The following is a 55,153-nucleotide window of genomic DNA, read 5'->3' as shown; positions in this document are numbered from 1 at the left end:
CTTCGCCGACGCCGGCGAGGACAGCGGCGAGGGCGAACCGGCCACGCTGCTCGACGTGACCGTCACGACCGAGGTGACGTTCTCGCACGTGGCCAGTCCCGTCAGCAAAGCTCGCAGTACGCTCGACGACCTCCCGCGTCGGGCCAGCGGCGAGCAGATCGAAGCGGAGCGTCGGCTCCGGGGCGTCGCAACCGTCCTCGACCAGGGGATCCGCTGTCAGGACGACCTCCGGGACGCTTACGAGGAGTTCGATTACGTCCTCGGTCGGATCTACGCCGACAGCACCGGAACCGTCCCCAACGCCCTCGGCAGAATGCGCACCAATCGGTCGGACGCCGCCGACCACCTGAACACCATCGAGACCGAGACGGCTGTCGAGGACGTCGACGCGTTCGACCGACTCGACCAATCGGCCTACGAGGCGAAGGTCGCCCAGCTCAGACGCGCCGTCTCGGCCTTCGAGACGCTCCCCGACGCGCTCGCCAACGTCAAGCGCGGTCTCGACGCCTTCAGGAACGGATCCGAAGACTACCGGAACGAGCGATACCTCTCGGCGGAACGGGCGTTCCCGACGGCCCGGGACGAACTCCGCTCGGCGACCGACACGCTGGCGAATCTCGATGCACCCGAACCGATGGCCGACGCAATCGCGGATCTGGCCAGTGTCACCGACGCGCTCGCGCTGGCCGCCGTCGACCTCGAGACCGCCGCCGACACGGGATCCCGGGGCGAGCGCGAGGAACGCGACGCTGCTCTCGCCGACGCGAGGGCACACCTGCGCGAGTCCGAGGTGGCCGTCGAGCGCCTCGAGGTCGTCCAGCGCCTCCTGAACCGGTAGTTACGCTTCGACGAACCCTTCGAGTTCGTCCGCGCCGACGAACCCCTCCGCTTTCCGCGCGACGGGCTCGCCATCCTCGAACAGGACCAGCAACGGGACGCTCTGTACCCGAAACCGGTCGACCAGCGGCGGATCGTCCCGCGGATTGACGAGTCCGACCGGGATTCCCGTCGCCCGCGCCACGTTCCCCAGTACTGGCTCCATGCTCTGACAGATCGTACAGCCGTCCGTGTAGAACTCCACCAGCGCACGGTCGTGGTCGCCCACGAACGCGTCCAGTTCCGCCTCGTCGGCCAGGTGTTCCGGTCGGTTCTCTGTCTGCTCGCTCATACTCTATCGAGGGGTTCGAGCCGTTTAGCCTCGGCGGCCGGCACCTGCCGGCAGTCCCCTCTTGGCCCCCGGCGGCCAAGCGACGATATGGCACAGACCCCCTCGATCAGCGACGTCGAGACGACCGAGGACTTCTTCCACGTCCGCTACCGCGACCCCGACGAGTTCGACGAGATCCGGACACCCGACTGGGCCGAAAACGCCGCGAGTTCCGTCGCCGACGGGAGCGAGGTGCGGACCGGCGACCGCGAAGGCGACGAGGACTGGCTCGTCCAGAGCGTGCTGGTTCCCGTCGACGTGGCCGAAAACGAGGACGACGCGCGGGAACTGGCCGACGAGATCGTCGCGAAGATTCGGGAGTAAGTGGTCACGTACGGGTGTCGACAGCCCGATTCTACGGAACTAAAGAAGATCCTCAATAGCGTCCAGAAATTTCTGAAAGTCATTTGCTCCACATTGATCTGCGATATCACGGAGCGTTCCAGTCGCAATCTCGTCGTGCATCGGGACGATGACCGTCCGTTTCTCTCCAGTATCCGGGTGAATATAGCGGAGTTTGGCGTGACTACCAGTCTGGTCGATACGCTTGTAGTCCCACTTATCGAGGGCTTTCACGATTTCTTTACCGGAGTACGTCCGTCGCGACACGGATAGCGCAAGGAGGGGACTTCCCAAGAAGGTTCGCAACGCGCGGTGAAAGCGGGGTTTGCATTGAGTTACGTCGGAAAAATACCTCAGGAATCAAACCAAGGTGCGTCTGGTTCCTGAATATCTTCGTCATCAGGATCCGGGCGAGAATGGAGATTCAGTGCCTCTGCAAGGTTTGACAAAGCCTCTGGTTTCGAACTCCCCTGGCTCGCTACTCCTGTTTCTTCATCCCGAGCAACGATGAGGCCGTCACTCTCGAACACAGTGACCGTCCCACTGTTATCTGGTGCCCGAGGCGTCGTTCCCATGGGTGTACCCATACGACGAGAAAGGTTAGGACTTTCCCCTCAACCGTCCCGACCGCCCCGACCACCACGAACGACCCGTTCGACCCTGCAATTATGAGGTGAACTGGCCGGTCGAATCCCGGGTTTCCGTTATCTCCAAAAAGCAAGAGTTCAACCCCGACAACGTCGTCGTGAGCCCACTGTTCGTGCTCTCGTCGGCAATTACGACGGGACTCATCAGGCTTTCAGTTCATGGGCTTCAACTTCGCCAGTACCGCACTCCAGTCCACTGGCAAGGGCTACAAGACCACCATCTCCTTCGTGACCCAAGTCTCGGTGGCCCCGCTGGGGGCAGCCGACGCAAGCGGCCGGTCGGAACAGGCAAGCATACGCGCGAACGTAGTGAGCGTGAAGGATGTTTTTCCCCACGTTTTTTGCAATAGTGAGGGACCGGAGGTCCCTCATACCATGCGAACGGGCGCTACGCGCCCGTGAGCAGAAGGGGGTTCACCGAAGGCGAATCTCCCTGCAGTAAAAAGTGGGATGGGACCGCCCGGATTTGAACCGGGGTCACGGGCACCCAAGGCCCGAAGTATACCAGGCTAACCCACGGTCCCGCGACTGTATTTCCTGCCCGCCCGGAAGTAAGCGTTTCGTTGCGGATCTATCTCAAAGCCCGAAGAAGAAGGCGATGCCGACGGTGGTGACGACGGCGAAGACCAACTGGAGCGGGCCGCCGACGCGGATGTAGTCGGTGAAGCGGTAGCCACCGGGGCCGTAGACGAAGAGGTTGGTCTGGTAGCCCACGGGGGTCATGAAGGCCGTCGAGGCGGCGAAGGTGACGGCGAGGACGAACGAAAAGGCCGAGGCACCGAGGTCCTGGGCGACGGTCACCGCGACGGGGATCATGAGGACGACGCTGGCGTTGTTGCTGATGATGTTCGTCAACAGGGCGGTGACGACGTACATGAGCCCGAGGACGGCGATGGCGGGCAGTGCGGCCGCGGCGAGGACGATCAGGTCCGCGATCAGATCCGCGCCGCCGGTCTGCTCCATGGCGATGCCGAGCGGGATGACGCCGGCCAGCAGGAAGATCACGTCCCACTGGACGGACTCGTACACCTCGGGCGGGCGCAGACAGCCCGTCACGACCATCCCGAGCGAGCCAGCGAGTGCTGCTGTGACGATGGGCAAGACGTCGACAGCCGCCAGCAGGACGACCCCGGCGACGATCCCCAGCGCGACAGGGATCTTCGACTGCCGGAAGTCGGGGCGTTCGATCTCCCCGGCGACGATGAAGTTGCGGTTGCGATCCAGTCGCTTCAGCGAGTCCGGCGATCCCTGGACGAGCAGGGTGTCGCCCACACGCAGGGGCACGTGGTCCATACGTTTGCGGAACACCTCGCCGCCCCGCCGGAGCGCCAGGACGGTCGCGTCGAACTGCTGACGGAACTCCGAACTGACGAGAGTCTCGCCGACCAGCGCGGCACCGGGTGCGACGACGACCTCGACGAGGTTCTGGCGCTCGTTGGCGGCCTCCAGTTCGGCCTCGTCCACGTCCACCTCGGGGAGCAGATCGAGGCCTTCGGCGTCGCTGACCTCGACGAGCGTGTCCCGGTCGGTCCGGATCGCGAACACGTCGCCAGCCCGGATCGTCTTCTGGCCCAGCGGTTCGAGGAAGACCTCCTCGCCCCGGATCAACTGGATCAGGTCCACGTCGAAGTCGAACTCGGCCATGGCCTCCTTCACTGTTCGGCCGACGACCGGCGAGTCCTCGCGGACCACGACCTCGGTGAGGTACTCGCCCATCTCGAACTCCTCGGTGAGGTCCTCGTCGGGCTTGATCCGGGCGGGCGTGAGCCACCGGCCGACGGTCATGAGGTAGGCCGCGCCGACGACGGTCAGCACGAGACCGAGCTGTGTGAACTCGAACATGGAAAAGGCGTGCAGATCCAGCGACGGGTACTGCACGGCCAGCCGGCCGGCGATGTCGGAGGCCAAAATGTTCGTCGAGGTCCCGATCAGCGTCAACATCCCGCCGAACATCGAGGCGTAGGACAGCGGCAAGAGGAGTTTCGACGGCGAGTTCTTGCCCTCGTGGGCCAGATCGGTCACCATCGGCAACAGAATCGCGACCGCCGCGGTGTTGTTGATGAAGCCCGAGATTGGGCTGACGAAGCCGATGGTGGCCCCGAGCTGGCGCGGCTCGCTGTCGCGGGTGAACGCGGCGATCTTCCGGCCGACGATCTGGATGATGCCCGTCCGCTGGACGCCCGCGCTCAGGACGAACATCGCCAGGACGGTGATCGTCGCCGGGTTCGCGAAGCCGGAGATGCCGCGCTCGACGGCCGAGATGCCCCGTTCTGGGTCGCTGAGGACGACCATCGGGTCCGCGAGCAGGCCGAGATCGGCGGCCACCACGGAGAGCGGTTCGACGAGCAAGAGCGCGACCATCACGCCGATGGCGGTGATGTCGATGGGCACCGGCTCCGTCGCGAACAGGACCAGCGCGACGAAGATCAGCGCGAAGACGAACGCCATCTCGGGCGTGATCGGCGCGAGTGCCACGGTCGACCTCTCTGGGCCCGGATACGAAAAACTACAGGGTCCGACGCGCCGGACCGCGGGGTCGGTCGGCCCGTGGGCTCACGCGTCCAGTCGGTTCCGGATGGCCGCGTAGGTGGCAGCGAAGGAGTCGTCACCGCGGAAACAGCCGGCCGCGACGCCGAGCGGGTCCAGCCGCGCGACGCCGTTGGCTCCCTCGACGACGAACTGCAGGCCCTCGTCGGTACGCCCCCACTCGCCGCCGACGGTCCCCTCGATCACCAGCGCGAAGTAGCCGCCGGCCTCTGTCACGCGGTCGATCCCGAACTGCGAGTCCGGGTCCTCGAGGGAGAAGTCCGCGAACATCGCCGCGTCGTACTCCTCGGTGACGAGGCGGTCGAGGCGGTCCAGCGAGTCCGGCGAGAAGTCCAGATCGTAGCCGGGATAGGTCGCCGCGAACGCCTCGGCGTTCTCGCGTAACTCGTCGGGGGCCGGGAGCGTCGGGCCCGACTCCGCCGGTCCGCTGTCGCTGATCTCCGCGGCGAGGGCGTCGCGTTCGGCGTCCGCGTCGTTTTCGGCCGTATCGGTCGACCGCTCGGCGGGTGTCTCCGCAGGTTCGTCGTCGGCGGCCGTGGCGTCTGCAGGCTCGGCCGCGCCGGCCGCAGATGCGTCCGCTGCGTCCGGCGTGTCCATCCCGTCCTCGTCCGAGCGGTCGACCAGCCCGGCGGCGACCGTCTCCGCGATGGCGGTCTCCACCGGCGACTTCCCCTCCGGATCGACGGTCGGGTCGTGATCGTCCTCGGTGGCTTCGTCGCCCGCGTCGGCGTGCCCGGTTTCGGTCTCGCCGTCCTCGCCAGTGCGGTCCCCCGGATCGGATGCAGTGACATCGGTAGCGGCGGGTTCGGGAGTGTCTGGCGCAGCAGTATCGGACTCGTCGACTGCCTCGGCATCGGCAGAGTCCGGCTCGGCGGGGTCTGCGACCGCCACGTCCGCCCGTCCGCCGACGACCGATTCGGCCAGCGGGTCGGTGCCGTCGTGCTCGTCCGATCCGTCGTCGGCGGACACCGATCCATCGCCAGCCGCTTCGGTCGCCGAGATCGGGTCGTCCGCGTCGTCTCCCGCCTGCGCATCAGCCGAGCCGGCCATCGCTGACGTGTCGTCGGCCGCGTCCTCACCACCGTCGTCTTCGTCGGGCCGTACAGCGGTGAGGTCCTCGTCCTCCCGGTCGGTCGCGGCGGGCGTCTCCGTCGTAGGTGTCACACCTGCGGTCGTGGCCACCTCCGGGATTTCCAGGTTCGCCCGATCGGTGAGGTCGTTGAACCGCATGGCGAAGACCGCGGGACCGGTCAGCGACTCCGCGGCGACCGAAAAGACCGGAACGGGAATCGGCGGTGCGCTGGTATTGCCTTCGACGGCAACGACGATGTCGTCGTCCCGGCGGGTCCACTCGGCGTCGAGGCTCCGGACCAGCACCTCGCCGTAGTAGCTGCCGAGCTGTTTGACCAGTTCCGTGTACATCCCCGAGTCCATGTCCTCGCCACCGAGTTCGGTGTCCTCGAAGCGATCCGTGTCCCACTCGCTGTCGGCGAGTTCGTCCAGTCGGGCCAGCGAGCGCGGGGCGAAGTTCAGATCGTAGCCGTCCCAGAACTCGGCGAGTTCCTCGGCGTGGGCCGCCATGTCGCTCGTGTCGAGCGGAGTCGGTTCCGGATCGTCCGGCTCCTCCTCGTCCGCCGTGAACCGGTCGGCCACCTCACCGAAGACCGGTTCCTCCGCGAAGGAGTGGCCGGCCAGTTCGAACACGTCGACGGTGGCTGGTTCGCCCTCGTAGATCAGCGAGACCGCCCAGCGCTCGCCGTCTTCCACCCACTCGCCGTCGCGCTGGCGGACGAGCACCTCACCGAGGTAGCTGCCCGCCTGGATCGTGTAGCGGGTGTGGAGGTCGGCGACGGAGTCGTCGCCTTCGTCGTGGAGCACGTCGAGTTTCGCGCCCTGCTTCGCGGCGAAGTCGTCTAGTCTGGAGAGCGAGTCGAGCGAGTAGTCCAGTTCGTGGGCGTCCCAGTCGGCGACGGCGTCGGCGGCCTTGTTCCGGAACGTCGTCGGCGTGGGATCCGGGCGCTCGGGTGCGCCCGCGTCGGCGTCGTCGTCCCCCGGCTCGTCGTCCCCCGAAACGAGCCCGCGGACGGAGTCGAAAAGCCCCATACCACGTCCTCCGGTCGCAGTGTGAATATGTGTTACGGGGGACCCGTCACCTCGTCGAGACGACCGCTCACTCCTCGTCGCGCAACTCCAGATCCGCGACGATGCCGGCCGGATCCCTGCCCTTCCTGATCCCGTCGAGCATCAGGAAGGCCTGATCCGGCGCGAGGAAGTGGCGAGTCACCGCCCGCCCCAGCGGCGTCGGCTCCAGCCCGTCGATGAACTCGTATTCGAGGAGTTTCCCCAGGGCGTGTTTCGTGGGGACCTCCCCGACCATCCGGTCGTTGAGCCGCTTTGCTCCCTTGCCCGCGACGGTGACGTTGGCCAGCGTCTCCTCGACGGCCGCACCCTCGTCGTAGCGGGTGATCACCGCCTCCATGTCGCCTTTCAGGAGCTTGAACGCCACCTCGTCCTCGGTCATCTCCATGCTGTTGTGGTAGACGCCGTCCGGTTCGACCAGCATGTACACCGTCCCCTGGTCGTGGTAGTCCGGCCGGCCCGCCCGGCCGAGCATCTGCTCGAACTCCTGGACGGTGAGCCACTCGATGCCCATCGCCAGCGAGTCGAAGATCACCTGTGATGCCGGGAAGTCGACCCCCGCCGCCAGCGCCGCGGTCGTCACGACCGCCGCGAGGTCCTGGTCGGCGAACTGCCGCTCGACCGTCTTGCGGCGTTTGTAGTCCAGCCCTGCGTGGTACGGGGCCGAATCGTACTGCAACTTCCGGGAAATCTCGTGACACCGCCGCCGGGAGTTGGTGAAGACGATCGTCTGCCCGCGATACCCCTTCGAGGACTCCTGGTCGAACGCCCGCTTGACCAGTTTGTCCTCCACGTCGAGTTTCTCCCGCCCGTCCGCGAAGGTGAGGTGCCGTTCGATCGGCACCGGGCGCTCCTCGAACTCGATCAACTGCGCGCGGAGCTTCTCGGCCAGTTGGCCGGGGTTGCCGACCGTCGCCGAGAGGTAGATGTACTGGGTATCGGCTGGGCTCTGATGGGTTTCGGTGTAATGCTTCAGCCGCGAGATCAGCCCGTCCAGCCGGTGCCCCCGCTCTTCCTCCCCGAGCGTGTGGACCTCGTCGATGACGACAGTGCCGATGTCCCCGAGGTCCTTCCCCGTCCGGAGCGCGTGATCGATACCTTCGTAGGTACCGACGATGATGTCGGCGTCCGGCGAGAAGCGGTTGCCGTCGTCGTTGATGCGGCTGGCACCCACCCGGATCGTCACGTCGGCGATGTCGCCGTAGCGCTCCTCGAAGGACTCGTGTTTCTGGTTTGCCAGCGCCACGAGGGGGACGAGGAAGAGCATCTTCCCCTCGCCGTTGAGGACCCGGTCGAGACCCGCCATCTCGCCGATCAGGGTCTTCCCCGTGGCGGTGGCGCTGACGACGAGCTGGTCGCGGCCGTTCAGCACCTCGTTCTCCACGGCGAGACTCTGGACGGGGAGCAGTTCGTCGAACCGCCCCTCGAGTTTCGACTGGATGCCCGGGTGTAGCGACAGGGAGTCGACGGGGACGGGATCCACGTCGTCCAGCGTCGCGCTGATCTCGTCGAACTTGGTCAGGTCGGGGTCGAGTCGCCCCTCAAGCAGGTTGGTGATCCGATCCAGGTCCTGCACGTCGAGCAGGAGTTCTTCGAGGCGCTCGCGGGCGCTCGCGCTCATCGACCCCTGCATCGTGATCTGTCGGTCCAGTTCCTCTCTGGCACAGTCGGGACAGATCGCCTCGTCGTCGGTCTCGATGGCCGTCTCGCTCGTTATCGGGGAGTACCGGCCGTCGCGGGCGCAGAACCGACAGGTCCGGACGACCTTGGCGTCGAGTTGATAGCCGTCGAGCATGTCGAGCAACCGCTGGCGACCCGCCTGCGAGGTCTGCTGTGAGATGCGGATGCGTGTGGCTCGCCGGGCGATGTCGACGAACTCGTCGGGGCTGCGCGGTTCCTCGCTGGTCCCCTCCTTGATCCGGAACCGGCCCGGCCGGGGGCCGGCGTCGGTCTCTTTCAGTTCGAGGACGGCCTGAAACAGCCGCTGGCCGTCCCGCTCGACGACCGTCCGGTAGTCGTCGCCGTCCTCGTGGAGGAACAGCGTATCGACCTGCGCGACCTGCCGTGACACGGCCTTGGGTACTCGGTTGAGGTATTTCAGTCGCTCGGAAACCGAACAGGTCGCCGGGCGGGTCAGTCCACGAGTTCGATCTCGTCGTCGCCGTTGGGCACCGCACAGACGAACGCGCCCTCGGCGTCACCGTCGTTGCGGTACCAGTGGACGACGCCGGCGGGGATGAACAGCGAGTCACCCGCGGAAACCTCGTGTTCGTCGTCGCCGATACCCACCGTGTAGGTCCCCTGAAGGACGTACTGTTCGTGTTCGATCTCGTTGGTGTGTTCGGGAATCTCGCCCCCGGGCGCGATGGTGAACCGGCGGATCGCGAAGTTCGGTGCGCCGTCGTCCTCGTCGATCAGGACACCCTTCTCGACGCCCTCGGCGGCGTCGACGGTCTCGTAGTCGATCTCGTCGCCCCGACGGATCAGGGGCTCGGCGTCGGTGTCGCTCATGACCGAAGGCATGACCCGGGCACACAAAGCGACGGCGGTGCCCGCCACCGGAAAGCGAGCGAAAGCCGACCGGCAAATACAGTGACCTCGGTGGCGACCGAACGACAGCCCACGGAGGGCACGTATGGAGGACACGGAACGGCACTGGCAGCGCCGACGGGACCTCGAAGGCGGGAAGGAACTCGGCATCTGGCTTCTGATCGACGGCGGCGCGGTCGAGCGAGAGCTGTACGTCGAGTCCCACGAGTATCGCGGCGGTGCGTTCGACGTGTTCACGTACGCCGACGGCGACTGGATCCACGAAGGGGAGTTCGAGACCGCCACCGACGCGTTCGCGGCCGCCGGGCAGGCGCTCGCGGAGAGCGATGCCCCGGTGGCCGACACCTGATCACGCGACGATGGGTTCGAAGTACTTCGGGAGCCGCTTGCGCAGGGCGGTGTAGACGCCGGCACCGGCGACGAGCGCGAGCGTCACCCAGCGGATCGGCCCCGAGAAGACGAGGACGACCGGCACGGCGAACGCGGCCGTGACGAGGAAGTCACGCGGTGAGCCGTCGTAGGGGACGACGTACCGGGCACGCAGCCAGCGGCCAGCGGCGTGGCAGTAGACGGCGTCTGGGTTGGTCCGCTCCCAGGGTCGCAGTTCCTCGCCGGCCCCGAGCGCGTCGCTGGCGGAGTGGACGGCCGCCGCGAGGAAGGCGACCGCGACCGCGACCGACAGCGGCGTCGGTGCGGCCAGCGCGAGGCCGACGGCCAGCGCCGCGGGGACGAACAGCAGTGCGGGCGCGTGGAGCGTCCGGCGGTGCTGGCCGACGAACAGATCCACGTCGGGCGCGGCACCGCCGATCGCGCCGCCGACCGCGGCGGCGGTCCCCAGCGCCGGCTCGACGGTCGCGACGGCTGCCCCGAGTGCGAGCCCGACCACGACGTGCGTCGGTGCCATCATGCCTGTGCGGTCCGGCCCGGGAGTTGGCACGGCGCGGGTATCACTGTTCCGCCGCTCGCGGCAGGTAGCCGGCCACGAGCAGGTAGTCCCGGGCGAACAGCGCCAGCGACGGCGTCAGCACCACGGCGGCGAGGACCGCGAGCGGCTCCCGCGGGACGAGCGGGACCAGCGCGACGGTGACGAACACCATCTGCAGGCCCGACAGCTGTCGGCGCCGCTCGCTGGGCGGCAAGTCGTGGACCGGCTGGCCCCGCCAGCGGCGGAGCCCGCGCCCGGCCTTGAACAGGTACCGGGCGGCCGACAGCGACAGGTACCAGACCGGGAGCCGTCCCCAGACGACGGCGACGACCGGTGCGACGAGAAAGCCCAGCGTGTCGAACGCCATGTCGAGTCGTTCGCCGAGCCGCGTGCCCCCGCCCGTCCGGCGGGCGATCCGCCCGTCGAGCCAGTCGAGAGCGACGCCGGTGCCGTAGCAGAGCCCCGGGAGCCAGGCGACCAGCGCCGTCGGCGACAGGACGGCGAAGCCGGCGACGGCGGCGTAGAGCCACCCGCGGACCAGCGTGACGGCGTCGGCGACCCGCAACGCCGGTCCCGCCGTCGGCACCCGGTCGTGCCGGGAGTGGTAGAACCAGGCCTCGTACCCCACGATCGGGACCACGACGAGCGCCCACGCGGCCGCCCCGGCGGGGTCGACCAGCCGTGCCAGCGCGGCCGCGCCGACCGTCGGCACCAGCACGGTTCCACAGCCGAGGAACAGCCACCGTCGGCGTCGCCGAGCGAGACGGGCGCGTTCGGTCCCGCTCATCGCTCGAACTCCGGATCTTCGAGGGTCGCGATCCGGTTTCTGGCCTCGGCGTCCAGTCGTTCGCCGGCCGCTGCGAGGTTGGCGACGACGTGGGCCGCGTCGTTGCTCGATGGAATCGGTACGACTCCCTCGGTCACGTTCCACGCGAGGACGACCGCGGCGGGCGAGAGCCCACGGTCGGCCGCGATCTCGTCGAGGACCGGTTCCGAGAGCAGGCCGGGGGCGGACAGCGGCGAGTGGGCGATGACGCGAATCCCCCGCTCGTGGCAGAAGTCGACGAGTTCCGTCCGCGGCCGGTAGGGATGGCGCTCCACCTGCACGACCGCGGGTTTCACCGAACCCGTCTCCAGTACGGTCTCGATCTGCGCTCTGGTGACGTTACAGAGCCCGAGCGTCCGCGCCCACCCCCGGTCGTGGATCGCCTCCAGATTGGCCCACGAGTCGGTGAGCGACCGATCGACGGTGGGGGTCTCGCCGGTCTCGTCCTCCGGGAAGGCGATGGCCTCCTGCTCGGCGACCGGTTTCTCCGCCAGTCGTTCGAGCGGCCCCTGATAGGCCCACGAGTCGGGCCAGTGCAGGGCGTAGCAGTCGAAGGTCTCGATCCCGAGTTCGGCGCGGCTCCCGGCACACGCCTCCTCGACGTGGCCGTGGTTCGTGTTCCAGACCTTCCCGAACAGGAACAGCGTCTCGCGATCCGGCGTCCCGGGCGCGGCCAGCAGGTCCCCGATCCGGTGTTCGTTGCCGTACAGTTCCGCGGTGTCCAGCAGGCGGTACCCGGCGTCGAGCGCCGTCGCGATGGACTCGACCCGATCCACGTACTCGTCGCCGCCGCGGTAGCGCGAACAGCCGAACCCGATCGGTGGGAGGCGGAGCGACCGGCTCACTGGCTCGGTCGTCCCGCCGGACGCGTCTCGCCGCGGCCGGAAGATCGGTCGCGAGGGTCTGGTGGGTGTCACGCCCGGATCGGGAACCGGCAGGGGGCCCGCTGTGGTCCCCGTCGCGACGCGTTCGACGGCCTCACAGACGGCGACGACGTGTTCACCGCGGCGGGCGGTCGCCCGGGGCCGTCGCCCGTCGGCCACCGCGGCCGCCAGCCGTTCGACGCCGTCAGGGTAGGTGCCGGCGCTGGTCGGCCGCTGGACGGGCATGGGGGTGTACTCGCGGCCCTGCCGGCCGAAGGAGACGGCGTCGATGTCGGCGTCGAGCGCGCCGGCGTCCTGCAGTCGCAGGGAGCCGTCGTCGCCGTGGAGTTCCACGCCGTAGAACTCCCGGCTCCGGTGGGGCGCGTAGAAACTCGCGGTCAGGCGGACGACCGGCCCCGAGACGAATTCGAGAGTGGCCTCGACGTGGGTCGGGGCCTCCGGGGTCGCGGACTCGCGGGCCGGCCACACGTCCAGCGCGTCTGCGGTGCGGACCCGTTCGACGGGGCCAAAGAGCGCGACGAGGACGGTGAGCGGGTAGACCGCGCCGTCGTACAGCGGCCCGACCGACAGGAAGCCATCCGGACTCTGGTGCCACTCGGTGACCCGGCCGACGTGGGCGTAGGCGTAGCCCAGTCCGACCCGGCCGAGTCGCCCGTCGGCGACGGCGCGCCCCGCGAGTCGCTGTGCCGGACATCGCGGCGCGACGGGCGCACAGCCCAGCGCGCGGTCGCGGTCGGCGGCCAGTTCCAGCAGGTCACGGGCGGTGTCGGCGTCGAGCGCGAGCGGTTTCTCGCTGTAGACGTGGCGGTCGGCGGCGAGCGAGCGCCGCGTCACGGTCGCGTGGGCACCGTGACTCGTGAGGTTCACGACCACCGGGGCGTCACAGGCGGCGAGTGCGTCGTCGAGGTCGGCGAACGCGGCGGCGTCGTGGCGGGCGGCCAGCCGCTCGGCCCGGCGGCCGTCGGTGTCACAGACGCCCGCGAGCGTGAGCGGGCCGTCCGCGAGCCCGGCCGCGTACCGGTCGGCGACGGCCCCCGCACCCACGAACAGGCAGTTCACATCCCTAGACAGGGATTGAGTGGCATAAATTCACGGCCGGGTCGCGGCCAAAATTGAAGCCACTCGCGTCCCCACTAGGGCTATGACAGAGACAGCCTCGGGCGGACTCGCGATCGACACGGCATCGCTGTCGCCGCTGCACTGGGTGGCGTTCGGCCTCGCGGCGATCACGGGTGTCCTCCACCTCTGGCTCGGGGTGCAGTTCGTCACGTCGCCGGTGGGTATCAGTTTCCTGCTGGCCGGAATCGGGTTCTTCGTGGGCGCGGCGCTGGTCGCGGTCGACTACCGCCGTCGGCTCGTCTACGCCGTCGGTATCCCGTTCACCGCCGTCCAGATCGTCGCCTGGTACCTGGTGAACGCGCCCGACTTCTCGCCGCTCGGCTACCTCGACAAGGCCGTACAGGTCGTCTTCGTCGTCGTGCTGGTGGTGCTGTACCGACGCGAGGGGTAGCCGGTCGTGCTCGCCGACGACGCGGGCCGCGGCCCGCTCCGGCAGTCTGTCCTCCGGGCGATCCAGACGGTCGGGCACCGGCTCGACTACGGTACCTCGGTCTACGAACGCGAGTGGGACCTGCTGATCGTCCTCGACGGCTGTCGACCCGACGCGCTGGCGACCGTCGCTCCCTCGTTCGCGTTCGTCGGCGAGGTCGACCGAGTGCGGTCTGTCGGCAGCTGTTCCTCGGAGTGGCTGACCCGGACGTTCGACCCGGAACGGGTCGACGCCGTCGCCGGGACGGCCATGGTGACGGGCAACACCTGGACCGACCGGTACCTCGACGCCGACGCCTTCGCCGCCCTCGACGAGGTCTGGAAGTACGCGTGGGACGGGGGACTCGGGACCGTCCCTGCCGGAGCGATCACCGACCGAGCGGTCGCGCTGGCCCGTGATCGAGACCCCGAGCGTCTGGTCGTCCACTACATGCAGCCCCACCATCCGTTCGTCCCGGACCCTGTCGCGGGTGACGAGGGGATGGCCCGGACCGGCGCACGGAGTAGCGACGCGAACCCGTGGGTGGCGCTCCGGCGCGGCGAGGTCTCCGTCGAGCGCGTGCGGCGGGCCTACGAGGCGAACCTCCGGTACGTCCTGGAGTCGGTGGCGGTCCTCCTCGACAACGTCAGTACCGACCGCGCGGTGATCACGGCCGATCACGCCAACCTCTTCGGGGAATGGGGGCTGTACGGGCACCCGATGCACACGCCGGTACCGGCGCTGGTGACCGTCCCGTGGGTCGAGACCGACGGGCGGGATCGGGGGACGTACGAACCGACGCTGTCCCCGCCGGAACCCCTGCCTGTGGGGCGCGTGTACGGGGACGGGGACGCGACCGACCGGCTGGCGGCGCTTGGGTATCGCTAACTATGCATACGCGCAACGAGGCGTCTGTACTGGATTTCCGCCACACACAGCTTTTATCAGCTACAGCCCTTGGCACTGCCATGGCGATTCAGCCCCCGTCGACGTTCCGGCCCGAGCGCACGAATCGGATCGACGACCGTCGCTACCGCGTCCGGGGGTGAGCGACCGTGGCTGCACGCTCGCTGTATTTCACCGGCCCGCGTGAGGTAGCGGTTCGTGAGCGACCGGTCCCGGACCCCGGACCTGACCAGGTTCGCGTTCGGACGGAACGCTCGGCCATCAGCCCCGGCACGGAACTGTTGCTCTACCGGGACGAAGCGCCGGCCGGCATCGAGATCGACGAGACCATCGACGCGCTCGACGGAACCCTCTCGTACCCGCTCCAGTACGGCTACGCGGCCGTCGGCCGCGTGACTGCGACCGGCGCGAACGTCGACGCCGACTGGGAGGGGCGGCGCGTGTTCGCGTTCCACCCCCACGAGAGTCACTTCCTCGCCACCCCCTCGGAACTGATCCCAGTCGATCAGCCCGCCGAGCGCGCGACGCTTTTGGCCAACGCCGAGGCCGCAGTCAACTTCGTGATGGACGGCCGCCCGCGGGTCGGTGACCGGGTCGCCGTCTTCGGGCAGGGGATCGTCGGCCTGCTGACGACCGCCGTCCTCTCGGAGTTCCCGCTGGGCGAACTGGTGACCGTCGACCCCTACGCGCGGCGACGGGAGATCTCGGAGCGACTCGGCGCGGACAGGGCCGTGGCCGACGCCGATGCGCTCGGCGATGCGGTGGCGACCGAACACGTCGACGGCGCTGACCTGACCTTCGAGCTTTCGGGCAACCCGGACGCGCTCGACGACGCCATCGACGCGACGGGCTACGCCGGGCAGGTGATCGTCGGCTCGTGGTACGGCAACAAGCCGGCGACCCTGCACCTCGGCGGGGAGTTCCACCGGAGCCACGTCCGGGTCCAGAGCAGTCAGGTCAGCCGCATCGACCCGGATCACGCCGGCCGCTGGGACAAGGAACGACGGCTCTCGCTGGTGCGTGACCTGCTGGCCGAGATCGACGTGTCAGCGCTTTTCAGCCACGAGTTCCCCGTCGAGCAGGCCGACGACGCCTACGAACTGCTCGACGACGCCCCCGAGCGCGCGCTGGGTGTCGTGTTGACGTACGAGTAGCGGGCGGCTCGACCAGCGGGAGAGCCACCGACTGGCCGAACGGCGACGGAGACGCCGTGAACCGGGCGGCTCGACCAGCGGGAGAGCCACCGACTGGCCGAACGGGGAGCAACGACCGACGGGAGACCCCCAGACGACGCGGCCACAGCCTCTCGGCAGCGGCGGGACACTTAGGTGGCGACGGACCGTGGTAGGTTCTACATGTACACGGTCACGGTGCTGGAGTCGTTCGTCGCACAGCACTTTCTCACTGTCCCGGACGCGGGGCCGGAGGGGGAGCCACACTCCCACCGATACGAGGTCGAACTCACGTTCAGGGGGCCGGAACTGAACGAGTTCGACTACCTCGTCGACATCGACGACGTGGAGGCGGCGCTGGACGGACTCCACAGTCGCTACGCCGACACGATGCTCAACGACCTGCCGGAGTTCGAGGGGCACAATCCGAGCGTCGAGCGGTTCGCAAAGGCAGTCTGGGAGCGGGTCACCGAAGATGTGACCGACGACACGGTGACGGAGGTCGCAGTAACGATCTGGGAAGACGACGAGGCCCACGCGGCGTACGAGGCGTCCGTTCCATGCGCGTCGGCCTGACCCTGTACGGGAGTCTCGACGGGCAGTCGGGCGGATTCCGGTACGATCGGCGACTCGTCGACGGGCTCCGTGACGCCGGCGAAACCGTCGACGTGATCGAACTCCCGCGCCGCCGGTACACTCGCGGCCTGCTCGACAATCTCTCGCCCTCGCTGCGCGACCGACTCCAGGTCGACGTGGACGTAATGTTACAGGACGAACTCGCCCACCCGTCACTCCTCCGGGTGAACCGCGACCTGCCGTATCCGGTCGTCAGCGTCGTCCACCACCTGCGAGCCAGCGAGGGTCGCCACCTCGCCGGCCTCTACCGTGCCGTCGAGCGCCGCTACCTCGGCGGCGTCGACGCCGCCGTCTGCAATAGCACCGCGACCCGGGCCACAGTGACCGAGACCGGCGGCCCCCCGGAAGATCGAACGGTCGTCGCCCCACCCGCCGGCGACCGCTTCGATCCCGACATCGACGCCGCGACCATCGACACGCGGGCGCACGAGGGGCCACTGAGAGTTGCCTTCGTCGGCAACATCGAGCCCCGGAAGGGGCTGGACACGCTCGTCGACGGGCTGGCCGAGGTCGACGAACCATGGGAGTTGACGGTGGTCGGGCGGGCGGAAGATCCGTCGTACGTCCGGCGGGTCGAGAACGAGATCGCCCGCAGCGGTGCCGGCGACCGCATCGACATGCGCGGGCGACTCCCGGACGACGAGCTCGCGGCCGTGCTCCGGCGGAGTCACGTCCTGGCGATCCCCGCCCGCCACGAGGGCTTCGGCATCGCCTATCTGGAGGGGATGAGCTTCGGGCTACCGGCGGTCGCGTCGGCCGCGGGCGGAGCGCGGGACTTCGTGACACCCGGGGAGACGGGCGCGCTGGTCGACCCCGACGACTCCGAGGGCGTGACGCGAGTGCTGGGCGCACTCGCCCGGGACCGCGACCGCCTCGCCCGGATGGGGCGGGCGGCGCGGGAGCGATACGAGGCCCACCCCGACTGGCCCGAAACGACCGCCCGGGTCCGTGAGTTCCTGCACGGAGTGGCCGGCGACGGAGGGGTCGCCGCATGACGGCCGACGACTTCCGGCGGTACCTCGACGCCAAGCGGTCCGTCGACGACCGGAGTCTCGACCGGCGACTCTGGCGACAGCTCCGCATGACCCTCGCGACGGCGGCCGACGACGAGGGACCGTTCCGCGTGCTGGAGGTCGGACCCGGGGTCGGGACGATGATCGAACGGGCCGTCGAGTGGGACCTCTTCCCCGGGGACCGGGACGTGGTCTACACCGCCGTCGACCGGGACGCGGAGGTCGTCGGGACGATCTCCGACCGCCTCGCGGACTGGGCGGCCGACCGCCCCGTCGAGGTCAGCGAACGCGACGACGGGATCGACCTCGTCTGGCCGAAGCGAACCATCGCTGTGCGGCCCGTGACCGCCGAGGCCGGGGCCTTCGTCGCCGACGCCGACCGGACCTGGGACCTGCTCGTCGGCCTGGCCGTCCTCGACGTACTCGGACTGGAGACACTACCGACGCTTCTGTCCGGGCTCGCGCCCGGCGGGCACTGGTACTTCCCGATCACCTTCGACGGCGGGACGCGGTTCACCCCGGACCACCCGGCCGACGACGCCGTCGAGCGCGCGTACCACGACCACATGGACGCGAAGCCGGGTGGCGACAGCCGCGCGGGTCACCACGCACTGACGCGACTCCGGGACCTGGACGGGGCGACGGTGTCGGGCGTCGCGGGATCGGACTGGGTCGTCTACCCGGACGAGAGCGGGTATCCCGACGACGAGGCGTACTTCCTGCAGTACGTCCTGCGGACGATCGAGGGCGCACTCGGGGAGGTCGACAGGGGTGCGGGGCTCGACGACGACACGCTCGACGACTGGCTCCGGACGCGCCGGAAGCAGGTCACGTCCGGCGAACTCGTCTACGTGACCCATCAGCTGGACCTGCTCGGGCAGTGGACGGGCGGGGAGTGAGGAGCGGGGGCGCAGACCTCTCGGCTCATCCGACCGTCTTCCAAAGAACAATACTCCTCTACCCCGTACAACGGGTATCGTGACTAACACGCAGGTTACGCTGATCCAGATCGACAACTACGGGCCCTGGACAGTCACGCCGACGCCGCGCCGGGAGGTCGACCTCCAGACGATGCAGTCGCGGCTGTACGCCGACGTGTCCCAGCTCGTCGGTAACCGCCAGGGATACGCCTTCTTCGGCCGATTCGACAACATGGTCGCCGTGACCAACGGACTCGACGCCGAGGACCTCGCACTGGTCCAGGAGTCCATCGGGAACCGCTACCCCGTCACCGCGAGCGTGAGCGTCGCAGTCGACGCCTCGCCGGTCGCCGCGCTGGGCCGTGCCTCGGATCGCCTCCAGGAGGCCGGCAGCGCACAGGACGAGACCCGACGGGAGATCCTTCGGGGCGAGACCCTCGCCGAGGACGAGCGGACGGACGACGACGTACAGATCGCCCACTTCGACGTGAACGACGCGACGGGCAAGTACACGGACGAACTCAACGAGTTCGACACGTTCATCCGGATCGAACAGGGCTACGCCGAACTGATGCGCTACATGCGACAGGCCCACGACTCCCTCTCCTTTTTCGTCGGCGGCGACAACATCATCGCCGTCTGTGCGGACCTCTCGACGGCCGACTACCGCGACGCCATCGACCACGTCCGCGAGGCAGTCGACGTGGACCTGAAAGTGGGGGTCGGACAGGCCGGCGTCGCACAGGCCGCCGGCATGGCCGCCAAACACGCGCTGGAGGAGTGTCGCGAGGACGGGACGACGGTCGAGTTCACCGAGCCGCCCGCGGTCGCGGCCGACGACTAGTCCTCGCCAGCCGGTGGCTCCTCGCTCGCGTCCACTTTCTCTGCGAGCCACGCCGTCGCGGCGTCGACCTGTTCGGGGTCGTCACCGGTCACTTTCAGCCGATTGTGGCCCGCGTCCCGATCGGGATAACAGCCGACGGTCACGTCGAACTGTGCGCCCGCGTCGGTCAGGGCGTCCACGAGGTTGGCCTCCGGTTTCTCCGTGTAGAGGAACTCCGAGATCGCGTCGCCCTCGAACTCGTCTTCCACGTCCTCGAACATGGTCTTCATCTCGTCGGGGATTCCCGGCAGGACGTAGACGTTCTCGACCACACAGCCCGGGGCCAGTCCCGCGCGGTTGAGCAGGGGCCGACTCCCCTCTGGGATCGTGGCCTCGGCCTCGGCGTCGACCTCGAGGTCGGGATAGTCGCCGGCGATGGCTTCGAGGGTCTCTTCCACGTCGGCCAGCGCCAGCTCGTCTACCGCGAGGCCACGGTCGAAGGCGTCGGCGACGGCCGCCATCGTCACGTCGTCGGGCGTCCCCCCGAGCCCGCCGGTGACCAGGACGGCGTCGTAGGCCCCACTGTAGGCCCGCACGCGTTCGGCGATCTCCGCGCGCTCGTCGGGCACGACCAGTACGCGCCGGACCGACACGCCCCGCTCGGCGAGTCGTTCTGCCAGCCACGAGGCGTTCGTGTTCACCGTGTCCCCCGCGAGCAACTCGTCCCCGACCGTGACCAGTGCGACCTGCACGACCGAGGAGAGGACCCCACACACAAAAGAGGTAACGGGGCACGACAGTCGTGGCGGCCACCAGCACTAACGACGACCTACCCGACTCCGGCGTCTCACCGGTAGCGTCGCGGACAGGTGCCGGCGGGAGACGAGCCTCGACGAGAGTCGGCGACCCTACCGCGTCGGGGGCGCAGGTGGGCGGCTCATAACTACGGATCCGGATAGTGTCCCTCCTCGTATGGCATCCGAAGAACCGACACGACAGCGCATGGGCGTCGACCTCGACACGTATCACGAGTTCGTCGAGTGGGTCGGCGACGAACCCGAGGAAGCGAGACTGGAGTTCAGGGCACGCGGCGAGAGCGAGGACGTGGCCGCCCGGACCGCCGCGTCCGTCGGCGAGTGGTCGCTCGGCGGCGAGGAGATGGGCGCGGACCGCGAGCACGAATTTAGCTTCGGCGTCCCACCGGAGATCGAGGCGGAGATGGGCTTTTCCGAGCCGGCAGACCGGATCGAGGCCGTCGAGACGGCCCTGTCGGCGGTCGCCGCCTGCATCAACGCCACGGTCGCCTACAACGCGCTCCGGGACGGGATCGACGTCGGTGACACCGAGACCACCGTCAGCCTCCCGGTCGACACGCAGGTCCTGTTCGGCCACTCGGACGCGTTCGAGGACGTGGTGGGCGATCCCGAGATCGAAATCGAGATCGACGGGACGGGCCTCGACGACGACGAGCGCGAGAAACTGGCGGCCTACTACCGACAATCGCCGGTGTACGGCATGCTGACTCACGCGCACCCGAACGAGCCCTCGGTGACCGTCCGCGGCGACTGAACGGTCAGATCAGGACCTTCCCGGCCAGCGGGACGAGTCGGTCGTTCACGAGCGATCCCTGTTTTTCGACGGTTGTCGACGCGAGCGCTCCGACGAGGCTGACGGACTGCGTGGCCGCGAACAGCGGCAGCGAGACCAGCGACGCCACCGGCACGTCGTTGCGGGCGTGGCCCAGCGGTTGATAGTGGGGGTTCACCCGGTCGAGCGACACCTCCCACCGATCCCGGAACTCCTTGATCTGGACGTGTTCGCCCGGGCTGTCCTCCCGGTAGACCCGGACCGCACCGCCGTGGATCGACCACGGAAAGTTCGAGGGCCGCACCTCGACCGAGTCCGGGAGCCCAGGCTCGACAGTCTTCGAGACGACGACGCGGTTCTCGTGGCCCACCTGTCGCACACGGGCCAGCGCCTCCGCCCACCCCGCAGCGTCGTAGGTCTCGACCATGTGGCAGGGTTGTCACGAGACGGGTTAAAACACACCGTCTGCCATCGGTCGATCGGATGTGCCACAACCAACATATAAATCTTGTGGCCCGTGTGCTGAATCAGAAACTCTCCACGGGACACCAAAGTGTCGGTAAGTGTAGACGGAAGCGACGCATGTCATCATTATTACGAGGTCGAACCCGGCGGCGTGCCCTCATGGGCGTCGTCGGACTCGTGTTCGTGACAGCCGGCTGTCTCGGGGCCCCCGGGACAGCGGTCGACGATCCGGACGCCGTCGCGGACCAGGTCGAATCGCGCTACGAGACCCTCGACGGATTCGAGGCGACGATGATCCAGCGGGTCGCGGTCGGGACGGAGACCCGGACGACCCGCGCGACCGTCGCCTTCGACAAGGGCGACTCGCTCGCGATCGCCTACCACACCGGCCCGAACGCCGGCGAGGTCGCCGTGATCGAGAACCCGTCGACGAAGCTGTTCGCGGGCGAGCGTGTCGACACCGAGGCTGAAGCCAGCGCACGCTTCGGCACGGTCGCGGCCGACCTCGTGCGCGACAACGAGGTCGTCTTCGAGGGCACCGACAAACTCGACGGCCGCCCCGCCGCGGTCTTCTCGATCACGCCGCCCGAGGACGCCACCGAGAGCCAGCCCGAACGACGGGTCTGGGTCGACGCCGAGCGAGTGGTCCCGCTCCGGATCGAGTCGAACTGGACCGAGGACGGCGAGCAGGTGACCGAGACGATCCGCTTCCGGAACGTCTCGCTGGGCGCGCCCGCCGAGACCCCCGACGCCGGGACGGCCCCGGTCACCGGAGGTGGGACGGCGTGAGCCGCGATCCCGGTCTCCTCGACCGCCTCGGCGGCCCCGTCGTCGTGTTCGGCGTCGTCGGTCTCGTCGTCGGTGCCGCGCTCGTCCCGTACGCGTGGGGCGCGACGACCGACCCCGACGGCACCGTCGCCGTCGTCGAGATGCACGGCACCATCAACGGTGACACCGCCACGGCGGCCATCGAGGACCTGCGCGAGGCTCGCCAGAACGACTCGATCGAAGCCGTCGTCCTCGACATCAACAGCGGCGGCGGGCTGGCCTCCGTCAGCGAGCAGCTCTATCTCGCGGTCAAGCGGACCAGCGAGCAGATGCCCGTGAAAGTCGCCGTCACCGGGATGGCGGCCTCGGGAGCCTACTACATGAGCGCCCCTGCGGACGGCATCTACGTGACGCCGGCCAGCACCGTCGGCAGCGTCGGTGTCCGGGCGGTCGTCCCCCAGACCGGCGCGCCGGACAACCAGATCACGACCGGTCCCGACAAGGTCACCGGCGCGACCGAGGACGAGGCCCGCCAGCGCGTCGAAGCGCTCCGCCGCGCGTTCGTCGACAGCGTCGTCGCCGAACGCGAGGACGAACTCAACCTCTCGGCGACCGAGTTGTCCTACGCGAAAGTGTACTCCGGCACCCGCAGCGTCGAGCTCGGACTCGCCGACGAGGTCGGCGGGCTCGACGCGGCCGTGAATGCCGCGGCCGAGGACGCCGGCCTCTCCGACTACCGGACCGTCCGGAAGGAGTCACCGACCCCGAGTACGCTGAGTTCGATCGGACTGAACGGCTCCGGCGGGACGGCCAGCGACGGCGTCACCGTCGAGACGACCCAGTACCTCATGCTCCACGGACAACTGAAAACTCCCGACAGCGGGAACGTAACGGAGGTGAGCGCCGATGGCGGGAACTGACCTCCTGAAAGGGGTCGGCGTCTTCGCAGTCGTCGTGGTCGTCGTACTCGGCGCCACCGCCGCCACCGGGACGCTCCTCTCCGGGTCGTCCCCCGCTGGCGACACGGAGGCACCGGCCTACGACACCGAGTTGCTCCCGACCGCGGTCGACGACAACGGCACCGTCGAATCGCCCCAGAGCGACGAGACGAAAACCGTCGTCGTCGACCAGAGCCACGGCAACGCGATCGGCGAGAGCGACATGGAACCGCTGGTCGACGCCCTGATCGAGAGCGGCCACGACGTGCGGTTCTACGCCGGCGGCTCCAGTAGCGGCCTCGGAAGCGGCACCGGCGGCCTCTCGGGCGGCGATTCCGGCCTCAACGCGACGCTCCGGTCCGCCGACGCCTTCGTCGTCGCCAACCCCGCGAGCGCGTACACCACCGGCGAGATCAACGGGATCGAGTCCTTCGCCGACGCCGGCGGCCGCGTGCTGCTGCTGGCCGATCCGGTCCCACCGTCCTCCGCTAGCCAGTCGCTCCCGGTCGACATCCCGATCGGCACCGGGACCGGCACCACGACCACGCCCGGCCAGCCGACCAACCTCGCCGCCACCTTCGGCATCTCCTTCGGCGCCGGCTACCTCTACGACATGGAGACCAACGCCAACAACTTCCAGCGCATCTACGCCGAGTCGGCCGGCGACGGCGACCTCACCGCCGGCGTCGACCGACTGGTATTCGACGACGCGACCGCGCTGACCACCGACGGCGACGCGACACCGATCGTCGAGAGCGACGCCACGTCGTCCGCGACGCGCCGCGACGGCACCTATCCCGTCGCCGTCCGGACCGACAGCGTCGTCGCCGTCGGCAACACGAACTTCATCGCGCCCGACAGCGCGACCGTCGCCGACAACGACGCCTTCGTGAGTAACATGGCGAGCTTCCTCGTCGCCGGCGACAAACAGCCCGGCGTCCCGGAACCGACGGACTCCGCGACCGGACCCGGTACCGGAACCGGCGGCTTCGGCGACTCGACCCAGCCCGACACGACACCGACCCTGCCGGGTAACGGCACCTCGCCGTAGTCACTCCCCGGAGACGGGACTTCGCCGTAATCACTCGACGAGCGCTCTCTTTTCGGCAGTCACCGCACGGGCTGTTCGGGCCGCTGTGCCCGTCGGCTCCCGCTCTCGACTCGCCCCGCTCCCTCCGGGAGACCGGTGTGTGGTCCGTATCTCCGCCCGAACGGCACGTACGACAGCAGCCGCGCCTTCGGGATCACCCCGAAGTCGGCCTTCCGGTGGCAGTCGACACACAGCGAGACCACGTTCTCTTTGTAGTGGGCGTCTTCCTTCGTGAAACCACGCGCCGCCGCGAACACGCGCACCGGGACGATGTGATGCACGTCGGGATTCCGCCCGATCTCTGCTTTCGTCTTGCCGCAGTGGGTACATTCGTAGCCGTCCCGCTCCAGTGCGAGTTTCCTGATTCGGTTCCAGCCCTTCCCGTAGTTGCCCGTGTCGCCGCCTTCCCAGTTGGGGTGACCCTCGCCGGTGAACGATTCGGAGAGCCACTCGTATTGGCACTCGTCGCTACAGAACGTGGCCTCGCCGGTGATGTTCCATGGGTGACGCTCAACTGTTTTGCCACACGTCTCACAGTCGAGTTCGCGCTTGCCACCCCTCCAGCGGTAATGGTCCGAGCCCGTGATTTTCGGTGGATCACGCCAGTCTTCGTCTTCGACACAGTCCGCGCAGTACAGCCCCTCCTTGTCGGATGGATAGTACTCGAACGCCGTGCCGCAGATGTCACACTCGGTCGTCGTCTTACCGCCGCTGTAATTCGGATTGTTCTCGCCTGCGTTATCTCGGTTCTCGTACCGGCAGGCATCCGAGCAGTACTTGCGTTCCCACTCCGAGTAGAACCGAACGCCACACTCGTCACACTCACGGTTCGGTAGCTTCTCGTCGTGTGCGTGGCTATGATGGACAGCGAGTCCACGGCGACTGTCGAACCCCTCCCCGCACGTCGGACATTCCTCTTCCGGCATGGTCTGTTCTTTTACAAAGACAACACTTCATTCCGCGCCACCCACGGTGAAAGTGAAAGTGAAGAACGGAGTTATTCGGCGAGTGTTTGTAATGAATTATAATGTAGGTCCGGGCGCGGGAATTGAACCCACGTCGTATCCGCCACAGGGATACAGGATACCACTACCCCAGCCCGGACACGCAATTCAACGTAAGCCATCTGCACCTGAAATACGTTACGACTCCCGGAACGCCCTGCAACGGTGTGACAGGGCACTCGCCAGCTGCCAAACGCGTCACTCCCGGACGAACCGCCCATCGCGCAGTCGCGGCACCACGTCGCTGGTGTCGAACGCACAGAGATCCTCGACCTCGTTCTCGAAGCCAAGGCCCTGCAACCACTCGGCGGTGCCGCTCTCGCGGACCTGTGCCGCCAGGTCGTCGGACGTGAACGCGGCAGTTTCGTCGGCGTAGTGTCGGCGGATCAGCTCGACGCCCGCGGAGTCCTCGGGCGTGCGGTCGCCCTGTCGGCCGGCGGCGACCAGCCACACGTCCCCGTCGCGCTCGCACAGGTGATCGGCGACGGCGGCGGCGTTGACGGTGCTGCCGATCAGCACGTCGGCGTCGTCACCGATCCGGTGGACCGCGCGGGTCCCGTTGGAGGTGAGGATGCCCACCGGGCGGTCGTCGAAGTCCCGCTCGGCGATCAGCGAGGGCAGCGGCGAGCAGTCGAAGCCGTCGACGGGCTGGCCGCCCTGCTCGCCCACGAGGAGCGCGTTCTCGGTGTCTGCCTTGAACGCGCGGGCGGCGTCGACATCGGCGAACGGGCGGACGTAGCGAGCCCCAGCCTCCAGCAGGCGAACGACGCTGGTCGAGGAGATGATCACGTCCACGACGACGAAGGTCGCCTCGGGCGCGGGCTCTGGCACGTCCTCCAGTCGATCGACGGTGTGGACGGACATCTACAGGGGGCGCTCGCCCTCGATGATCTCGACCGCGTGGTCGGCCATCGTCGGCACGCCGTCCTCCATCATCTGGTAGAGCGTGTTGTCCGAGTTGCCCATCAGGTACCGTGCGAAGAACATCTCGCCCAGCGCGGCCATCTTGTACACCGCCAGCACGCGGTAGAACCGCTGGTTCTCGACGGCGACGCCCGTTTTCTCTTCGTAGCGCTCGACGAGTTCGCCCCGTGTCAGATAGTCCTCGTCAGCGGTGAAGGAGGGTGCCATCGTCTGCATCAGCGGCGTCAGGTCGTCCTCGGGGTCGGGCCAGAAGAAGAGCAGCCAGCCCAGGTCACAGAGCGGGTCCCCGAGAGTGCTCATCTCCCAGTCGAGGACGCCGCCGATCTCGGGCGGGGTGCCGGGCTGGAAGATGACGTTGTCGAGTTTGTAGTCGCCGTGGACCAGCGCGTGGGCGGAGGATTCGGGGACGTTGTCGTCGAGCCAGTCACCGATGCGGTGGATCTCGGGAACTTCCCGCTCCGCCGTCGTCTCCTCGAAGGCCCACTCGAACTGCTCGGTCCAGCGGTCGACCTGGCGCTGAGCGAACCCCTCGGGAGTGCCGAAGTCGTCGAGGCCCACAGTTTCGACGTCGACGGTGTGGATGGCCGCGAGCGTGTCGACCATCTCCTCGCCCACCTGCCGACGGGAGTCGGCGTCACCGAAGCGGTCGAGTTCGACGAACCGCATCACGTCGCCGTTCAGTCGATCCATGACGTAGAACGGACAGCCCATCACGTCGGTGTCCTCGCTCTGGGCGACGGTCGTCGGGACGGGCACGTCGGTGTCCTGCAGGGCGTGGACGACTTCGTACTCCCGGAGCACGTCGTGGGCGGTGTCGGCGGTCTCGCCCGGCGGCGGCCTGCGGATCACGAGATCGCGGTCGCCCCAGGTGACGAACAGCGTCTCGTTCGAGAACCCCTGATCGTGTCGTTCGACGTCGAACTGGTCGGTCTCGCCGAGTCGCTCAGCGAGGAACTCCCGCAAGCGCTCACGGTCGACGAGATCGGCTTCGTCTGGCATTGCCACCGAGTTGCATGGTCTGTAGTAAAGGAGTTGTCATCCCTGCGGCAAGACGAGAGAGGGTTAAATAATCCTCCCATGCGGGGCAGTACACCTAACCGACGAGTTTCGCACTGGTAGGGTATGGATCTCACCTACCAGGATTCCGAACGGGCGCGCGAGGTCGCAGAGCGGACCCGCGCGTTCGTCGACGAGGAAGTGCTGCCTCGGGAGCGAGAGCTACTGGGGCAACGCGACGCCGGGAGCGACGCCGACCGACAGGAGGAAGGGCGGGAGCTGATGGAGGAACTTCGCGAAATCGCCCGCGAACGCGACGTGTTCGGCCCGCAGATCCCCGAGGAGTACGGGGGTCTGGGCATGGCGTTTGCGGACCTGCTACCGGTCTTCGAACAGGCCGGCCGCTCCATCTTCGCGATGGGGGCGATGCACGTCGCCGCCCCCGACGAGGGCAACATGGAGATTCTCGAAGAAGCGGGCACCGAGGAACAGAAAGAGGAGTACCTCCGGCCGCTGGTGAACGGCGAGATCAGTTCTGGCTTCTCGATGACCGAGCCGATGGACGGGGCCGGCTCCGACGCCAAACAGATCAAGACGACAGCAACGAAGGACGGCGACGAGTGGGTGATCGACGGCCACAAGTGGTGGACGAGTTTCGGACACGAGCGCCCGGAGTTCCTGATCGTCGTCGCCCGGACCAACGAGGACGCCCACCCCTACGTGGGCACCTCGGCCTTTATCGTCGACGCCGACGCCGACGGCGTCGAGTTCGTCCGCGACATCCCACACATGGGCGAGTCCGGCATGGGCCACGCCGAGATCGTCTACGACGGCGTTCGGGTCCCCGAGGAGAACGTGCTCGGCCCAAAAGACGGCGGCCTCGCCATCGCACAGCAGCGCCTCGGCAAGGCCCGCCTGACCCACTGTATGCGCTTCATGGGGATGGCCGACCGGTCGCTCGACATCGCCAAGGCCTACATGGACGAGCGCTCGGCCTACGGCGACAAACTCAGCGAGAAGCAGGCGCTCCGGTTCGATATCGCCGACGCCGAGATGCGCCTGCACGCCGCGCGGACGATGGTACGCCACGCCGCTCGAACGATTCAAGAGGAGGGGCAGGCAGACACCGAGGTCTCGATGTCGAAGGTCTTCGCCGCCGAAACCGTCCAGGACATCGTCGACACCTGCGTACAGGTGTGTGGCGGCAACGGTATCGGCAAGGACCTCCCGCTGGCGGACTTCTACGAGAACGTCCGCGCGTTCCGCATCGTCGACGGGGCCGACGAGGCACACATGCGCTCCATCGCCAAGGGGGCCTTCGACGACGAGGAGATCGAGCCGGCGGAACTGGAGTACGTCACCCGCTTCGGAGAGCCACAGGGATGAGCACGCTCGACCGATTCCGACTGGACGACGAGGTCGTCCTCGTGACGGGCGCGGCCTCGGGCATCGGGAAGGCCATCGCCGAGGCCTGCGCGGACGCGGGCGCGCTGCTCGCGCTGGCCGACAAGGACGTCGAGGGTGTCGAGGCGGTCGCCGACGACCTCGACGCCGAGACACTGGCGATCCCGGCGGACGTCTCCGTCCACGAGGAGGTCGTCGCGATGGTCGAGGAGACCACCGAGGAGTTCGGCGGACTCGACGTGACCTTCGCCAACGCCGGCATCGGCCGCCTCGGTGCGACCGTCGACGAGTACGACATCGAGCAGTGGCACCAGGTGATGGACGTGAACTTAGACGGCGTGTTCTACACGATCCGGGAGGCCGCTGCGGTGATGGCGGAGGGCGGCCGAATCGTCACCACCGCGTCGGTCCTAAGTCAGATCGCGTCGGACTTCCCCGGCGTCGCGGCCTACGTCGCCTCGAAGGGCGGGGTCGCCCAGTTGACGAAACAGGCCGCCGCCGACCTCGGCCCGGAGGGCATCCGGGTCAACGCCATCGCGCCGGGGTGGGTCCACACCGGCATCGGCGGCGGTGCCTTCCGGAAGGACTCCGGTATGGACCACCTCCACGAACGGATGGAGGAGGAGACGATCATGGGTCGGCTGGGCGACCCGGACGATCTGAAGGGAATCGCCCTGTTTCTCGCCAGCGAGGCCTCCGCCTACTGCACTGGCAGCGTGATGACCGTCGACGGCGGCTGGACGACGACGTAGTCAGGTGTCGAGCGATTCCCCACAGACCGGGCAGGCCGACGAATCGGCGGCGAGATCGGTCGGCTGTCCGGTCCACCCGCACACGGGACACTGGATCGGTGCGTCGGGCATGCGGTTGGTCCCGACGACGCCGTGCGGAAAAGCCTGGCGACGGGGCTCGCCGCCGGTCGCTCCCGAGTTCCGAGACACTTTTGCGCGTCAGCCGCCAACGACGGGGTACGCGTGGCCATCACGGACAAGATCTACGTGAAGAACCACCGGCAGATCGCCTCCCAGCTAGAGACCTCCATCCCGAAGGGGGCGTTCTCGGGGGCGACGCTGGACATCCTCTATCAGGGCGACGGGCTGGCGAAACTCGACGACGCCACCCGCGACCGGGTGCTTGAGTTCGCCGAGGACTTTCTGGACTGTGACTGCGAGGCGAACCCCCACTGTGGCCACCCCGAGGAGAAGTTCGTCGACTACCTGCTCGAGTTGCGCGCGCAGGGACTCGGCCCGGACGCCATCGTCGACGTGATGGGGGACGACTACATGCTCTACGCCTATCCGGGCGACATCCTCTCTTTCCTCGACAATTCGGTCCGGACACTGGAGGCCGTCGAGGCGCTGGCCGACGTGGACGACGCGTCGGAGATGGCCGATCAGGCGCGGCGGCTTCGGCAGGATCTGGTCCGGTAGTTAGTCCTCCTCGAGAAGTCCCATGTCGTCGGCGACCAGATCGGCGAGGTGGTCGGCGATGTCGGGGTCGACCTGTGCGACCTCCTCGCCGTCGTGGAGCTGGTCGTTGTGGCGCTCGATGGCCTCGCCCACGTCGTCCAGCGGGACTCGCGTCGTGGTCCCGCAGTCGTCACAGAAGACCGGCACGGTGGGTTGGTCGTCTGACATCGGTACGTAGTCCTCGCCGAGCGGGCGGTATAACCCGGTCGGTTCAGGCTGCGTCCGCGTCGCCGTCGTGGACGATCACGAGGCTGTCGTCGTCGAGACGGACGATACTGGCCTGGACGGCGACCGTGCTGCCGTCCCAACGACGTGCGACGCACTCGCCGGTCCAGCGCCAGTCGTCCTCGACCGTCGGGAGGACGGTCGAGGCGAGGCGGTCGGCCTCGTCGTCGGTGTAACAGTCCTGCCACGGCCGTCCCTCGATCTCACCTGGGTCGTACCCAAGTCGCATCGCGTAGACGTGGTTGGCGAACCGGACGGTGCCGTCGGGATCGACGATGACGACGCCCTCCTGTGTGGCCTCGGCCGCCGCCAGACTCCGGCGCGCCGTGGCCCTGGTGTCCCGGTGGGCGACGAGTCGGCGGATCCGCTTGCCCAGCAGTTCCAGCGACCGGAGGCCGTCCTTTTCGAGGTAGTCGGTCCAGAACCCGTCGAGCGTCCGCTCGGAAACGTCGCGGAGCGACCTGACGGTAAAGAGCACGAACGGGAGCGTGGGGTCGCGCTCCCGGACGGCCGAGAGCAGGTCGTCGTCGGTGCGGGCGGAGCCGTCCAGGTTGCTGACGATGCAGTCGGCAGCGTCGAGGTGTTCAATCGCCGCCTCGGCGGACTCGACCGTGATGACCTCGAACGGCCCCTCGGCGTCGAGCGTCGACTCGGCCATCGTGGCGAACTCCGTGTTGTCGTCGGCGTAGACGACACGGATCGGGTCGATCGGGTCGGCGACGCCCGTCCCTGACAGCTGGCCGAGCCATTCCGGGCCGGTCGCCGGGACTTCGTACTGGTCCCCACTCATGGTTCGACCGGACTGGTGACGTCCGACTGGATCCAGGCGTGTTCGTTCTCGCTGTCTGCGATCATCGCGACGGTGGTCGAGCCGATGTCGTACTCCTCGTACGTATCCCCGATGCGCCGTCCGTGGTCGTCGTTCATGGTATCAGGCCTCGGCCGACCCGCCGACATCGACGTGACCGTCGCTCTGTACGGTCACCGTGGTCCCGTCGTAGGTGAACGTGACCGCGAGGTCGTCGGAGTCACTGGCACAGAGTTTGTCCAGCGCTTCGAGGTCGATCTCCCAGTACAGCGGGACGTCGAGTTCGGTCGGGTCGACACCGCGTGCGTCCGCGATCGATTCGATTACGCGGGTACTGATTCGCTCGACAGGCTTGGCCGGTGCGTGTGCTTCCATACTCGTTCCAAGAGCGGTCAGCGGTATCCACCTGCTCGGCATATGCCGAACGGACACCGTGTTCCGGACGCTATATGTATAGCCCCGGCGGCCGAGACCACGGGACGGGAGCCGGTCGTCGCCGAGCCGGCCCGCTGGTCGGAGTCGGGTTCTCGCGGTCGGTATGTGCCCGCGATCGGTCGTCAGTTCCGTGCCGAGTGGAATCGGCGACGTGTATATTTTTCAACCTGCTGTCCGTAGAATGGCGAGTGTGCGCTCGCGTCCGTCGCCGACCGGTCGAGAGGGAGCGACCGGGCGAACGGCGGCACTGGTCGCTGGCGGTCGCGCTCGTGGCCGTCGGCACGGTCTGGGTAACGGTCACCGGGGGACCGTGGGCCCAGGAACTCGTCGGGACAGCGAGTGGTGACGGCGTTTTCCCGCTCGTCGCCGGACTCGCGGTCGGGCACGATGCCGACGGTGCCATCCGCCGACTGATCGAGCAGGTCCGGCGGCTCGAGGCCGGCGAGTACGATCTCGACCTGCCGACCGACCGCGAGGACGGGCTCGGCCAACTCGCGACCGAACTCGACGACCTGGCCGCGTCGCTGGCCGCCGACGAGCGGTCGCGATCGGACGACGAGAAGCGGTTCGAGGCGGTCTTCGAGGACCCGGGGATGCTCGTCGGTCTGCTGGATCCCGACGGGACCCACCGACACAGCAACGAGACGGCGATGTCGTATATCGACGCCGACCGGGACGAGGTCGACGGCGTCCCCTTCTGGGAGACGCCGTGGTGGGAAGCCCACGACGAGGCTCAGCGGATGATTCGGGAGACGATCGAACGGGCAGCAGCCGGCGAGTACGTCAGCTACGAGGCGGATCTCACCGACGGGTCGGGTGATCGATTCTACAGGGAGGGGACCGTTCGCCCCGTCACCGAGGAGGGCGAGGTGGTGTCGCTGGTCGTCTCGGCCCGCGACGTGACCGAACGCGAGGAGCAGAAACGCGACCTCGAACGGTACCGGACCCTCGTGAACGCGATGCGGGACTCGGCCTGCATCTACGACGAGGACGGCCGGATCGAGGTGGCGAACCGCGCGCTCGCCAACTTCTACGAGACGACGCCCGAGGAACTGAAAGGGAGACGCAGTTATCTCGTCGAGCGACTCCGGGCGGAGAGCGAGGGCGACCCCTACCGGGAACTCGTCGAGGGGAACCGGGACGAGCTCTGCGGGGAGTACGCAGCGACGTACCCCGAAGCCGGCTACGCGGTCGTCGAGTATCGAATGACGCGGCTGACGGTCGACGGCGAGTTCGACGGCATCGTCGCGATCGCACGCGACATCACCGAGCGCCGGGAACACGAGCGGCGACTGCGAGCGATCGTCGAGAACACGCTCGATCCGATCTACATCAAAGACCGAGAGGGGCGGTATCAGTTCGTCAACGAGGCCGGCGCGGCGTTCCTCGACCTCGACCGGGACGAGGTGATCGGCAAGACCGACCGGGACCTGTTCGATGAGGAGGGAACGGTCGCGATCGAAGACGACCGAGAGGTCCTCGAAACCGGCGAATCCATCGTCGTCGAGCGGACTCGACGTATCGACGGGGAGGACGTCGTCTTCCTCGACAACAAGTATCCCTACCGCGACGAGGACGGCGAGATCGTCGGTGTCATCGGGATCAGCAGAGACATCACCGAACGCAAGGAACGCGAGCGAAAACTCCGGGAGCGCGAACGCGAACTCTCGACGTTGATGGGCAACATCCCCGGGATGGTGTATCGCTGTACGAACGAACCGAACTGGCCCTTCGAGTTCGTCAGTGAGGGCTGTCGGGCCGTGACCGGTTACGACCCCGAAACCATCGAGTCCGGGGCAGTGAGCTGGAGCGACGACGTCATCGCCGGCGACAACGAGGAGCTCTGGACCGCCGTCCAGCGGGCCATCGAGACCGGCGATCCCTTCCAGGTCACCTATCTGATCGAGGACGCCGACGGGGAGCGGCGGTGGCTCTGGGAACAGGGCCGCGGCGTCTACGACGACGCGGGCGATCCGGAGGCGCTCGAAGGCGTCATCATGGACGTCACCGACCGCAAGGAGCGCCAGCGGGAACTCGAACGGGCGAAGGACCTGCTCGCCCTCGCCGGCGGGATGGCGACCATCGGCGGCTGGTCGGTCGATCTGTCCGGCGACCCACCCTACACCCCCGAGTGGACCGCTCAACTCTACGAGATCTTCGAGGTCTCGCCCGACCGGGACCTCACCGTCGAAGACGTCTACGAGTTCTACCACCCCGACGACCGCGAGCGAGGGCGGCGAGTCGTCGAGCGGGCGGTCGAAACCGGCCAGGGCTGGGACGAGGAGCTTCGGATCGTCACCGCCGAGGGAGCAAAGCGGTGGGTCAGGACCATCGGCGAAGCGATCAGCGAGGACGGCGTGACCGTCGAGATTCACGGGTCGGTCCAGGATATCACCGACCAGAAGCGTCGCGAACTGGCCCTCCGGTCGCTCCACGACGCGGCCCGACAACTGCTCGGCACCGAGACGGAGGCCGACGTGGCGGACCTGGTCGTCGACGTGGCGACGGAAGTGGTCGACACCGACGCCGTCGGGCTCTACCTGTTGAACAGCGAGACGAACACGCTCGAACCGACGGCGGTTACGGACGCCTTCGCCGACCGGTGGGACGAGGCACCGTCGGTGGCGGTCGGCGACGCCGACTCGCTGATCTGGAACACGTTCGTCACCGAGACCCGGACCGTCGTCGAGAACGGCGACGTGACCGACGATACCGGGCTGTTCGACGGCGTCCGGAACGGGGTCCTCGTCCCCGTCGGCGACCACGGCGTGTTCGTCGCGCTCTCCCCGGCGGAGCGGATCGACGCCACCACCCGCCAGCTCGTCGAGACACTCGTCGCCACGACCGAGGCCGCCCTCGACCGGCTGACGAGCCAGGCGACGCTCCGGGAACGCGACGCCGAACTCGAAGCCCGGAACGAGCGGCTCCGCCGGCAGATGCAGATCACCGAGATCATCCGCTCGATCGATCAGTCGCTGATCGGTGCGGCCACCCACGAGGAGATCGAACGGGACGTCTGTGAGCGACTGGTCGCCGACGACACCATCGGCTTCGCATGGATCGGGGCGCTCGGCCCCGACGGCGAGTCGGTCACCGCCCGCGAGTGGGCCGGCGACGGCGAGCGCTACCTCGACGCCATCTCCGCCGACGGCTCCGCCACCACCCCGGAGCCGGCCTGGCAGGCCGCCCGGACCGAATCCCCCGTCGTCGTCGAGAACGTCGTCGACGACCTGCAGCAGGAGGGGTGGCGCAAGCCCGCGCTCGCCCAGAACTTCCACTCCGTCGTCGCCGTCCCCCTCGTGTTCGACGAGTACTCCTACGGCGTCCTCGCGGTCTACGCCACCGAACCCGACGCGTTCGGCGACCTGGAACGCTCCGTGTTCACCGAACTCGGCGAGTCCATCGCCAACTCGATCACCGCCGCCAAGACCCGTCAGGCGCTCCACGCCGAGACGCTGCTCGAACTGGAACTGGCACTCACCGATGCCGACGACCTCCTGGCCCGCATCGCCCGCGAGGCCGACTGCCGGGTCGAGTACGAAGGGCTGGCCACCGTCCCCGACGACGACGACCGGGTCTTCTTCCTCGCCCGCGACACCGACCCCGACACCGTCCGTGCGGTCCTCGCCGACCTCGTCTCCGTCACCGACACCCGACTGGTCAGCGACGCGGACGGACTCCTGTTCGAGGTGACGACCGCCGCCCCCCTCGTCGCCGCGAAACTCGTCAGCCACGGCGGCCGCCCCCAGTCCATCACCGCCGACCCCACGGGGATGGACGTCGTCGTCGACCTCCCGACGAGCACCGACGTGCGCGAGTTCGTCGAGATGCTGCGCGAGGACAACCCAAGCGTCGAACTCACGGCTCGACGACACGTCGAGCGGCCGACCCAGACCAGACGGGAACTCGTCACGACGCTGTTCGATTCGCTCACCGACCGCCAGCGCGAGGTCCTCGAAACCGCCTACCTCGCGGGCTTCTTCGAACAGCCCCGCGAGACTACTGGCGAGGAGCTGGCCGAGATGCTCGGTGTCTCACAGCCGACCGTCAACCGACACCTCAGACTCGCACAGCAACGGCTCATGGAACAGTTGTTCTCGACCGGTGAGAGAGCAGAGACCTAGAGTCAGAGCGACTCGTCGAAGCTGCTGCCGATCCGATACGAGGGGTCTTCCTCCTCGTCCTCGTCGCCGTCGAGGTCTTCGAGCTGAATGACCTCCTCGCCGTCCTCGTGTTCGTCGAGTTCCTGCCGGAGTTTCGTCACGTAGCGTTTGTGCTCTTCGAGCTGTTCACGGAGGTGTTCGGCCTCCAGTTCCAGCCGCTCGTGTTCGCGGACGAAGCTCTTGGGGACTTCGACCTTCGGCGGGAAACTCGTCCCGCTCGTGTCGGTACTATCCGTAATCTCGTGTTCCGGGACGACCTCGACCTGGCCGTCGTGGGCAACGAGCAGGTCCACGTAGTCGCGGAAGACGGCCGAGAGCGAGAGATCTCGCTCCTCGGCGATCTCGCGGAGCGTCTCGAACTTCTCCTGGCTCACGCGAAATGAGATCGTCTTGTTTTTGTTGCCCATCGTACGCTCAACTCATCACTACACCTACTTGAAACTTTGTCAGACGCTCGCACGTTCGCCGCGACGCTGAAAGAAAGGCGGTGGTGACCCAGGGGCAATCCACCCGCAACCGAACCCCGCGGCGAACGTCTCAGTCACCCGGGACCCGTTCGAGCGCCCGCGTCAGCCGACGGCGTGCCGCCGGCGGGAACGCTCGATGTGTCGGGACGACACACGCGCAGTTCCGGAGCCGTTGTGCGCCGTCGCTCGCCGCCGCCGGGGACAGCGGCGGCCACTGGAAGACCTTGATCGGGACGCCAGCGCGGCGGAGTTTCCGGTAGAGCGCGTCACGCCACTCGCGACCCGGCCCGCTGATTGCGAGTCCGAACGGACACGCCCCCTCATGTGCGGTCGGGGTGAGAAGGTCGACGCCGTCGACGCGACCGACCAGCCGCCGGAGGTCGCGGTAGGCGTCCAGCCGACGGGACTGGATCCGGGCCGGGTCACAGCGGTGAAGACCGCGGATCGTCGCCCGCCCCGGCCTTCGGATCCGGAATCGCTCGTCGGACCGATCGGGACCGCCGCCGACCGTGGCCGCCGCTCGCTCCGGTCCCGAACACCCCACCAGCGCCGCGGGCGGGATCCCGAGTCGGGAGAGCGCTCCGTCGACGCCACTGGTCAGTACGTCTCGCCGCTCCGGGACCGACCCGTCCGGGGCCGGGAGATCGATATCCCGGGCGACGACGAGGCCGCCGTTGGGCACCGGCAGCGTCTTGTGGAGGCTGTAGATCGCCAGATCCCCGGTCGACCCCAGGGGCTCCCCGTCCGGGTCGCGGCTGAAGGCTCCGCGCGCACAGTCCTCGACGACTGTCGCACCGACGGCCCTGGCCCGCTCGGCGAGGGCTGGCAGGGCCTCGTCGCGGAAGCCGAAGTAGTCGACGAACACGACCGCGGCGGGCTCGAGGGCCTCGATTCGTTCCGCGACGGCCGCCGCCGGAAGCGTGAGATCGGCGGTCACGGGGTAGTACGCTATCTCGTACTCGCGGCTCCGGAACGCCCGGACGACGGCCCGGGGGACGTACGCCGGCAACAGTGCTGGTCCCGATGGTGGGTCCAGCCGGCCCAGCGCAGCGTACAGACCCCCACTCGCTCGCGCGTACAGTTCGCGGTTGCCCGCCGGGAGCCACCGCTCGTCGGTCAGCCACGACGGGGTCGTGGACCGACCGGACGCGAGCCACGTCGGTCTGAACCGCGGCCGATCAGGGACGTACATCCTCGAGACGGCGGGCGGTTTCCGGGACTATCGCGCTGGGCCCGAGTCCCTGGCGGGAACCTCGACGGGACACTGATCAGTGGGTCCGTACGACGACGGGAAAGAGGTGCTTTGTCCCGAGGTGGTTACGAATCCGTGTGAACTGGTTACCGAGAGGGTCGGTGCGGCGGTCGCCCGCTCAGGGCGAGGCCTCGGCCTGCTCGTCGCTCTCCTCCAGACTCTCCAGCGCCTCGATGGCCGTCCGCCGGTAGTTCTCGACCGGTAGATCGTACTCCTCGCGAGCCATCTGGACGTACTCGTCGACTGCGGCACCTTCTTCCTCGTCGGCGCCCTGGTAGTTCTGGATGCGCTCGATGGTCCGCTCGGCGGTCTCGACGACCCAGCGGTCACGGGTGGCCTCGTCCACAGTCGTGATCGACTCCGGCCTGACCGAGACGTTCACCTCGCCGTCGTCGGTCTCGTAGGTGCGGGGTTTGCCCACGACCGAGACGTAGGCCGGCGGTTCCAGCTCTCTGAGCATCGAGGCGGCGTCGGGCTGGTACTGCCCGGCGTACATGAAGAACGTGTCGCCGTTCGGGTCGACGACCCGCCCCTGCCAGTACTCGCTGTCCTCGCCCACGTCCTCCGTCTCGGTGAGCGTGCCCACCAGGAAGATCCGGTTGGCCCGCTCGCCAGTCGGGAGCAGGAGGTAGACGGGCGCGCGCTCGTCGTCGGATTCCTTGAACGTGTAACCGGCGTCGTTGAACTCGTTCGCGAACACGCGCCGGGCGACCTCTCGGGATGGAACTGCCGCCATGTTAGATCGACCTCGCTTTGATCAGCGTCTCTTCCGCATCGACCGGCCCGTCCAGTTCCTCGACCTCGTCGGCCAGGACGTACCGGCTGAAGGTCGGCCCCGTCACCCGGTAGTACCGACCCAGCGTCTCCTTTCGCATCTTGTCGGCCACGACCGTCGTGTCCAGCGCGTCCATGGCCATCTCCTTTGCCTCCTCGAGGGTGATCCCGGTGAAGTCCTCCGTGGCCTCCTTGTCGAAGATCACCTCGTGGACGTCCTCGCCGTCGTCGAGGACCCCCTTGATCCGGAGGTCGAACTCGCCTTCGGCCTCGCCGTGTTCCGAACAGCGACCGTTCTGGAGGACCCGCGTACAGTCCTCCTCGGGACAGCGCTTGATCAGTCCCGACCCGCTCTGGATGTCCACCAGCGCGCCCTCCACGGTCGTGTCGTCGTCGCCGACCTCGATGTCTTCCTCGGCGTCCTCGATGACCGTCGTCCGGTTGAGCTTGACCGAGAACCGACCCTGGTACTCGTCGGTGACGACGTTACGCAGGTGGTAGACCGCGCCTTCTTCGAGTTCCGGCAGGTCCGACTTGGACCACTTCGTGAACTTGATCGTGCCCGTCTCGTCGCCGAGCAGGCCGACCTGCGCCACCGCGTCGCTGTTTGGCTCCCACAGTTCGACGACCTTGGCCGTCAGGTCGACCCACTGCTCGGCCGCGTCCACGTCGCTGACCTGGACCTGGTCGTTGCCGCCACCGCCCGACAACTCCTCGCGGTCCATGCCCGCCTCGTCGAGGTACGTGCTGGTGACGCTGCGCCGGGCCTCGTCGAGTGGCACCTTGTACTCCTCGACCAGCGTCTCCAGTCGCTCGTGGACGTCGTCCACGTCGATCTCTAGCTGATCTGAAAACTGCTCGTGTATCTCTTCCGCCTGGGTACGCAAATCTGTCATTGCTCTCACTGCCTCCGCGTCGTTTTCAATGGGAGGCACGCAGAGCTTGGTCGCCTTCACTGATAAAGGCTCGCCCCACCCGGAGTGAAAGTGGAACCGACGGACAGGAGCCGGATCGTCGGGGGAATCGACGGCCGTCGCAGTGGCCGGACGCCCGGTCCGACAGCCCTATATGAACGCTTGCTCAGATATGCAGGTATGGAACAGGCCGAACGGATCGAGCGGCTCATCACCGAGGAGGCGGGCGAGTGCTGTGCCGCCGACGTGGAGGACCGGCTGGACACACTCAGAGAGTATCGGTCGTCGGTCGACGACGACTACGGGGGCGATCTGGCGGCACTGAAGACGCTGGGCGACGACACACGCTACGAGATCGTCCGGCTCCTGACGGCGGCCGGTCGGGAACTCTGTGTCTGTGAGATCGACCCTGTGGTCGACGTGAGCGACAGCGCGATCAGCCACGCGCTCTCGGACCTCCGGGAGGCCGGATTGGTGACCCGACGGAAGGACGGCACCTGGCGCTACTACGAGGCGACCGAGCGCGCCGAGGCGCTGCTCGCCGCGCTGGACGACACGCGGGGTGAGCGATGACGGTTCGCGTCGCCTTCGTCTGCGTCCAGAACGCCGGCCGCTCCCAGATGTCGACGGCCTTCGGCGAGCGCGAGCGTTCGGAGCGCGGAGTGGACGACGACGTGGAGATTTTGACCGGCGGCACCCACCCTGCCGAGAGCGTCCACGAGGAAGTCGTCGAGGTTATGGACGAGGTCGATCTGGACCTCTCAGATCGGGAGCCACGCGAGATCAGTACGGAAGAACTGAACGCGTGTGACTTCGTCGCGACGATGGGCTGTTCGACGCTCGACCTCGACGCCGAGGGGCCGGACGTGCGCGACTGGGGGCTCGACGACCCCGACGGACAGGATCACGAACGCGTGCGCGAGATTCGTGACGAGATCGAAGGGCGCGTGAGCGATCTCTTCGACGAGGTCGAGGGGGCGATCGAGGAGGAGCGAGCGACTGAGGTGACCGATGAGTAACGCCGCCCACGACCACGGTCCGGACTGCGACTGCGAGAGCTGTGGCGATCCGCGCTCGATGGACTTCCTCGATAAGTACCTCACCGTCTGGATCTTCGGCGCGATGGCCGTCGGCGTCGGCCTCGGCTTCCTCGCGCCCGGAGTAACGAGTCCGATCCAGGACTTCCACCTCGTCGAGATCGGCCTCGTCGCGATGATGTACCCGCCGCTGGCGAAGGCCGACTACTCGCAGTTGCGCGCCGTCTTCAGCAACTGGCGCGTGCTGAGCCTGAGCCTCGTCCAGAACTGGCTCATCGGCCCGACGCTGATGTTCGGGCTCGCCGTCGTGTTCTTCAGCGGTCTCGTCCCGGGCCTGCCGGCCCGCCCCGAGTACTTCCTCGGGCTAGTGTTCATCGGGATGGCCCGCTGTATCGCGATGGTGCTTGTCTGGAACGAACTGGCCGAGGGGTCGACCGAGTACGTCACCGGCCTCGTGGCGTTCAACAGCCTCTTCCAGATCCTCACCTACGGCGTCTACGTCTGGTTTTTCGGCCTGTTCCTCCCGCCATTGCTGGGCATGGACGCGCTCGTCGCCGGCATCCAGACGTTCGACGTGACGCCGATGCAGGTGTTCGAGGCCATCGTGATCTTCCTCGGCATCCCCTTCGCCGGCGGCTTCCTCACCCGGTTCGTCGGCACACGGTGGAAGAGCGAGGCGTGGTACGACGAGCAGTTCGTCCCGAAGATCGACCCGCTGACGCTGGTCGCGCTACTGTTCACGGTGATCGTGATGTTCGCGACCCAGGGCGAGAGCATCGTCGCTGCGCCCGCGGACGTGTTCCTGATCGCCGTGCCGCTGACGATCTACTTCGTCGTGATGTTCCTCGTGAGCTTCGGCATGGGCAGGGGGATCGGCGCGGACTACTCCACGACGACGGCCATCGGCTTCACCGCGGCCTCGAACAACTTCGAGCTCGCCATCGCCGTCGCGGTCGCGGTCTTCGGTGTCAGCTCAGGCGTCGCCTTCGCGACCGTCGTCGGCCCGCTGATCGAGGTGCCCGTCCTGCTCGCGCTGGTCAACGTCGCGCTGTACTTCCAGCGCCGGTTCGACTGGAGCGGACGATCCTCGGGAGCGGCCGACGCTGGCGGGCCGGAGCCGGTCCCGGAAGACGACTGACGGGCGGTTCGACCGACGGGAGAACCGCCGACCGTGCGAGCGGTGACGCAGGAACCGCGAGCCGGGGGACGCGAGCGAAGTGAGTGTCTCCGAACGAGCGAGCGGTGCGAGGTCGACCAACGGGAGACCTCGGTTTCTGCGAACGGGGAACGGAGTGACCCGTGAGCGGTGACCGAAGGGAACCGCGACCCGCGAGCCGGTGTGAACTCGCCGCTATTTTGGTCGGTCGGACGAACACCCGGTATGGACGTATCGACGGCGCTGTCCTGGCGACGGCTCGGGTTGCTCGCGGCGGGACTGGGGCTCACAATCGGCGGCATCGTCCTCGGCCTGATCGTGCTGGTCGCCCTCATGGCCGTTCTCATCGTCGGTCTGGGCCTCGAACTGTCGAGTCAGAGCCTCCTGATCCTGAATCTGATCGCCGTCCAGGGCGTCGGGTTCCCCGTCGCCGGCTACGCGTACCTCCGGTACCGGGGCCGGCGCGTCTGGGAGTTCGTCCCGACCGCCCTCCCGAACCTCCGCCAGGTGGGCGTGATCGTCGCCGGCTGGATCGGGGCGCTCGTCCTCGTCAGCATCGCCGGTGTCATCATCCAGGTCACCGGGACGACGGCCGCGGAGAACCAGGCCGGGCAGGTCGTCACCGAGAACCCCGAGTTCGTCCCCTACCTGTTGCCCTTCGTCTTCCTGCTCAACGGACCGGGCGAGGAGTTCCTCTTCCGCGGCGTCATCCAGGGTCGGTTCCGCGAGGAGTTCGGTCCCGCCGCAGCCATCGTACTCGCCACGCTGATGTTCGCGCCGATCCACGTCTTCTCGTTCGTCGGTGCCACGCCGCAGGCGGCGCTCGTGACGATCAGCATCCTCACCGTCCCGAGCCTCATCTTCGGCGCGGTCTACGAGATTACGGACAACTTCACCGTCCCGGCGCTGGTCCACGGGCTCTACAACGCGACGCTGTTCGGGAGTATCTACCTGAGCAGTCTCGTCGGCGTCGCGGGCCTGTAGCCCGAACGCCGCCGCTTAGTAGTCCGAGTCCCTACGGCCGGTATGGACGACGACGGGCGACTGAGCCGGTTCGTCGAGAACCTCCGGGCGGCCGGCGACCAGTTCGCCGAGGCGAAACGCGCCTACAGCGACGCCAAACGGTCGGCGCTGGCGGACCTCCCGCAGGACGACCGGGGCCGCGCGAAGATCGTCTGTCGCCGCTACGCCGAGCGACGCGCCGTCGCGCTCGACGACGAGGGCCGCCCCGCCTGTTTCGATCCCGACCACACCGACTGTCGAGGCTGTGCCGAGGACGTGCGCGAGGGAATCGTCGAGACCTGGTAGGCTTTTTCCCACGAGCGGCCGTGACGCCGGTATGGACCGTCCGCTCGTCGCCGTCGTCCTCGCCGGCGGGACCGGCACCCGGCTCTACCCCGCCAGCCGGAGCCACCGGCCCAAGCAGTTCCAGTCGTTCGACGGCGAGCAGTCGCTACTCGCCGCCACCGTTTCCCGGGCCGGCTTCGCCGACGAGGTGTACGTCCTCACCCGCCCGGAGTTCGCCGACGACGTGCGCGAACACGCTCCCGAGGCCGCCGTTCTCACCGAACCCGAACCGCGGGACACCGGGCCAGCCCTCGTCTACGCCGCCCATCGCGTCCGCGAACAGGTCGGCGAGGCCGTCACGGTCACCATGCCGAGCGACCACCACGTCGACGGCGACTTCGCGAGCACCGCCCGCACAGCGGCCGAAGTCGCCGAGCACACCGGTGGTCTCGTCACCGTCGGCGTCGAACCCACCCGCCCGGCGACCGGATATGGATACATCGAACCGGGTGAGGCCCGTGACGGCTACTACACCGTGGCCTCGTTTACCGAAAAGCCCGATCGGGAGACCGCAGAGGAATACGTCGACAGTGGCTGCTACTGGAACGCCGGCATCTTCGCCTGGACGCCCAACGCCTTCCTCGGCGAGGCCCGCCAGTCCCCGCTGGGGCCGCTCGTCGAGGCCATGGACGACGGCGACCCCGAGCGCGGCTTCGCGGCCGTCGACCCCGTCAGCGTCGACTACGCCGTCCTCGAACGCACCGACAAGGCCTACGTCGTCCCCGCCAGTTTCGACTGGGACGACCTCGGCTCGTGGGACGCCGTCGAGCGACTGCTGGAGGCCGACGAGGATGGCAACGTCGTCCTCGGCGACGGCCTGCTTGAGGACGCCGACGACAACGTCGTCGCCACCGACGGCCACGTCAGTCTGGTCGGTGTCTCCGACCTCGTCGTCGCAAGCTACGGCGACCGGACACTCGTGATCCCGAAGGATCGCGCACAGGAGGTGCGCGAGGTGGTCGCGCAGTTGCGCGAGAATGACCGGTTCTAGCTCCGCAGACTCCCGCCGTCGACCGGCACCGCCGCGCCGTTGACGTAACTCGCCGCCTCACTGGAGAGCCACGCCACGGTCTCGCCAAGTTCCTCCGGGTCGCCGATCCGTTCGAGGGGAATGCCGTCCGACCAGTCGTCCAGCCCCTCGTCGTAATCCGCGTACTCGCCGCGCTCGATGTTCTGCTCGATCAGCTCCTCGATCCGGCTGGTCTCGTGTGCCCCCGGCAGCACCGCGTTGACCCGCACCTCCGGCGCGAACTCGCGGGCCTGGGTCTTCATCAGCCCGATGACCGCCCGGCGGACCGAATTGGAGAGGACGAGTCCGTCGATGACCTCCTGGACCGACCGGGAGGTGATGTTGACGATCGTCCCCGCGTCGCTGTCCTGCAGGTGCGGGTACGCCTCGCGGGTCGTCCGGACGACGCTCATCACCAGCAGGTCGTACGCCGAGTAGAAGTCCTCGTCGTCCATGTCGAGGAAGGGACCGCTCGGCGGGCCGCCCGCGCTCGTGACGACGTGATCCAGCCCGCCGAACGCGTCGACCGTCTCGGCCACGAACTGCTCGATATCCTCGGCCTCGGTGATGTCGGCCTCGACGGCGAGCACGTCGCCGTCGCCCAGTTCCTGCAGGTCCGCCTCGGCCTCCTCCAGTCGGTCGGCCGAGCGACCACAGATCGCCACGTCCGCGCCCTCGCGGGCGAACGCCTCGGCGCTGGCCAGCCCGAGGCCGCTGCTGGCTGCCGTGAACAGTGCCGCGTTGCCGTCGAGTTCGGGATCCATATCCGGATCGACGGCGGCCGCCGCCTAAAGGCTCACTCCTCGGGTCGCTGGCGCACCCGCACCGCCCCGTCGCTGGTGACGCCGACGAACAGCCGTCGCTCGACGTTGCGCCCGACCACCGCGTCGCCCGCCTCGTCGCTGACCCGCTTCATGAGCTCCGGCGCCGTGTGGTTGACCTTGACCCCGACCTCGTCGCACTCCGCGAACACCCGCGCCGGCACGTCGTAGAGGTCCGTCCCCGGCTCGACGGTGATCCGGACCGGCGCGCGCAGCGTCTCCGCGAACGCCACCGTCTCCCGGGCCTTCGCCACGTTGTCCCGGGCACTGGACTCCACGCTGGAGACGTTCGCCCGCGACGTACCCAGTCGCTCGGCGATCTCGGCCTGTGCCAGCCCGCGTTCGCGCAACGCCAGCACTTCCGCCTGTCGCCGCGTCAGAACGTTCTCCGCGGGATCGAACCCCGCCCGGTCGAGAATCCCGTCGACGTCGATATCCTCGTCACTCATTCCTCAGGTCCGTTGCCCACCGTACCAGTGCCCGGGCGAAAAAACCCACCGTCCGCCAGTAGTCGACGACCGCAGGTGGCGGGTCGGATTGTCCACAGCCCTGCCGGAATATCGACTACCCGCCCCAGAAGTTGTCCCGACTCCCGAGGTGCGGGTCGTCCTCCTGATCCGCCTCGTCGTCGGCCTCGTCCTCCGCGTCGGGATCGACCGCCGCCTCGACCTCGGCCGCACCCTCGTCTTCGTCCTCGTCGTCGAGTTCCAGCCGCTCGATCTCCTCGGCTTTGGCGTGATTCGAGTGTACGCGTGTGATCTGGACCTTCGAGCGGGCCTCCGGCAGCACGCCGTCGACCATCACGATGAACCCGTCCTCGGTGCGGCCGACGCCGGCCCCGCTCTCGTGGATGTCCTCGACCGTCACGACGACCTCCTCACCCGGCTGCACCGGCTGTTCTTTCAGATCGCGGATCGGCTGGTTGTAGTGATTGCACCACTCCGCGCCGCCGCGGTCCCCGTAGTGCTGGCACCCCATGCCTTCGATACGTTCGCTAAAACTGGGGCAGTCGTCCGCCAGTGGACAATCCGGCATACAGAACAGTAGTCAGAGCGGCAATTAAACGCTTACGACCCACCTTTTTCCGCGGGGGGTCGTGCGCGACCCCCCGCGCAAAAACGTGGGCGAAAAAGGCGGAAGTCGCGCCGTCGGCGCGACTTCCGTTGCTGCGCTGGTGCCGTCCGCACCGTCACCGTAACCGCCCCGCCACCACCCCGCTACCGCACCGCCGCCGCAAACTGCCGGACTTCCTCGGCGACCTGCTCGGGATCCGAGAAAATCCCAGTGTGGCCCACACCCGACAGTTCGACTAACTCGGCATCGCTAAGACGGGCGTCCAGTTCCGTCGTCGCGTCCCGAAGGTGTGTCGGCCCGTGCTCGCCGATCAGGAGGTGGGTCGGTTGCGGGAGTGTGATATCCTCGGGGAGCCGATAGTCCTCGATAGCGTAGTTCTCCCGCACGACCGTCTCCGCGAGGTGGAAGGCGACTCCCTCCGGCCAGAACGGGAGTCCTTCGGGATCGGCGACCTCACCCGATTCCCGGAAGAACGTCGCCATGGCCTCTCGACGCTCGCCATCTGCGAGCAACGTCTCCATCCGCGCCGCCAGATCGTCACCGCGGTGCTCGCCGACCAGCATCGCCGGTTCGTAGAGGATGGTTCCGGCGAGTCCACCCCCTCGGGCCACCTCCAGCGAGACCAGTCCGCCGAAGGAGTGGCCGAACAGGATCGGGTGGCCGTCGACCGCCTCGACGACCGCCCGGACGTCGTCGACCTCCCGGTCGAGACTGTACGCGTCCGAATCCCCGCTATCGCCTCGACCCCGCCGGTCTGGAACGACGACAGTGAACTCCTCACGGAGGTGCGGTACCAGCGCGTCCCAGCTGTGTCGCGTTCCCGACCCACCGTGAACTAGCACGAGCGGCTGCCCCTCACCGGTCCGTTCGCATGCGATCTCCGTACCGTCTTCGGATTCGACCGTGAACATGAGCGGATCCCCTCGTTGCGGGGAGGGAGTCATAATTCTTCTCTACCCGCTGTGGCCGGTCAGGCCCGCAACTACTCCGCGAATAACTCTCGGATCGGATCGATCTGTTCGAGCGTGTTCAGCGCCGGGGCGTGCCCGCAGTCGATCTCGACCGCCTCGGCGTCCGGCTGGGCATCCTGCATCCGCTCGAACGGTTCCTCGGGGAGAATATCCGAATCTGTCCCGCGGAGGATCAGGATCGGCGCGTCGATGGCCGCCCACACGTCCCACGGGTCCGGCCCCTCGTCGTCGTCCTCGCCCGCGAGGATCCGCGGATCGTAGTGGGCCGTCACGCGACCGGCGTCGGTCCGCCGGGCCGAGGTCACCGTCAGCCGGCGATACTCGGCGTCGGTCATCTCGCTGAACCGGCCCTCGTAGAGGTCCCGGTAGTAGTCTTCGAGTTCGGTGACGGTCTCGACGGTCGGCGGATCGGGCACGTACTCCATGATCCGCCCGAGCGCCTCCGGCGCGGAATCGGTCTCCGGATTCGGCGGCATATCGTTGATCACCAGTCCGTCGATCCGATCCGCCAGCGGCCCGCCCGCCAGCGCCATCCCCAGCCCGCCACCCATCGACGTGCCCACGTACCGGATCGACGCGAAATCCAGGGCGTCACAGACGGCCACCAGCGTCTCGACCATCGCCGCGTTGCTGTACCGATCGACCGGGTCGTCGGCCCACTCGCTCAACCCCCGCCCCGGCATGTCCGGACAGACCACGTGGTACTCGTCCTGTAGTTCGCGAGCCAGCGGGTCGAAGTCCCGCCCGTTCCGGGAGAGTCCGTGGACGCACAGTACGGTGGGATCGGCGGCGTCACCCCACGCCGAGTAGTGGATCTCGATCCCGTCGACGGTGACGAATTCGTCACTGCGTGGCATAGCTACGCTTGGGCGGGCCCGCTCAAAAGTCCCGGTGGCGTGGTGGACAGTCACAGCCACGGCACTGCGAGACCGGGGTAGTTTTACTGCGGGAATCTCTGTGGTGGAATACAATGGGCTTTGGTAGCTACGACGAAAGCGAGCAGAAGGATCAGAGTGTCGAGGCCGACGAGGACGAAGCGGTCAACGTACACGAGGACCACGACACCGGCGAGGTCGAGTTCGAGTCCGACAAGTCCACCGACGAACTGGTGGACCAGCTGCAGCACATGAAAGACGACTGAGTTTTTCGGGAGGCAGTCGGGGGCGGCACTCCCGCATATCGCGCGACCGAGCCGCGAAGCGGCGCGTCAGTCGTCGGCCAGATGTGGCCGCGTCGCCCCGTTCGCGGCGGTCTCGGTGACCTCGTGGAGCGGGTTCGGCACCGTCCCGTGCTCGGACGCGTGCGGCCGACCGGGCGCGTCGTCGTAGCCGTACTCGAAGATGCGGTTCCTGTTGAGGCTCAGTTTCGTGAACTCCGGCTGGAGCAGGTCGAACAGTTCGAACCGATCCTCCAGTTCGGGGAACTGCGCCTGGTAGTCAAGCACCGTCTCGCGTGCGTGGGTCCAGAAGGTCGTCTCGGGGTAGTCCTCGTGTGTTTCGAGCACGTCGGCGACGTACCGCAGCACGCAGACGAACAGTCCACAGAAGACGAACTGGCAGAGCCCCTCCGGCGGTTCCTTGCGGAGCACGTCGTGCATCTCGTCGGGGAGGGCCTGCAGTTCCGGGAGGGGCTGGTCGCTGACGTTCACGTCGTCCACGAAGTCCTTGACCGCAACCCGGGCGGGAGCCCCGTCTTCGACGATCAGAATCGTGTTCTGGCCGTGGGGCGAGAACACCGTTCCGTAGCGGTAGAGGAAGTGCAGCAGAGGCGGGAGGACGGTCTCGAAGAACTCACCGATCCACTCGTCCAGCGCCAGGTCCGACCGTTCGACGAGGCGCGAGAGGAACGGCACACCGTCGCCGTCGACGTGCATCAGCGACGAGAGCGTTATCGCGCGCTCGTCGTCGTCCAGGAAGGTGTGTATCGACTCCCGCCAGACCGCGCCCAGCAGTTCGTGGTACTGGTAGGGCGAGCCGTCGATGTCGGTGAAGTCCGAGTGGTCGTAGTTGACGCCCGCGATCTCCCCCGGGAGGACGACTCCCTGCTCCTGGAGGAAGTCGTCGTCCTCGTAGATCCCCTTGATGTACTCGGTGACGGTCGGTGCGAGTTCCGTTCGCTCACCGGGGAGGCCGCGCCAGACGAGAGTGTTGAGGATCCGCATGGGGACCTTGACGTGGTGTTTCGCCGCGGAATCGACGTTGACGAAGGTGCGGACCGATTGCTGTGGCAGGTACTCGTCCGGTCCCGCCCCGAGCGGGACGATGTCGTCGGCGGCGATGTGGTCGGGGAACAGCGGGACGATGCTGTTGTCCCACTGCCAGTCGTGGACCGGCAGGAAGTAGTAGGCGTCCGGGTCCAGCCCCCGAGAGTCGAGTCGATCGCGGAACCGCCCGTAGTGGTCGCCGAGTTCGGTCCGGACGAGGGAGTCGTGGCTCACGCCCTCCGTCCCGACGAACGTCGACCTCTCCTTGCGGACGGCCGCCCACGAGAGCCGGACCGGCGTCTTTCGCTCGGGCGCGTACTGCCGGTAGTCGTCGTAGCCCCACCCGAGACGGCCCTTGTTGTACGTGATCCAGGGGTGGCCGTCCATCTCGCCTTCGAGTTCGGCGTAGTCGAGCGCCAGCGGGTCGAACTCCTCCCGTTCCCGGTCGCGGGCCGCGATGTGTGCGTCGGCGAGCAGCGTCCGCTTGTACTCACGGACGAGGTTCCCCTGGGTGAGCCCGTCGAGATCCGTCGCGTCGCCGAGGTCCCCCAGTAAGGTCAGCGGGTCGCCGAACTCGGTCCACGTCCCGTCCGTGCGTCGCTCGACGGTGTCGCCGTCGACGTGCAGGCTGTCCAGTAGCCGCTCTTCGGCCTCGAACCGGTAGCTCGCGTCGCCGAGGTCGAACCGGTAGAGCGCGGCGTCGTCGCCCGCGTCTATCTTCCGCGGCGCGAGTATCTCCTCGTAAGTGAACTCCTCGAGCATCTTCGTCAGGAGACGGCGTTCGACGGTCTCCCAGGTCGCTGCGTCCAGCGCGTCACGTAGTGTCGTATCGTTCGGATCCATCGTCAGTCGTCGGAGGAAGTCGGCTCCGTGGTCGGTTCGCCGTCCCCTGCGCGGGACGCGTTCGGTACGTGTTCGACGAACTGCTCGACCGAGAAGTTCTGGTAGACGGTGTCGCTGTCCTCGGGGTAGACCGTTCGACCGAGCAGTCGGTTGACGAACTTCGTGTTGCGGTAGCAGCCGAGACCGAGATCGGGGACGCCGACGCCGTGCGTGTGGAACTCGGCGTTCTGGAGGAACACGTCGCCCGGTACGTCGATCGCCAGCCGGTGGTCCTCGGTCACCTCGAACCGCCCCCGCTCGTCCCAGTCGATGGCGTCTTCGAGCGGTTCGAGAAAGCCCGGAATCGGCCGTTCGTATCCCGTCCCGAGGATGACGACCTCGGACTCGTGTGCGAACGACGCGTCGGACTGCCACTGGTGACAGTCGAGCGTGTAGCGCCCGTCGTCGGCGTCGATGTCCCGGACCTCGGTCATGGCGAACAGTCCCACGTCGGGGTCGCGGTCGCCGACCGAGCGGCGGTAGAGCAGGTCGTAGATCTCGGCGCTCGTCTCGGGATCGATCCCCTTGTACAGCAGGTCCTGGTCCGGGATGAGGTCGTCCTTGACGGACTGGGGGAGGTCGTAGACGTACTGCTCGTATTCCGGCGTGAAGTGCTGGAGGCCGAGTTTCGAGTACTCCATGGGGAAGAACCCGTCCGACCGGGTCAGCCAGTCCAGTCGGTAGTCCCGATCGGACTGGCGCTGGAGCAGGTCCTGAAACACCTCGGCGGCGCTCTGCCCGGACCCGACGACGGTGACCGAATCCGCCCCCAGCACGCGCTCGCGGTTGTACCGGTAGTTCGCGGTGTGGAAGACGTCGTCCTCGGGGTGCCCCTGCAACTGCTCGGGGATCTGCGGTCGAGAGCCGACGCCGAGCGCCAGGTTGGCTCCGCGGTACCGAAACCGCTCACCGGTCTCCGGGTGCCGCGCGTCGACGACGAAACACCCCTCGCTCTCGTCCCAGCGAACCGCGACGACCTCGCGGTCGAACCGGGGCGTCTCCAGGGTCTCGACGACCCACCGGAGGTAGTCGTTGTACTCCCGGCGAGGTGGCTGGAAGGTCTCGTAGAAGTAGAACTCGTAGAGCCGGTCGGTCTCTCGCAGGTAGTTGAGGTAGCTGTGGGGGTTCGTGGGATCCGCGAGCGTCACGAGGTCGGCCAGGAAGGGGACCTCCATCGTCGTTCCCGCCAGCAACATTCCCTCGTGCCAGTTGAACTCCGGTTCGCGTTCGAGGAAGACGGCGTCGACGGCCTCCTCCACCCCGTCCAGCATGGCCGCGAGACCGAGGTTGAACGGTCCGAGGCCGACGCCGACTACGTCGTGGACCTCGTCGTCAGTCATCACCAGGCACCTCCGGGGAGTCCGCGGCCGTCGGGTCGGCGGGCGACTCGAACTCGTCGCGGTCACAGATCATCAACAGGGCGTCCTTCCCGGCTTCCGGGAAGTGGAACTCCGCGCGCGGTTCGAAGCCGCACTGCTCGAAGACGCCGATGGCGCGCTCGTTTCGCGCGTCCGGTTCCGCGATCACGCGGTCGGTGTCGGCGTGGCGAAACTGCATGGCGACGACGGCCTGCAACAGCGGGACGGCGTAGCCCTGTCCGAGGAACTCCGTCGGGCCGACGAGCAGGTGCAGGCCCTGGTCGGCAGGGTCGGCGTCGTAGTGGTTCGCCACGTCGTCCTCGGCCGCCCAGTAGCACTCCCAGTAACTCGCGGGGACGTGGTCCAGACAGCCGACGTACGGTGTCAGGTGCTCGTCCGCGAGTTTCGCGGCGAACTGGTCGCGAAACGCCGGCAACGGGAGGTCGAGTTGCCAGTACGGCTTGACGTGGTCGCTCCCGAGCCAGGTATGGAGTCGACCGAGGTCGCGCTCCATCGTGGCACGGCGGAGCGATATCGTCCGGTCGATGCGGCTGTCGTACGTCTGGTAGTCGTAGTTGGTCGCGATGGTAGCGTCCGGTCCGGTCATGTGTCGAGTTCGGTAACGAGAGGGTTCTTCACGTCCGTGTAGACGGACTGGTTCTCCAGGTCGTTCTCCAGTTCGTCGAGTCCGCGAAAGCGCGTGAGGAGGTTCGCCTTGCAGGGAACCGTCGTGGACTCGAGCAGCGGGTCGAGCAGCGTCGAGGAGGGGCGGTCGTAGCGGTCGCGAGCGCGTTCGAGTTCCGCCCGCAGCAGTCTCAACAGTCGCCGCTCGTCGACGAGGCCGGCGCTCCCGAAGGCGTTGACGAGGTCGATCGCGTTGTTCAGGACGACGTAGTACCGGAGGCGCTCGTCGGCGACGGCGTCGGCGCAGACGGTCTCGGCCCGCTCGCCGACGCCGGGCAGGTAGTCGGCGACGGCGCCGTACTGCGATTCTGGGAAGTAAAACCCCTGATTGTCCCGGTAGCGGAACTCGCCCGGGTAGCCGTCCGGGTCGAGGGTGAGGACCGAGTTCTGCTGGTGAGCTTCCACCCCCACACCCTGTTCGAGGTAGAGCCACAGCACCGGCCGGATCGCGATTTCGAGGTACCGCTCGAACCAGTCCTCGCTGACGGCCGCGGTGGATCGGCCCTCCCGGTCGGCGATCTCCCTGACGAGTCGGCCGAGGCGGGAATCCCCCTCGATCGCGTCCTGACAGAGCGCGACCAGCGGTGTCGACCGCTCGGCCAGGTCCCCGCGGAACGGGTTGGCCCTGAGGACGGTCTCCAGCCCCGACTCCGGGTCGTCGCCCACGTCCAGCGAGACGTAGGCCGGGTCCCGAACCACGTCGAAGTCCGGGAACGCCGCGGCGAGTTCGTCGCCGAAGGCCGTGTCGAGCAGTTCCGCGACGGCCACGCCCCGTTCGAGTTCGGGACGTTTGTTCGTCCGCACGGAGTTGGTGATGGTGACGTTCAACGACGACTTCACCATGAACGGCGCGTCCGGGCAATAGAGCGTCCGGACCGACGTGGTCGGGTGGAACTCCCGGCCGACTGCGCCGAGGAACTCGATGCCGTCGTCGAGGTGTCGCCGGACGTGGGGCTGCTCCCGGAGGTAGTCGGCCTGCCACGGGTGGACCGGCAACAGCACGTCGTCGCTCTCGACGTGCTCGTCGACGAACGACGTGGGTACCTCGGGATCGGCACGGAGCGCGTCGCCGATCCACGTCGCGGCGTCCGATTCGAGCGCCGACCCGGTCGAGACGAGGGCCGGCGACGCGCGGACGTAGTGCAGCGGGAAGGACCCCCCGAGTTCGGGCGCGTAGGTCGCCCGATCCCTGTCGGCGATGCCCCGCCGGCTCTTCGGGGTGGGATGGCGGTGATGGCCGAACACGAGCGACTGCTCGGCCGCCCGGAACGACCGGTCGTCGACCGTGGCGTCCGCGCCGACGCGGGCCGCGACGAACGACTCGACGTTGTGCTTGCTCCGGAGGACGCGTTCCAGCAACCGGTCCGGGACGGACTGCCCGTTCCGCGAGAGCGAGAGGTCTTTCACCACGAGCGACGCCAGCGTGGCCGCATCGAGCGGCCGAACCTGGCCGTCGGGGAGCCGATACCGCACCGGCGTCTCGAACAGGTGCCGTTCCGTCGGCGAGTAGTACTCCAGAGGCGCCAGAACGGCGATCCCCTGGGCTGGCAGTCGCGTCCGGAGGAGGCCGTCGGGACCCGGGTCGACGCCGGAGATCGACTCCGCGTGGCGCTCGTACTCGCCGGTCTCCCGGAGATAGCAGTTGAGGAACGCGTGGAGGGTCGCCTCGTCGGCCCGCTGGGCGGGATCGACGGCGCTCGACGACCGGTGTTCGGGTGCGAGACTCATGCCGACACCTCCGGTCCGTCCCGCAGGTCCGCCCCGCAGTCCCGGACGACGTCGAGCATGGCGGCCACGTCGTCGAGCGTGGCGGTCGGGTTCAACAGCGTGACCTTCAGGCTGGTGACGCCGTCGACCTCGGTCCGGGCGACGACGGCCCGGCCGTCTTCGAGGACCCGCCGTCGGACCGCGGCGTTCAGCGCGTCCACGCGCTCGTCGGCCATGCCGCCCTCCGGACGGTAGCGGAAGACGACGGCGTTCAGCGTCGGATCGGTCACTAGCTCGAAGTCGTCGGCCGCTTCGAGCAGGGCGGCCGTCTCGGCCGCGAGGTCGAGCGTCCCGGCGACGAGGTCGCCCAGTCGGTCGCGGCCGACGGCGCGGAACGCGACGTACGGTTTCAGCGCGTCGAAGCGGCGCGTCGTCTGGACCGACTTCGAGACGAGGTTCGGCACGCCGGTCTCGTCGTGGGCCGCCGGGTTGAGATACGCCGCGTTGCGCGCCATCCACTCGAAATCACCCCCGTCACGGAGCAACAGCGCCCCGCAGCTGATCGGCTGGTAAAACAGCTTGTGGAAGTCGACGGCCACCGAGTCGGCCCGGTCTACCCCTTCGAGTTCGGCCGCGTGGTCGTCCGTCAGCGCGAGCGCGCCGCCGTAGGCCGCGTCGACGTGGAACCAGAGGTCGTGTTCGGCCGCGCGGTCCGCGAGCGCGGGGAGCGGATCGATGCTCCCGAAGTCGGTGGTGCCGGCCGTCCCGACGAGCGCGAACGGCTCGGCCCCCGCCGCTTCGAGTGCGTCGAGCCTCGCGTCGAGTGCGGCCGGATCGAGCCTGCGGCGGTCGTCCGTCTCCACGGTGACGACGGCGTCCTCCCCGAGACCGAGGTGGTGGGCCGCCTGCTTGGCGGTGAAGTGGGCGGCCTCCGAGCAGAGGACGCGCAGCGACCCCGCCTCGACCGGGAGGCCGCTCGCCTGCACGTCCGTGCCGAACGTCTCCTGACAGTGGCGGTCGCGCGCGAGCAGGAGTGCCTGGAAGTTCGACTGCGTGCCGCCGCTCGTGAAGACGCCGTCGGCCGCGTCGGGATAGCCGAACAGGTCACAGAGCGCGTCGACGACCCGCCCTTCGAGGACGGTCGCGGCCGGTGCCTGATCGAAGGAGTCCAGCGACTGGTTCGTCGCGGTGAGCAGCGCTTCCGCGGCGAGTCCCGGGATCATCGGCGGGCACTGGAGGTGCGCCGCACACCGCGGGTTCGAGGTACCGACCGAGTGCGGGAGGATCTCGGACGCCACCTCGTCGATCGCGGCCCGGAGACCGATCCCCGACTCGGGGAGTACCGGTTGCTCCAGCCGGGCGGCGAGGGCCTCCGGGCGTTCGCCGGAGTACGGGCGGTCGGCGGCGGCGAACTGCTCGACGACGGCGTCGGCCGCACGGTCCAGTGCCTCCCGGTAGGTGGCGTTCCCGGCGGCCGAGCCAAGGAACAGCTCGTCGGCGCTCATGCGGCCACCTCGGTCGGGTTCTCCTCGGCGGCGACCGCGGCGACGGCCTCGGCGAAGATCGCGGCGATCTCGTCGATCTGGGTCGCCGTCACGGTCAGCGGGGGCAGGAACCGTGCGGTGGCGCTCGCACGTCCGCCGAGTTCGATTATGAGACCGCGGTCGAAACACTCGGCCTGGACGGCCTCGGCGAACTCGCCGTCCGGGGCGTGTGGCCCGGCCCCCTGCCAGTCGGCATCGGGATCGACGAACTCGACGCCGAGCATCAGCCCGCGACCCCGGACGTCGCCCACGGCGTCGATCCGCTCCCCCGTCGCGTCGAGGTGGTCGCGCAGCCGAGCGCCGACCTCGGCGGCGTGGTCGTCGAGGTCGTGTTCGAGGACGTAGTCGATCGTCGCCTCGCCGGCCACCATCGCGAGCTGGTTCCCGCGGAAGGTTCCGGCGTGGGCACCCGGCTCCCAGGCGTCGAGCGACTCGTCGTAGACGACGACCGACAGCGGGAGCCCACCGCCGATCGCCTTCGAGAGCGTGAGGACGTCGGGCGTTATCCCGGCGTGTTCGAAGGCGTAGCGTTCGCCGGTTCGGCCGAGCCCCGCCTGAATCTCGTCGAGGATCAACGGAATCTCGCGCTCGCGCGTGATCCGGCGGATCTCG

At 68.0% G+C, this 55,153-nt stretch carries 58 protein-coding genes and 2 tRNA genes (2 of these 60 running past the window's edge); 25 read left to right on the top strand and 35 right to left on the bottom strand.

Annotated elements, in window-relative coordinates:
* Positions 1-838, top strand: the 3' portion of a protein-coding gene (locus BV210_RS09555; RefSeq protein WP_077206448.1) for a hypothetical protein. It extends 293 nt beyond the left edge of the window; 838 of the gene's 1,131 nt are visible here — the last part of the coding sequence; its start codon lies beyond the left edge, outside the window; the stop codon is at positions 836-838.
* Here the strand turns inward: BV210_RS09555 and BV210_RS09550 are convergent, their stop codons facing one another.
* A complete protein-coding gene (locus tag BV210_RS09550; RefSeq protein ID WP_077206447.1) occupies positions 839-1,168 on the bottom strand; it encodes a co-chaperone YbbN in 330 nt (109 codons plus the stop codon).
* Between the two features lie 87 nt (positions 1,169-1,255).
* Between BV210_RS09550 and BV210_RS09545 the strand changes: the two genes are divergently transcribed.
* Positions 1,256-1,531 (top strand): hypothetical protein, encoded by a 276-nt coding sequence (locus tag BV210_RS09545; protein ID WP_077206446.1) that lies wholly within the window; start codon positions 1,256-1,258, stop codon positions 1,529-1,531.
* Between the two features lie 39 nt (positions 1,532-1,570).
* On the opposite strand, the gene BV210_RS09540 is transcribed toward BV210_RS09545, so the two are convergent.
* The 6 genes from BV210_RS09540 to BV210_RS09505 all read right to left on the bottom strand — a co-directional run bounded on the left by BV210_RS09540 (position 1,571) and on the right by BV210_RS09505 (position 9,393).
* Complete coding sequence (locus BV210_RS09540) at positions 1,571-1,816, bottom strand: type II toxin-antitoxin system HicA family toxin (RefSeq protein WP_077206445.1); 246 nt, start codon at positions 1,814-1,816, stop codon at positions 1,571-1,573.
* Between the two features lie 831 nt (positions 1,817-2,647).
* Positions 2,648-2,720, bottom strand: a tRNA-Pro gene (locus BV210_RS09525).
* Positions 2,721-2,772: 52 nt separating this feature from the next.
* Positions 2,773-4,644 (bottom strand): SLC13 family permease, encoded by a 1,872-nt coding sequence (locus BV210_RS09520; protein ID WP_077208025.1) that lies wholly within the window; start codon positions 4,642-4,644, stop codon positions 2,773-2,775.
* 105 nt (positions 4,645-4,749) lie between these two features.
* Entirely contained in the window at positions 4,750-6,846 is a 2,097-nt protein-coding gene (locus BV210_RS19845) for a hypothetical protein (protein WP_077206442.1), read from the bottom strand.
* Positions 6,847-6,913: 67 nt separating this feature from the next.
* Positions 6,914-8,953 carry a DEAD/DEAH box helicase gene (locus tag BV210_RS09510; protein ID WP_077206441.1) on the bottom strand — a complete coding sequence of 680 codons (2,040 nt, stop codon included), beginning with the start codon at positions 8,951-8,953 and terminating at the stop codon, positions 6,914-6,916.
* Positions 8,954-9,015: 62 nt separating this feature from the next.
* Positions 9,016-9,393 (bottom strand): cupin domain-containing protein, encoded by a 378-nt coding sequence (locus BV210_RS09505; RefSeq protein ID WP_077206440.1) that lies wholly within the window; start codon positions 9,391-9,393, stop codon positions 9,016-9,018.
* Between the two features lie 124 nt (positions 9,394-9,517).
* Between BV210_RS09505 and BV210_RS09500 the strand changes: the two genes are divergently transcribed.
* Positions 9,518-9,781, top strand: coding sequence for a hypothetical protein (locus BV210_RS09500; protein WP_077206439.1), 264 nt, complete (start codon positions 9,518-9,520; stop codon positions 9,779-9,781).
* Here BV210_RS09500 and BV210_RS09495 read toward each other — a convergent pair whose 3' ends face one another.
* Genes BV210_RS09495 through BV210_RS09485 form a run of 3 tightly spaced genes read right to left on the bottom strand, consistent with a single transcriptional unit; the run spans position 9,782 to position 13,126 of the window.
* Positions 9,782-10,339: a hypothetical protein gene (locus tag BV210_RS09495; RefSeq protein ID WP_077206438.1), complete on the bottom strand. Its 558-nt coding sequence runs from the start codon at positions 10,337-10,339 to the stop codon at positions 9,782-9,784.
* 40 nt (positions 10,340-10,379) lie between these two features.
* Positions 10,380-11,144 carry a CDP-alcohol phosphatidyltransferase family protein gene (locus BV210_RS09490; protein WP_077206437.1) on the bottom strand — a complete coding sequence of 255 codons (765 nt, stop codon included), beginning with the start codon at positions 11,142-11,144 and terminating at the stop codon, positions 10,380-10,382.
* Positions 11,141-13,126 carry an aldo/keto reductase gene (locus tag BV210_RS09485; RefSeq protein WP_077206436.1) on the bottom strand — a complete coding sequence of 662 codons (1,986 nt, stop codon included), beginning with the start codon at positions 13,124-13,126 and terminating at the stop codon, positions 11,141-11,143. Before BV210_RS09485 ends, BV210_RS09490 begins: the two co-directional genes overlap by 4 nt.
* Before the next feature lie 82 nt (positions 13,127-13,208).
* On the opposite strand from BV210_RS09485, the gene BV210_RS09480 reads away from it, so the two are divergent.
* From BV210_RS09480 to BV210_RS09450, 7 genes are all read left to right on the top strand, one after another.
* The gene (locus BV210_RS09480) at positions 13,209-13,577 is read left to right on the top strand and encodes a hypothetical protein (protein ID WP_077206435.1); all 369 of its coding nucleotides are present in this window, start codon (positions 13,209-13,211) and stop codon (positions 13,575-13,577) included.
* 6 nt (positions 13,578-13,583) lie between these two features.
* Positions 13,584-14,483: a hypothetical protein gene (locus BV210_RS09475; protein WP_077206434.1), complete on the top strand. Its 900-nt coding sequence runs from the start codon at positions 13,584-13,586 to the stop codon at positions 14,481-14,483.
* A 167-nt stretch (positions 14,484-14,650) separates the two neighbouring features.
* A complete protein-coding gene (locus BV210_RS09470; RefSeq protein ID WP_077206433.1) occupies positions 14,651-15,655 on the top strand; it encodes a zinc-binding alcohol dehydrogenase in 1,005 nt (334 codons plus the stop codon).
* Positions 15,656-15,856: 201 nt separating this feature from the next.
* Entirely contained in the window at positions 15,857-16,249 is a 393-nt protein-coding gene (locus tag BV210_RS09465; RefSeq protein ID WP_077206432.1) for a 6-carboxytetrahydropterin synthase, read from the top strand.
* Complete coding sequence (locus tag BV210_RS09460; RefSeq protein WP_077206431.1) at positions 16,234-17,304, top strand: glycosyltransferase family 4 protein; 1,071 nt, start codon at positions 16,234-16,236, stop codon at positions 17,302-17,304. Before BV210_RS09465 ends, BV210_RS09460 begins: the two co-directional genes overlap by 16 nt.
* Entirely contained in the window at positions 17,301-18,221 is a 921-nt protein-coding gene (locus tag BV210_RS09455) for a hypothetical protein (RefSeq protein ID WP_077206430.1), read from the top strand. The genes BV210_RS09460 and BV210_RS09455 overlap by 4 nt, the downstream gene beginning before the upstream one ends.
* Positions 18,222-18,300: 79 nt before the next feature.
* Positions 18,301-19,086, top strand: a complete 786-nt coding sequence (locus BV210_RS09450) for a GTP cyclohydrolase III (protein WP_077206429.1) — start codon at positions 18,301-18,303, stop codon at positions 19,084-19,086.
* On the opposite strand, the gene BV210_RS09445 is transcribed toward BV210_RS09450, so the two are convergent.
* Positions 19,083-19,817 (bottom strand): molybdopterin-binding protein, encoded by a 735-nt coding sequence (locus BV210_RS09445; RefSeq protein WP_077206428.1) that lies wholly within the window; start codon positions 19,815-19,817, stop codon positions 19,083-19,085. The two genes, BV210_RS09450 and BV210_RS09445, sit on opposite strands and share 4 nt — an antisense overlap.
* Positions 19,818-20,037: 220 nt before the next feature.
* Between BV210_RS09445 and BV210_RS09440 the strand changes: the two genes are divergently transcribed.
* Positions 20,038-20,634 carry an OsmC family protein gene (locus BV210_RS09440; RefSeq protein ID WP_077206427.1) on the top strand — a complete coding sequence of 199 codons (597 nt, stop codon included), beginning with the start codon at positions 20,038-20,040 and terminating at the stop codon, positions 20,632-20,634.
* A 4-nt stretch (positions 20,635-20,638) separates the two neighbouring features.
* Here BV210_RS09440 and BV210_RS09435 read toward each other — a convergent pair whose 3' ends face one another.
* Positions 20,639-21,079 carry a hypothetical protein gene (locus tag BV210_RS09435; protein ID WP_077206426.1) on the bottom strand — a complete coding sequence of 147 codons (441 nt, stop codon included), beginning with the start codon at positions 21,077-21,079 and terminating at the stop codon, positions 20,639-20,641.
* Positions 21,080-21,276: 197 nt separating this feature from the next.
* Here BV210_RS09435 and BV210_RS09430 point away from each other — a divergent pair, with 197 nt between their 5' ends.
* The 3 genes from BV210_RS09430 to BV210_RS09420 are packed head-to-tail and all read left to right on the top strand — an operon-like array spanning position 21,277 to position 23,874.
* Positions 21,277-21,906 carry a hypothetical protein gene (locus BV210_RS09430; protein ID WP_077206425.1) on the top strand — a complete coding sequence of 210 codons (630 nt, stop codon included), beginning with the start codon at positions 21,277-21,279 and terminating at the stop codon, positions 21,904-21,906.
* On the top strand, positions 21,903-22,805 hold the full coding sequence (locus BV210_RS09425) for a S49 family peptidase (RefSeq protein ID WP_077206424.1): 903 nt from the start codon (positions 21,903-21,905) through the stop codon (positions 22,803-22,805). The genes BV210_RS09430 and BV210_RS09425 overlap by 4 nt, the downstream gene beginning before the upstream one ends.
* Complete coding sequence (locus BV210_RS09420) at positions 22,792-23,874, top strand: hypothetical protein (protein ID WP_077206423.1); 1,083 nt, start codon at positions 22,792-22,794, stop codon at positions 23,872-23,874. Before BV210_RS09425 ends, BV210_RS09420 begins: the two co-directional genes overlap by 14 nt.
* A 59-nt stretch (positions 23,875-23,933) precedes the next feature.
* Here BV210_RS09420 and BV210_RS09415 read toward each other — a convergent pair whose 3' ends face one another.
* The 4 genes from BV210_RS09415 to BV210_RS09400 all read right to left on the bottom strand — a co-directional run bounded on the left by BV210_RS09415 (position 23,934) and on the right by BV210_RS09400 (position 26,840).
* Positions 23,934-24,839, bottom strand: a complete 906-nt coding sequence (locus BV210_RS09415; protein WP_077206422.1) for an HNH endonuclease — start codon at positions 24,837-24,839, stop codon at positions 23,934-23,936.
* 107 nt (positions 24,840-24,946) lie between these two features.
* Positions 24,947-25,017 (bottom strand) — tRNA-His (locus tag BV210_RS09410).
* A gap of 98 nt (positions 25,018-25,115) precedes the next feature.
* Complete coding sequence (locus tag BV210_RS09405) at positions 25,116-25,781, bottom strand: 2-phosphosulfolactate phosphatase (RefSeq protein ID WP_077206421.1); 666 nt, start codon at positions 25,779-25,781, stop codon at positions 25,116-25,118.
* Positions 25,782-26,840, bottom strand: coding sequence for a phosphotransferase family protein (locus BV210_RS09400; protein ID WP_077206420.1), 1,059 nt, complete (start codon positions 26,838-26,840; stop codon positions 25,782-25,784).
* A gap of 123 nt (positions 26,841-26,963) precedes the next feature.
* On the opposite strand from BV210_RS09400, the gene BV210_RS09395 reads away from it, so the two are divergent.
* The 3 genes from BV210_RS09395 to BV210_RS09385 all read left to right on the top strand — a co-directional run bounded on the left by BV210_RS09395 (position 26,964) and on the right by BV210_RS09385 (position 29,671).
* The gene (locus tag BV210_RS09395) at positions 26,964-28,223 is read left to right on the top strand and encodes an acyl-CoA dehydrogenase family protein (protein ID WP_077206419.1); all 1,260 of its coding nucleotides are present in this window, start codon (positions 26,964-26,966) and stop codon (positions 28,221-28,223) included.
* Positions 28,220-28,993: an SDR family NAD(P)-dependent oxidoreductase gene (locus tag BV210_RS09390; RefSeq protein ID WP_077206418.1), complete on the top strand. Its 774-nt coding sequence runs from the start codon at positions 28,220-28,222 to the stop codon at positions 28,991-28,993. Before BV210_RS09395 ends, BV210_RS09390 begins: the two co-directional genes overlap by 4 nt.
* 222 nt (positions 28,994-29,215) lie before the next feature.
* Positions 29,216-29,671 carry a DUF5814 domain-containing protein gene (locus BV210_RS09385; RefSeq protein WP_077206417.1) on the top strand — a complete coding sequence of 152 codons (456 nt, stop codon included), beginning with the start codon at positions 29,216-29,218 and terminating at the stop codon, positions 29,669-29,671.
* On the opposite strand, the gene BV210_RS09380 is transcribed toward BV210_RS09385, so the two are convergent.
* Genes BV210_RS09380 through BV210_RS09370 form a run of 4 tightly spaced genes read right to left on the bottom strand, consistent with a single transcriptional unit; the run spans position 29,672 to position 31,118 of the window.
* Positions 29,672-29,878: a hypothetical protein gene (locus BV210_RS09380; RefSeq protein WP_077206416.1), complete on the bottom strand. Its 207-nt coding sequence runs from the start codon at positions 29,876-29,878 to the stop codon at positions 29,672-29,674. It abuts the gene before it with no gap.
* Between the two features lie 43 nt (positions 29,879-29,921).
* Positions 29,922-30,725, bottom strand: coding sequence for a PAS domain-containing protein (locus BV210_RS09375; RefSeq protein WP_077206415.1), 804 nt, complete (start codon positions 30,723-30,725; stop codon positions 29,922-29,924).
* The gene (locus BV210_RS20265) at positions 30,722-30,862 is read right to left on the bottom strand and encodes a hypothetical protein (RefSeq protein ID WP_172824888.1); all 141 of its coding nucleotides are present in this window, start codon (positions 30,860-30,862) and stop codon (positions 30,722-30,724) included. The genes BV210_RS09375 and BV210_RS20265 overlap by 4 nt, the downstream gene beginning before the upstream one ends.
* A gap of 4 nt (positions 30,863-30,866) precedes the next feature.
* Positions 30,867-31,118 (bottom strand): HalOD1 output domain-containing protein, encoded by a 252-nt coding sequence (locus BV210_RS09370; protein WP_077206414.1) that lies wholly within the window; start codon positions 31,116-31,118, stop codon positions 30,867-30,869.
* Between the two features lie 248 nt (positions 31,119-31,366).
* Between BV210_RS09370 and BV210_RS09365 the strand changes: the two genes are divergently transcribed.
* Positions 31,367-35,302 (top strand): PAS domain S-box protein, encoded by a 3,936-nt coding sequence (locus tag BV210_RS09365; protein ID WP_077206413.1) that lies wholly within the window; start codon positions 31,367-31,369, stop codon positions 35,300-35,302.
* Positions 35,303-35,304: 2 nt separating this feature from the next.
* Here the strand turns inward: BV210_RS09365 and BV210_RS09360 are convergent, their stop codons facing one another.
* The 4 genes from BV210_RS09360 to BV210_RS09345 form a co-directional block, all read right to left on the bottom strand.
* Positions 35,305-35,748 carry a CopG family transcriptional regulator gene (locus BV210_RS09360; RefSeq protein ID WP_077206412.1) on the bottom strand — a complete coding sequence of 148 codons (444 nt, stop codon included), beginning with the start codon at positions 35,746-35,748 and terminating at the stop codon, positions 35,305-35,307.
* Positions 35,749-35,878: 130 nt separating this feature from the next.
* Complete coding sequence (locus BV210_RS09355) at positions 35,879-37,000, bottom strand: DegT/DnrJ/EryC1/StrS family aminotransferase (protein ID WP_077206411.1); 1,122 nt, start codon at positions 36,998-37,000, stop codon at positions 35,879-35,881.
* Between the two features lie 178 nt (positions 37,001-37,178).
* Complete coding sequence (locus BV210_RS09350) at positions 37,179-37,796, bottom strand: RPA family protein (protein WP_077206410.1); 618 nt, start codon at positions 37,794-37,796, stop codon at positions 37,179-37,181.
* A 1-nt stretch (position 37,797) separates the two neighbouring features.
* A complete protein-coding gene (locus BV210_RS09345) occupies positions 37,798-38,730 on the bottom strand; it encodes a replication factor A (protein WP_077206409.1) in 933 nt (310 codons plus the stop codon).
* Positions 38,731-38,928: 198 nt separating this feature from the next.
* Here BV210_RS09345 and BV210_RS09340 point away from each other — a divergent pair, with 198 nt between their 5' ends.
* From BV210_RS09340 to BV210_RS09315, 6 genes are all read left to right on the top strand, one after another.
* Positions 38,929-39,321 (top strand): helix-turn-helix transcriptional regulator, encoded by a 393-nt coding sequence (locus BV210_RS09340; protein ID WP_077206408.1) that lies wholly within the window; start codon positions 38,929-38,931, stop codon positions 39,319-39,321.
* Positions 39,318-39,767: a low molecular weight phosphatase family protein gene (locus BV210_RS09335; RefSeq protein WP_077206407.1), complete on the top strand. Its 450-nt coding sequence runs from the start codon at positions 39,318-39,320 to the stop codon at positions 39,765-39,767. The genes BV210_RS09340 and BV210_RS09335 overlap by 4 nt, the downstream gene beginning before the upstream one ends.
* The gene (gene arsB / locus BV210_RS09330; RefSeq protein WP_077206406.1) at positions 39,760-40,923 is read left to right on the top strand and encodes an ACR3 family arsenite efflux transporter; all 1,164 of its coding nucleotides are present in this window, start codon (positions 39,760-39,762) and stop codon (positions 40,921-40,923) included. The genes BV210_RS09335 and arsB overlap by 8 nt, the downstream gene beginning before the upstream one ends.
* Positions 40,924-41,166: 243 nt before the next feature.
* On the top strand, positions 41,167-41,925 hold the full coding sequence (locus BV210_RS09325; RefSeq protein ID WP_077206405.1) for a CPBP family intramembrane glutamic endopeptidase: 759 nt from the start codon (positions 41,167-41,169) through the stop codon (positions 41,923-41,925).
* Between the two features lie 42 nt (positions 41,926-41,967).
* Positions 41,968-42,249, top strand: a complete 282-nt coding sequence (locus tag BV210_RS09320; protein ID WP_077206404.1) for a hypothetical protein — start codon at positions 41,968-41,970, stop codon at positions 42,247-42,249.
* A gap of 31 nt (positions 42,250-42,280) precedes the next feature.
* Complete coding sequence (locus BV210_RS09315; RefSeq protein WP_077206403.1) at positions 42,281-43,279, top strand: mannose-1-phosphate guanylyltransferase; 999 nt, start codon at positions 42,281-42,283, stop codon at positions 43,277-43,279.
* On the opposite strand, the gene BV210_RS09310 is transcribed toward BV210_RS09315, so the two are convergent.
* The 5 genes from BV210_RS09310 to BV210_RS09290 all read right to left on the bottom strand — a co-directional run bounded on the left by BV210_RS09310 (position 43,276) and on the right by BV210_RS09290 (position 47,020).
* Positions 43,276-44,061, bottom strand: a complete 786-nt coding sequence (locus BV210_RS09310) for an SDR family oxidoreductase (protein WP_077206402.1) — start codon at positions 44,059-44,061, stop codon at positions 43,276-43,278. The two genes, BV210_RS09315 and BV210_RS09310, sit on opposite strands and share 4 nt — an antisense overlap.
* Before the next feature lie 32 nt (positions 44,062-44,093).
* Positions 44,094-44,567 (bottom strand): Tfx family DNA-binding protein, encoded by a 474-nt coding sequence (locus tag BV210_RS09305; protein WP_077206401.1) that lies wholly within the window; start codon positions 44,565-44,567, stop codon positions 44,094-44,096.
* Between the two features lie 115 nt (positions 44,568-44,682).
* Positions 44,683-45,153 (bottom strand): TRAM domain-containing protein, encoded by a 471-nt coding sequence (locus BV210_RS09300; protein WP_077206400.1) that lies wholly within the window; start codon positions 45,151-45,153, stop codon positions 44,683-44,685.
* 182 nt (positions 45,154-45,335) lie between these two features.
* Positions 45,336-46,103 (bottom strand): alpha/beta fold hydrolase, encoded by a 768-nt coding sequence (locus tag BV210_RS09295; RefSeq protein ID WP_077206399.1) that lies wholly within the window; start codon positions 46,101-46,103, stop codon positions 45,336-45,338.
* Between the two features lie 71 nt (positions 46,104-46,174).
* The gene (locus BV210_RS09290; RefSeq protein ID WP_077206398.1) at positions 46,175-47,020 is read right to left on the bottom strand and encodes an alpha/beta fold hydrolase; all 846 of its coding nucleotides are present in this window, start codon (positions 47,018-47,020) and stop codon (positions 46,175-46,177) included.
* A gap of 113 nt (positions 47,021-47,133) precedes the next feature.
* Between BV210_RS09290 and BV210_RS09285 the strand changes: the two genes are divergently transcribed.
* Positions 47,134-47,304 carry a DUF5786 family protein gene (locus BV210_RS09285; protein ID WP_077206397.1) on the top strand — a complete coding sequence of 57 codons (171 nt, stop codon included), beginning with the start codon at positions 47,134-47,136 and terminating at the stop codon, positions 47,302-47,304.
* A 66-nt stretch (positions 47,305-47,370) separates the two neighbouring features.
* Here BV210_RS09285 and BV210_RS09280 read toward each other — a convergent pair whose 3' ends face one another.
* The 6 genes in view from BV210_RS09280 to BV210_RS09255 are tightly spaced (at most 2 nt apart) and all read right to left on the bottom strand, a layout consistent with a single transcriptional unit that may run on beyond the window.
* The gene (locus BV210_RS09280) at positions 47,371-49,209 is read right to left on the bottom strand and encodes an IucA/IucC family siderophore biosynthesis protein (protein ID WP_077206396.1); all 1,839 of its coding nucleotides are present in this window, start codon (positions 49,207-49,209) and stop codon (positions 47,371-47,373) included.
* Between the two features lie 2 nt (positions 49,210-49,211).
* Complete coding sequence (locus tag BV210_RS09275; protein WP_077206395.1) at positions 49,212-50,588, bottom strand: lysine N(6)-hydroxylase/L-ornithine N(5)-oxygenase family protein; 1,377 nt, start codon at positions 50,586-50,588, stop codon at positions 49,212-49,214.
* On the bottom strand, positions 50,581-51,213 hold the full coding sequence (locus BV210_RS09270) for a GNAT family N-acetyltransferase (protein ID WP_077206394.1): 633 nt from the start codon (positions 51,211-51,213) through the stop codon (positions 50,581-50,583). The genes BV210_RS09275 and BV210_RS09270 overlap by 8 nt, the downstream gene beginning before the upstream one ends.
* Complete coding sequence (locus BV210_RS09265) at positions 51,210-53,018, bottom strand: IucA/IucC family siderophore biosynthesis protein (protein WP_077206393.1); 1,809 nt, start codon at positions 53,016-53,018, stop codon at positions 51,210-51,212. Before BV210_RS09265 ends, BV210_RS09270 begins: the two co-directional genes overlap by 4 nt.
* Positions 53,015-54,502: an aspartate aminotransferase family protein gene (locus BV210_RS09260; protein ID WP_077206392.1), complete on the bottom strand. Its 1,488-nt coding sequence runs from the start codon at positions 54,500-54,502 to the stop codon at positions 53,015-53,017. The genes BV210_RS09265 and BV210_RS09260 overlap by 4 nt, the downstream gene beginning before the upstream one ends.
* On the bottom strand, positions 54,499-55,153 hold the final stretch of the coding sequence (locus tag BV210_RS09255; RefSeq protein WP_077206391.1) for a diaminobutyrate--2-oxoglutarate transaminase. Its footprint extends 716 nt past the window's final position; only the last 655 of its 1,371 coding nucleotides appear in the window; the start codon falls outside the window, past its right edge — the gene reads right to left on this strand; the stop codon is at positions 54,499-54,501. Before BV210_RS09255 ends, BV210_RS09260 begins: the two co-directional genes overlap by 4 nt.

It is taken from the genome of Halorientalis sp. IM1011, assembly GCF_001989615.1.
Lineage (GTDB): Archaea > Halobacteriota > Halobacteria > Halobacteriales > Haloarculaceae > Halorientalis.
Note: the sequence above shows the minus strand (reverse complement) of the source record. Positions and strands in the feature narration are given on the sequence as shown.

Excerpts from the sequence above, each read along its gene's own strand:
- BV210_RS09295 (WP_077206399.1), bottom strand. The coding sequence starts at position 46,103 with ATGTTCACGGTCGAATCCGAAGACGGTACGGAGATCGCATGCGAACGG.
- BV210_RS09435 (WP_077206426.1), bottom strand. The coding sequence starts at position 21,079 with ATGGTCGAGACCTACGACGCTGCGGGGTGGGCGGAGGCGCTGGCCCGT.
- arsB (WP_077206406.1), top strand. The coding sequence starts at position 39,760 with ATGAGTAACGCCGCCCACGACCACGGTCCGGACTGCGACTGCGAGAGC.
- BV210_RS09455 (WP_077206430.1), top strand. The coding sequence starts at position 17,301 with ATGACGGCCGACGACTTCCGGCGGTACCTCGACGCCAAGCGGTCCGTC.
- BV210_RS09265 (WP_077206393.1), bottom strand. The coding sequence starts at position 53,018 with ATGAGTCTCGCACCCGAACACCGGTCGTCGAGCGCCGTCGATCCCGCC.
- BV210_RS09550 (WP_077206447.1), bottom strand. The coding sequence starts at position 1,168 with ATGAGCGAGCAGACAGAGAACCGACCGGAACACCTGGCCGACGAGGCG.
- BV210_RS19845 (WP_077206442.1), bottom strand. The coding sequence starts at position 6,846 with ATGGGGCTTTTCGACTCCGTCCGCGGGCTCGTTTCGGGGGACGACGAG.
- BV210_RS09370 (WP_077206414.1), bottom strand. The coding sequence starts at position 31,118 with ATGGAAGCACACGCACCGGCCAAGCCTGTCGAGCGAATCAGTACCCGC.
- BV210_RS09350 (WP_077206410.1), bottom strand. The coding sequence starts at position 37,796 with ATGGCGGCAGTTCCATCCCGAGAGGTCGCCCGGCGCGTGTTCGCGAAC.
- BV210_RS09500 (WP_077206439.1), top strand. The coding sequence starts at position 9,518 with ATGGAGGACACGGAACGGCACTGGCAGCGCCGACGGGACCTCGAAGGC.
- BV210_RS09275 (WP_077206395.1), bottom strand. The coding sequence starts at position 50,588 with ATGACTGACGACGAGGTCCACGACGTAGTCGGCGTCGGCCTCGGACCG.
- BV210_RS09305 (WP_077206401.1), bottom strand. The coding sequence starts at position 44,567 with ATGAGTGACGAGGATATCGACGTCGACGGGATTCTCGACCGGGCGGGG.
- BV210_RS09340 (WP_077206408.1), top strand. The coding sequence starts at position 38,929 with ATGGAACAGGCCGAACGGATCGAGCGGCTCATCACCGAGGAGGCGGGC.
- BV210_RS09380 (WP_077206416.1), bottom strand. The coding sequence starts at position 29,878 with ATGTCAGACGACCAACCCACCGTGCCGGTCTTCTGTGACGACTGCGGG.
- BV210_RS09395 (WP_077206419.1), top strand. The coding sequence starts at position 26,964 with ATGGATCTCACCTACCAGGATTCCGAACGGGCGCGCGAGGTCGCAGAG.
- BV210_RS09440 (WP_077206427.1), top strand. The coding sequence starts at position 20,038 with ATGGCATCCGAAGAACCGACACGACAGCGCATGGGCGTCGACCTCGAC.
- BV210_RS09315 (WP_077206403.1), top strand. The coding sequence starts at position 42,281 with ATGGACCGTCCGCTCGTCGCCGTCGTCCTCGCCGGCGGGACCGGCACC.
- BV210_RS09360 (WP_077206412.1), bottom strand. The coding sequence starts at position 35,748 with ATGGGCAACAAAAACAAGACGATCTCATTTCGCGTGAGCCAGGAGAAG.
- BV210_RS09415 (WP_077206422.1), bottom strand. The coding sequence starts at position 24,839 with ATGCCGGAAGAGGAATGTCCGACGTGCGGGGAGGGGTTCGACAGTCGC.
- BV210_RS09280 (WP_077206396.1), bottom strand. The coding sequence starts at position 49,209 with ATGGATCCGAACGATACGACACTACGTGACGCGCTGGACGCAGCGACC.
- BV210_RS09420 (WP_077206423.1), top strand. The coding sequence starts at position 22,792 with ATGGCGGGAACTGACCTCCTGAAAGGGGTCGGCGTCTTCGCAGTCGTC.
- BV210_RS09310 (WP_077206402.1), bottom strand. The coding sequence starts at position 44,061 with ATGGATCCCGAACTCGACGGCAACGCGGCACTGTTCACGGCAGCCAGC.
- BV210_RS09430 (WP_077206425.1), top strand. The coding sequence starts at position 21,277 with ATGGGCGTCGTCGGACTCGTGTTCGTGACAGCCGGCTGTCTCGGGGCC.
- BV210_RS09505 (WP_077206440.1), bottom strand. The coding sequence starts at position 9,393 with ATGAGCGACACCGACGCCGAGCCCCTGATCCGTCGGGGCGACGAGATC.
- BV210_RS09285 (WP_077206397.1), top strand. The coding sequence starts at position 47,134 with ATGGGCTTTGGTAGCTACGACGAAAGCGAGCAGAAGGATCAGAGTGTC.
- BV210_RS09490 (WP_077206437.1), bottom strand. The coding sequence starts at position 11,144 with ATGAGCGGGACCGAACGCGCCCGTCTCGCTCGGCGACGCCGACGGTGG.
- BV210_RS09320 (WP_077206404.1), top strand. The coding sequence starts at position 41,968 with ATGGACGACGACGGGCGACTGAGCCGGTTCGTCGAGAACCTCCGGGCG.
- BV210_RS09520 (WP_077208025.1), bottom strand. The coding sequence starts at position 4,644 with ATGGCGTTCGTCTTCGCGCTGATCTTCGTCGCGCTGGTCCTGTTCGCG.
- BV210_RS09405 (WP_077206421.1), bottom strand. The coding sequence starts at position 25,781 with ATGTCCGTCCACACCGTCGATCGACTGGAGGACGTGCCAGAGCCCGCG.
- BV210_RS09480 (WP_077206435.1), top strand. The coding sequence starts at position 13,209 with ATGACAGAGACAGCCTCGGGCGGACTCGCGATCGACACGGCATCGCTG.
- BV210_RS09390 (WP_077206418.1), top strand. The coding sequence starts at position 28,220 with ATGAGCACGCTCGACCGATTCCGACTGGACGACGAGGTCGTCCTCGTG.
- BV210_RS09270 (WP_077206394.1), bottom strand. The coding sequence starts at position 51,213 with ATGACCGGACCGGACGCTACCATCGCGACCAACTACGACTACCAGACG.
- BV210_RS09325 (WP_077206405.1), top strand. The coding sequence starts at position 41,167 with ATGGACGTATCGACGGCGCTGTCCTGGCGACGGCTCGGGTTGCTCGCG.
- BV210_RS09400 (WP_077206420.1), bottom strand. The coding sequence starts at position 26,840 with ATGCCAGACGAAGCCGATCTCGTCGACCGTGAGCGCTTGCGGGAGTTC.
- BV210_RS09300 (WP_077206400.1), bottom strand. The coding sequence starts at position 45,153 with ATGCCGGATTGTCCACTGGCGGACGACTGCCCCAGTTTTAGCGAACGT.
- BV210_RS09290 (WP_077206398.1), bottom strand. The coding sequence starts at position 47,020 with ATGCCACGCAGTGACGAATTCGTCACCGTCGACGGGATCGAGATCCAC.
- BV210_RS09465 (WP_077206432.1), top strand. The coding sequence starts at position 15,857 with ATGTACACGGTCACGGTGCTGGAGTCGTTCGTCGCACAGCACTTTCTC.
- BV210_RS20265 (WP_172824888.1), bottom strand. The coding sequence starts at position 30,862 with ATGAACGACGACCACGGACGGCGCATCGGGGATACGTACGAGGAGTAC.
- BV210_RS09355 (WP_077206411.1), bottom strand. The coding sequence starts at position 37,000 with ATGTACGTCCCTGATCGGCCGCGGTTCAGACCGACGTGGCTCGCGTCC.
- BV210_RS09545 (WP_077206446.1), top strand. The coding sequence starts at position 1,256 with ATGGCACAGACCCCCTCGATCAGCGACGTCGAGACGACCGAGGACTTC.
- BV210_RS09260 (WP_077206392.1), bottom strand. The coding sequence starts at position 54,502 with ATGAGCGCCGACGAGCTGTTCCTTGGCTCGGCCGCCGGGAACGCCACC.
- BV210_RS09345 (WP_077206409.1), bottom strand. The coding sequence starts at position 38,730 with ATGACAGATTTGCGTACCCAGGCGGAAGAGATACACGAGCAGTTTTCA.
- BV210_RS09460 (WP_077206431.1), top strand. The coding sequence starts at position 16,234 with ATGCGCGTCGGCCTGACCCTGTACGGGAGTCTCGACGGGCAGTCGGGC.
- BV210_RS09335 (WP_077206407.1), top strand. The coding sequence starts at position 39,318 with ATGACGGTTCGCGTCGCCTTCGTCTGCGTCCAGAACGCCGGCCGCTCC.
- BV210_RS09375 (WP_077206415.1), bottom strand. The coding sequence starts at position 30,725 with ATGAGTGGGGACCAGTACGAAGTCCCGGCGACCGGCCCGGAATGGCTC.
- BV210_RS09495 (WP_077206438.1), bottom strand. The coding sequence starts at position 10,339 with ATGATGGCACCGACGCACGTCGTGGTCGGGCTCGCACTCGGGGCAGCC.